This is a genomic window from Mesorhizobium sp. Cs1321R2N1, from assembly GCF_037179725.1.
GTDB lineage: Bacteria > Pseudomonadota > Alphaproteobacteria > Rhizobiales > Rhizobiaceae > Mesorhizobium > Mesorhizobium salmacidum.
Genome location: NZ_JAPYKP010000002.1, coordinates 1 through 57,671 on the forward strand (window position 1 = coordinate 1; position 57,671 = coordinate 57,671).

49 protein-coding genes and 2 pseudogenes are annotated in these 57,671 nt (G+C 59.9%); 24 read left to right on the plus strand and 27 right to left on the minus strand.

Annotated features, from left to right (window positions below; all coding sequences use genetic code 11):
- The 3 genes and pseudogenes from O7A61_RS00660 to O7A61_RS00670 all read left to right on the plus strand — a co-directional run.
- Positions 1-840: prenyltransferase/squalene oxidase repeat-containing protein (locus tag O7A61_RS00660; RefSeq protein WP_337127959.1), on the plus strand; the 840-nt coding region annotated here is incomplete at its 5' end.
- Positions 837-1,739 carry a terpene synthase family protein gene (locus tag O7A61_RS00665; protein WP_337127960.1) on the plus strand — a complete coding sequence of 301 codons (903 nt, stop codon included), beginning with the start codon at positions 837-839 and terminating at the stop codon, positions 1,737-1,739. The genes O7A61_RS00660 and O7A61_RS00665, both read left to right, overlap by 4 nt.
- Positions 1,740-1,809: 70 nt before the next feature.
- Positions 1,810-2,457, plus strand: a pseudogene (locus O7A61_RS00670) (type 2 isopentenyl-diphosphate Delta-isomerase); the annotation flags it as partial.
- 119 nt (positions 2,458-2,576) lie between these two features.
- On the opposite strand, the gene O7A61_RS00675 reads toward O7A61_RS00670, so the two are convergent.
- Positions 2,577-2,849: a hypothetical protein gene (locus O7A61_RS00675; RefSeq protein WP_337127961.1), complete on the minus strand. Its 273-nt coding sequence runs from the start codon at positions 2,847-2,849 to the stop codon at positions 2,577-2,579.
- Positions 2,850-3,006: 157 nt separating this feature from the next.
- Here O7A61_RS00675 and O7A61_RS00680 point away from each other — a divergent pair, with 157 nt between their 5' ends.
- Positions 3,007-3,657, plus strand: coding sequence for a TIM44-like domain-containing protein (locus tag O7A61_RS00680; protein WP_337127962.1), 651 nt, complete (start codon positions 3,007-3,009; stop codon positions 3,655-3,657).
- Positions 3,658-3,679: 22 nt separating this feature from the next.
- On the opposite strand, the gene O7A61_RS00685 is transcribed toward O7A61_RS00680, so the two are convergent.
- Positions 3,680-4,003 (minus strand): hypothetical protein, encoded by a 324-nt coding sequence (locus O7A61_RS00685; protein WP_337127963.1) that lies wholly within the window; start codon positions 4,001-4,003, stop codon positions 3,680-3,682.
- A 54-nt stretch (positions 4,004-4,057) separates the two neighbouring features.
- Here O7A61_RS00685 and O7A61_RS00690 point away from each other — a divergent pair, with 54 nt between their 5' ends.
- The 7 genes from O7A61_RS00690 to O7A61_RS00720 all read left to right on the plus strand — a co-directional run bounded on the left by O7A61_RS00690 (position 4,058) and on the right by O7A61_RS00720 (position 10,085).
- Entirely contained in the window at positions 4,058-4,279 is a 222-nt protein-coding gene (locus O7A61_RS00690) for a hypothetical protein (protein ID WP_337092170.1), read from the plus strand.
- Between the two features lie 811 nt (positions 4,280-5,090).
- A complete protein-coding gene (locus O7A61_RS00695) occupies positions 5,091-5,771 on the plus strand; it encodes a hypothetical protein (RefSeq protein WP_337127964.1) in 681 nt (226 codons plus the stop codon).
- Positions 5,764-6,450 (plus strand): RES family NAD+ phosphorylase, encoded by a 687-nt coding sequence (locus tag O7A61_RS00700; RefSeq protein ID WP_337127965.1) that lies wholly within the window; start codon positions 5,764-5,766, stop codon positions 6,448-6,450. The genes O7A61_RS00695 and O7A61_RS00700 overlap by 8 nt, the downstream gene beginning before the upstream one ends.
- Before the next feature lie 744 nt (positions 6,451-7,194).
- Entirely contained in the window at positions 7,195-7,737 is a 543-nt protein-coding gene (locus O7A61_RS00705) for a cytochrome b (RefSeq protein ID WP_337127966.1), read from the plus strand.
- Between the two features lie 13 nt (positions 7,738-7,750).
- Positions 7,751-8,077, plus strand: coding sequence for a PepSY domain-containing protein (locus O7A61_RS00710; RefSeq protein ID WP_337127967.1), 327 nt, complete (start codon positions 7,751-7,753; stop codon positions 8,075-8,077).
- Entirely contained in the window at positions 8,077-8,742 is a 666-nt protein-coding gene (locus tag O7A61_RS00715; protein ID WP_337127968.1) for a response regulator transcription factor, read from the plus strand. The genes O7A61_RS00710 and O7A61_RS00715 overlap by 1 nt, the downstream gene beginning before the upstream one ends.
- Positions 8,742-10,085 carry a sensor histidine kinase gene (locus tag O7A61_RS00720; protein WP_337127969.1) on the plus strand — a complete coding sequence of 448 codons (1,344 nt, stop codon included), beginning with the start codon at positions 8,742-8,744 and terminating at the stop codon, positions 10,083-10,085. Before O7A61_RS00715 ends, O7A61_RS00720 begins: the two co-directional genes overlap by 1 nt.
- A 25-nt stretch (positions 10,086-10,110) precedes the next feature.
- Here the strand turns inward: O7A61_RS00720 and O7A61_RS00725 are convergent, their stop codons facing one another.
- The 4 genes from O7A61_RS00725 to O7A61_RS00740 all read right to left on the minus strand — a co-directional run bounded on the left by O7A61_RS00725 (position 10,111) and on the right by O7A61_RS00740 (position 13,933).
- Entirely contained in the window at positions 10,111-11,622 is a 1,512-nt protein-coding gene (locus O7A61_RS00725; RefSeq protein ID WP_337127970.1) for an RnfABCDGE type electron transport complex subunit D, read from the minus strand.
- A complete protein-coding gene (locus O7A61_RS00730; protein WP_337127971.1) occupies positions 11,619-12,362 on the minus strand; it encodes an FAD:protein FMN transferase in 744 nt (247 codons plus the stop codon). The genes O7A61_RS00725 and O7A61_RS00730 overlap by 4 nt, the downstream gene beginning before the upstream one ends.
- Before the next feature lie 3 nt (positions 12,363-12,365).
- Positions 12,366-13,148 carry an FMN-binding protein gene (locus tag O7A61_RS00735; protein WP_337127972.1) on the minus strand — a complete coding sequence of 261 codons (783 nt, stop codon included), beginning with the start codon at positions 13,146-13,148 and terminating at the stop codon, positions 12,366-12,368.
- Between the two features lie 503 nt (positions 13,149-13,651).
- Positions 13,652-13,933, minus strand: coding sequence for a hypothetical protein (locus tag O7A61_RS00740; RefSeq protein WP_337127973.1), 282 nt, complete (start codon positions 13,931-13,933; stop codon positions 13,652-13,654).
- Between the two features lie 2,087 nt (positions 13,934-16,020).
- Here O7A61_RS00740 and O7A61_RS00745 point away from each other — a divergent pair.
- Entirely contained in the window at positions 16,021-18,681 is a 2,661-nt protein-coding gene (locus O7A61_RS00745; protein ID WP_337127974.1) for a PAS domain S-box protein, read from the plus strand.
- A gap of 207 nt (positions 18,682-18,888) precedes the next feature.
- Here the strand turns inward: O7A61_RS00745 and O7A61_RS00750 are convergent, their stop codons facing one another.
- The 3 genes from O7A61_RS00750 to O7A61_RS00760 form a co-directional block, all read right to left on the minus strand.
- Positions 18,889-20,361: a trypsin-like peptidase domain-containing protein gene (locus O7A61_RS00750; RefSeq protein ID WP_337127975.1), complete on the minus strand. Its 1,473-nt coding sequence runs from the start codon at positions 20,359-20,361 to the stop codon at positions 18,889-18,891.
- Between the two features lie 135 nt (positions 20,362-20,496).
- Positions 20,497-20,793 (minus strand): hypothetical protein, encoded by a 297-nt coding sequence (locus O7A61_RS00755; RefSeq protein ID WP_337127976.1) that lies wholly within the window; start codon positions 20,791-20,793, stop codon positions 20,497-20,499.
- A gap of 65 nt (positions 20,794-20,858) precedes the next feature.
- Positions 20,859-21,473 carry an AraC family transcriptional regulator gene (locus tag O7A61_RS00760; protein ID WP_337127977.1) on the minus strand — a complete coding sequence of 205 codons (615 nt, stop codon included), beginning with the start codon at positions 21,471-21,473 and terminating at the stop codon, positions 20,859-20,861.
- A gap of 626 nt (positions 21,474-22,099) precedes the next feature.
- Between O7A61_RS00760 and O7A61_RS00765 the strand changes: the two genes are divergently transcribed.
- The 11 genes and pseudogenes from O7A61_RS00765 to O7A61_RS00810 all read left to right on the plus strand — a co-directional run bounded on the left by O7A61_RS00765 (position 22,100) and on the right by O7A61_RS00810 (position 35,121).
- Positions 22,100-22,489 (plus strand): response regulator transcription factor, encoded by a 390-nt coding sequence (locus O7A61_RS00765; RefSeq protein ID WP_337127978.1) that lies wholly within the window; start codon positions 22,100-22,102, stop codon positions 22,487-22,489.
- A gap of 54 nt (positions 22,490-22,543) precedes the next feature.
- Positions 22,544-23,065 carry an ATP-binding protein gene (locus tag O7A61_RS00770; protein WP_337127979.1) on the plus strand — a complete coding sequence of 174 codons (522 nt, stop codon included), beginning with the start codon at positions 22,544-22,546 and terminating at the stop codon, positions 23,063-23,065.
- Positions 23,066-23,160: 95 nt separating this feature from the next.
- Positions 23,161-23,817, plus strand: a complete 657-nt coding sequence (locus O7A61_RS00775; RefSeq protein ID WP_337127980.1) for a response regulator transcription factor — start codon at positions 23,161-23,163, stop codon at positions 23,815-23,817.
- Between the two features lie 503 nt (positions 23,818-24,320).
- Positions 24,321-25,814: a multicopper oxidase family protein gene (locus O7A61_RS00780; protein ID WP_337127981.1), complete on the plus strand. Its 1,494-nt coding sequence runs from the start codon at positions 24,321-24,323 to the stop codon at positions 25,812-25,814.
- Between the two features lie 124 nt (positions 25,815-25,938).
- Positions 25,939-26,838: an NAD(P)-dependent oxidoreductase gene (locus O7A61_RS00785; RefSeq protein ID WP_337127982.1), complete on the plus strand. Its 900-nt coding sequence runs from the start codon at positions 25,939-25,941 to the stop codon at positions 26,836-26,838.
- Positions 26,839-26,890: 52 nt separating this feature from the next.
- Positions 26,891-27,155: pseudogene (locus O7A61_RS32525) on the plus strand (transposase); the annotation flags it as partial.
- 542 nt (positions 27,156-27,697) lie between these two features.
- Positions 27,698-28,159: a (2Fe-2S)-binding protein gene (locus O7A61_RS00790; protein WP_337127983.1), complete on the plus strand. Its 462-nt coding sequence runs from the start codon at positions 27,698-27,700 to the stop codon at positions 28,157-28,159.
- A gap of 10 nt (positions 28,160-28,169) precedes the next feature.
- A complete protein-coding gene (locus O7A61_RS00795) occupies positions 28,170-30,356 on the plus strand; it encodes a xanthine dehydrogenase family protein molybdopterin-binding subunit (RefSeq protein ID WP_337127984.1) in 2,187 nt (728 codons plus the stop codon).
- A 631-nt stretch (positions 30,357-30,987) separates the two neighbouring features.
- Complete coding sequence (locus O7A61_RS00800) at positions 30,988-32,556, plus strand: CHASE3 domain-containing protein (RefSeq protein ID WP_337127985.1); 1,569 nt, start codon at positions 30,988-30,990, stop codon at positions 32,554-32,556.
- Between the two features lie 575 nt (positions 32,557-33,131).
- On the plus strand, positions 33,132-33,926 hold the full coding sequence (locus tag O7A61_RS00805; RefSeq protein ID WP_337127986.1) for an AraC family transcriptional regulator: 795 nt from the start codon (positions 33,132-33,134) through the stop codon (positions 33,924-33,926).
- Positions 33,927-34,059: 133 nt separating this feature from the next.
- Entirely contained in the window at positions 34,060-35,121 is a 1,062-nt protein-coding gene (locus tag O7A61_RS00810; RefSeq protein ID WP_337127987.1) for an SDR family NAD(P)-dependent oxidoreductase, read from the plus strand.
- A gap of 438 nt (positions 35,122-35,559) precedes the next feature.
- On the opposite strand, the gene O7A61_RS00815 is transcribed toward O7A61_RS00810, so the two are convergent.
- The 3 genes from O7A61_RS00815 to O7A61_RS00825 form a co-directional block, all read right to left on the minus strand.
- Complete coding sequence (locus O7A61_RS00815) at positions 35,560-36,135, minus strand: carboxymuconolactone decarboxylase family protein (protein WP_337127988.1); 576 nt, start codon at positions 36,133-36,135, stop codon at positions 35,560-35,562.
- 325 nt (positions 36,136-36,460) lie between these two features.
- A complete protein-coding gene (locus tag O7A61_RS00820; protein ID WP_337127989.1) occupies positions 36,461-39,571 on the minus strand; it encodes an efflux RND transporter permease subunit in 3,111 nt (1,036 codons plus the stop codon).
- On the minus strand, positions 39,568-40,725 hold the full coding sequence (locus O7A61_RS00825) for an efflux RND transporter periplasmic adaptor subunit (RefSeq protein WP_337127990.1): 1,158 nt from the start codon (positions 40,723-40,725) through the stop codon (positions 39,568-39,570). The genes O7A61_RS00820 and O7A61_RS00825 overlap by 4 nt, the downstream gene beginning before the upstream one ends.
- A 55-nt stretch (positions 40,726-40,780) precedes the next feature.
- On the opposite strand from O7A61_RS00825, the gene O7A61_RS00830 reads away from it, so the two are divergent.
- Positions 40,781-40,912, plus strand: a complete 132-nt coding sequence (locus tag O7A61_RS00830) for a hypothetical protein (protein WP_337127991.1) — start codon at positions 40,781-40,783, stop codon at positions 40,910-40,912.
- A gap of 637 nt (positions 40,913-41,549) precedes the next feature.
- Here O7A61_RS00830 and O7A61_RS00835 read toward each other — a convergent pair.
- The 15 genes from O7A61_RS00835 to O7A61_RS00905 all read right to left on the minus strand — a co-directional run bounded on the left by O7A61_RS00835 (position 41,550) and on the right by O7A61_RS00905 (position 57,484).
- Positions 41,550-42,542: a YoaK family protein gene (locus O7A61_RS00835; RefSeq protein ID WP_337127992.1), complete on the minus strand. Its 993-nt coding sequence runs from the start codon at positions 42,540-42,542 to the stop codon at positions 41,550-41,552.
- Positions 42,543-42,577: 35 nt separating this feature from the next.
- The gene (locus tag O7A61_RS00840; RefSeq protein WP_337127993.1) at positions 42,578-44,245 is read right to left on the minus strand and encodes an NAD-dependent malic enzyme; all 1,668 of its coding nucleotides are present in this window, start codon (positions 44,243-44,245) and stop codon (positions 42,578-42,580) included.
- Positions 44,246-44,432: 187 nt separating this feature from the next.
- Entirely contained in the window at positions 44,433-44,828 is a 396-nt protein-coding gene (gene cyoD, locus O7A61_RS00845) for a cytochrome o ubiquinol oxidase subunit IV (RefSeq protein WP_337127994.1), read from the minus strand.
- Positions 44,825-45,457: a cytochrome (ubi)quinol oxidase subunit III gene (locus tag O7A61_RS00850; RefSeq protein ID WP_337127995.1), complete on the minus strand. Its 633-nt coding sequence runs from the start codon at positions 45,455-45,457 to the stop codon at positions 44,825-44,827. The genes cyoD and O7A61_RS00850 overlap by 4 nt, the downstream gene beginning before the upstream one ends.
- Positions 45,454-47,442, minus strand: coding sequence for a cytochrome o ubiquinol oxidase subunit I (cyoB, locus tag O7A61_RS00855; protein ID WP_337127996.1), 1,989 nt, complete (start codon positions 47,440-47,442; stop codon positions 45,454-45,456). The genes O7A61_RS00850 and cyoB overlap by 4 nt, the downstream gene beginning before the upstream one ends.
- Complete coding sequence (cyoA, locus tag O7A61_RS00860) at positions 47,439-48,290, minus strand: ubiquinol oxidase subunit II (protein ID WP_337127997.1); 852 nt, start codon at positions 48,288-48,290, stop codon at positions 47,439-47,441. The genes cyoB and cyoA overlap by 4 nt, the downstream gene beginning before the upstream one ends.
- A gap of 89 nt (positions 48,291-48,379) precedes the next feature.
- The gene (poxB, locus tag O7A61_RS00865) at positions 48,380-50,113 is read right to left on the minus strand and encodes a ubiquinone-dependent pyruvate dehydrogenase (RefSeq protein ID WP_337127998.1); all 1,734 of its coding nucleotides are present in this window, start codon (positions 50,111-50,113) and stop codon (positions 48,380-48,382) included.
- 295 nt (positions 50,114-50,408) lie between these two features.
- A complete protein-coding gene (citG, locus tag O7A61_RS00870) occupies positions 50,409-51,338 on the minus strand; it encodes a triphosphoribosyl-dephospho-CoA synthase CitG (RefSeq protein WP_337127999.1) in 930 nt (309 codons plus the stop codon).
- Entirely contained in the window at positions 51,310-51,861 is a 552-nt protein-coding gene (gene citX, locus O7A61_RS00875) for a citrate lyase holo-[acyl-carrier protein] synthase (RefSeq protein WP_337128000.1), read from the minus strand. The genes citG and citX overlap by 29 nt, the downstream gene beginning before the upstream one ends.
- Positions 51,862-51,863: 2 nt before the next feature.
- A complete protein-coding gene (gene citF / locus O7A61_RS00880) occupies positions 51,864-53,384 on the minus strand; it encodes a citrate lyase subunit alpha (protein WP_337128001.1) in 1,521 nt (506 codons plus the stop codon).
- Positions 53,385-53,413: 29 nt separating this feature from the next.
- Positions 53,414-54,280, minus strand: coding sequence for an aldolase/citrate lyase family protein (locus tag O7A61_RS00885; RefSeq protein WP_337128002.1), 867 nt, complete (start codon positions 54,278-54,280; stop codon positions 53,414-53,416).
- Positions 54,277-54,567 carry a citrate lyase acyl carrier protein gene (citD, locus tag O7A61_RS00890; RefSeq protein ID WP_337092129.1) on the minus strand — a complete coding sequence of 97 codons (291 nt, stop codon included), beginning with the start codon at positions 54,565-54,567 and terminating at the stop codon, positions 54,277-54,279. Before citD ends, O7A61_RS00885 begins: the two co-directional genes overlap by 4 nt.
- Before the next feature lie 17 nt (positions 54,568-54,584).
- The gene (citC, locus tag O7A61_RS00895; RefSeq protein ID WP_337128003.1) at positions 54,585-55,631 is read right to left on the minus strand and encodes a [citrate (pro-3S)-lyase] ligase; all 1,047 of its coding nucleotides are present in this window, start codon (positions 55,629-55,631) and stop codon (positions 54,585-54,587) included.
- A gap of 15 nt (positions 55,632-55,646) precedes the next feature.
- On the minus strand, positions 55,647-56,594 hold the full coding sequence (locus tag O7A61_RS00900; protein WP_337092126.1) for an AEC family transporter: 948 nt from the start codon (positions 56,592-56,594) through the stop codon (positions 55,647-55,649).
- Positions 56,588-57,484: an HpcH/HpaI aldolase/citrate lyase family protein gene (locus O7A61_RS00905; RefSeq protein WP_337128004.1), complete on the minus strand. Its 897-nt coding sequence runs from the start codon at positions 57,482-57,484 to the stop codon at positions 56,588-56,590. The genes O7A61_RS00900 and O7A61_RS00905 overlap by 7 nt, the downstream gene beginning before the upstream one ends.
- Between the last annotated feature and the right edge of the window lie 187 nt (positions 57,485-57,671).

Below are 57,671 nucleotides of genomic sequence, written 5' to 3' on the forward strand. Positions count from 1 at the left end.
CCCAGCGTCTGGCCGATCAATGTGTTCGAGCCATGCTGGTCGCTGTACACCCTGCATCTGGCCGGGCTGTTCGCGCATCCCACCCTCGCCGGGGCGGTGCGCGTGATCGTCGCGCAGCTCGACGCCCGCCTGGGCGTGCGCGGTCTGGGCCCGGCCTTGCACTTCGCGGCCGATGCGGACGACACCGCCGTTGCGTTGTGCGTTCTGCGCCTTGCAGGCCGCGCCCCGGTGGTCGATGCGTTGCGTCATTTCGAAATCGGCGAGCTGTTCGTCACCTTCCCCGGCGAGCGCAATGCCTCGGTGTCGACCAACATCCATGCCCTGCATGCGTTGCGATTGTCGGGAGAGCCCGCCGCCGGCACTAGCGCCTACGTCGAGGCAAATCGCAACCCGCACGGTCTATGGGACAACGAAAAATGGCACGTTTCGTGGCTGTATCCCACCGCGCATGCGGTCGCGGCGCTTGCGCAAGGCAAGCCCCACTGGCGCGACGAGCGCGCGCTGGCGGCACTGCTGCAGGCGCAGCGCGACGACGGCGGATGGGGCGCCGGTCACGCGTCCACATTCGAGGAAACCGCCTATGCGCTGTTCGCGTTGCACGTGATGGACGGGGGCGAAGAGCCGACAGGGCGCCGGCGCATTGCGCAGGCGGCGGCGCGTGCGCTGAAGTGGATGCTCGCCCGCCATGCGGCGCATGCCTTGCCGCAGACGCCGCTGTGGATCGGCAAGGAACTGTATTGCCCCACCCGGGTCGTGCGCGTGGCCGAACTCGCCGGGTTGTGGCTGGCGCTTCGTTGGGGGCGGCGCGTCCTGGCCGAGGGCGCGGGAGCGGCGCCATGATCCAGACCGAACGCGCGCTGCAGCAGGTGCTGGAGTGGGGGCATTCCCTGATCGGGTTCGCCGACGAGCATGCCGTGGAAGCGGTCAGGGGCGGCCAGTACATCCTGCAGCACATCCAGCCGAGCTTGCGCGACACCAGCACCCGCTCCGGCCGCGATCCGCAGGACGAAACGCTGATCGTGGCGTTCTATCGCGAACTGGCGCTGCTGTTCTGGCTAGACGATTGCAACGACCGTGGCCTGATCGCGTCGGAGCAGCTCGCCGCGGTGGAGCAGGCGCTGGGGCAGGGCCTGCCGTGCGCGCTCCCCGGATTCGAGGGCTGCGCTGTGCTGCGCGCTTCGCTGGCCGCGCTCGCCTACGATCGTCGCGACTATGCTCAGCTTCTCGACCATACCCGGCGCTACTGCGCGGCGCTGCGCGCCGGACACGCGCAGGCGCCAGGGGCGGGACGCTGGTCCTACGCCGAGTACCTGCACAACGGCATCGATTCGATCGCCTACGCGAACGTGTTCTGTTGCCTGTCGTTGCTGTGGGGGCTGGACATGGCGATCTTGCGCGCGCGTCCGGCGTTTCGCCAGGTCCTGCGGCTCATCTCCGCGATAGGGCGCCTGCAGAACGATCTGCATGGACGCGACAAGGACAGGTCGGTCGGCGAGGCCCACAACGCGGCGATCCTGCTGCTGCAGTGCTATCCGGCTATGCCTGTGGTGGAGTTCCTCAACGACGAGCTGGCCGGCCATACGCGCATGCTGCACCGAGTGCTGGCGGAAGAACGCTTTCCCGCGCCGTGGGGACCGCTGATCGAGGCAATGGCGGCCATCCGGGCGCAGTACTACCAGACTTCGACCAGCCGCTACCGTAGCGACGCTGCGGGGGGAGGCCAGCGTGCGCCGGCCTGAACGCGCGGGAGGCGGCGGCGTGCGTGCGCTGCCGTCGGTTCGATCCGACGCAACGCCGTAGACCGCGAGCATGAGCGGCACCGCCCTGAGCCGGCGCAAGGACGACATTTGGACATCGTGCTGGATGGGCGAACGGCGCCAGCCACGGTCGCTGCCGGCTGGGATTACATTCGCATCGAACACTGCGCATTGCCCGAGTTGGACCTGACGCAGATCGACATGCGCGCCTACTGCTGGGCAGGACCATGCGAGCGCCGCTGCTGATCAGCTCCACGACCGGCGGCAAGCCAAGCGCCGAGGCCCTCAACCGGCATCTGAGCGAGGCAGCGCAAGCCTTGGGGACTGCCAGATCGGTTCGCAGCGCGTGAGTCTGCAATCAGCAACTCCAGGGGCTGACGCGCGCGTTGCGCCGACTGGCCCCAGACATTCCCTTGCTGGCCAATATCGGCCTCGCGCAATTGCGCGAGGCCGACGGCCTGCACGTGACGCGCCGCGCGCTGGATGCGCTGGAGGCCGATGGACTCATCTCCATCTCAATCCGCTGCAGGAAGCGCTACAGCCGAAGGGCGACCGCGACTGGCGCGGCATCCTGGCGCAGGTCGCTCGCGGCGCGCGCAGCGTGGCGTGCCGATCGTGGCCAAGGAGTGGGGTCGGCCTGTCAGCCTCGGTGGCCTGTGCGCCCATCGAGGCGGGCGCGGCTGTGATCGATGTCTCCGGCGTTCTCAGGCTAGGATCGCCCCCAGCACAAAATTCGCCTTCCCCCCGATAGGCGAATACCTACGCCAAATCACGCGCATGTCTCACCTCTGGACAATGACACCCAGGCGTTTGTCCATTTCATTTCTTTGCGCCAGTCTTACGGTTTTGTAATTTGGACGGAGCGCGGCTTGAATTGCCTTCATTGTATTTCCATTTTCGACGGACTTTGAACCGCCCGAGGGCCTTGAAAATGATTAAGCCGTTCAGATTTCTGTCGATGCTGTTGATACTGACGACGGCCTTTGGAATTTTGTCGGTCAATTCGGCGGAGGCACGCAGAGGCGGCAGCTTCGGCAGCCGCGGCAGCCGGACATACCAGGCGCCGGCCCCTAGCGCCACCGCACCGTCCACGATGCCAGTTCAACGCTCGATGACGCCAAACAGGCCAAGCCCGGCGTCACCGGTTCAGCCATCGCCCGTTCAGACGCGACCACGCTTCTGGAGCGGGTTTGGCGGGGGGCTCGTTGGCGGCCTGGTCGGCGGGCTGGTCTTCAATGGCATCTTTGGAATGCTGTTTGGTCATGGATTCGGCGGCTTGGGAGGCGGGTTCAGCTTCATCCTCCAGCTGCTGCTGATTGGCGGGCTTATCATGCTGGCGATGCGTTTCTTCAACCGAAACAACGGCTCCGCAGCGGCAGTCGGAAGCGGCTTTCCATTCGGCCAACAAAACTTTGGAACAGGAGCGCCAGCCTACACGGCGCCCAGCGCCGGCGCCGCGCCGGCCTATGGCGCATCCAAGACGGATGAAATCGGTATCACCCAAAACGACCTTTCCACCTTCGAACGTCTTCTCGCGGACGTGCAGGCTGCGTTCACCCGCGAGGACCATCAGGGGCTGCGCCGGCTGACGACGCCAGAAATGGTTTCCTACCTCTCCGAAGAGTTGGCCGACAACGCGACCAAGGGATTGAAGAACGAGGTATCAAATCTTCAATTCCTCAACGGTGAAGTCGCCGAAGCGTGGCGGGAGGGTACGCGCGACTATGCGACTGTGGCACTGCATTGGTCGGCTGTTGATGTCATGCGCAACCGCCAGACGTCCGTGATCGAAGATGGCGATCCCGTCAATCCGGTCGAGACGACGGAACTCTGGACCTTTACCCGTGAAGCTGGAGGAGAGTGGCTGCTGTCCGCCATTCAGGACATCACAAAGCCATAGGCATCCTTTTGCCGGGCCGAATCTAGGCGGTTTGGGAGATCGACTTCTGGGGCGTTGCCGGTGTAAACAGCCTACGCTTCAGAAATTCTCCGGTCTTGTCCTTTTCGTGGTCGGTTCGGCGAACCGAGCCGCCGCCGGTCGACGTCTTCGTCCTGCCGACGCCCGCCTTTTTGCCCGCGCCGGCCTGGGTGAACCCGCCGCGTGACATCGTGCCGCCGCCGAACGACATCTCTTCGACAACATTCATTGCGCGCGTGGACTTTACACATTTGTAAATTGCCCACGCCGGGTAATCCGAGATACCGCTGGGCGGCGGTTCGGTTCGCGCATCCGACTTATCGGGCAACAGCACTCCGGGATGAACGAGCCGGGCCGTCCGTAAGCTATGTGGGAGAACACTATGATTCGCAAGGTTCTGGTTGCAGCCTCGGTTGTGACGCTCGTTAGCATGCCGGCATTTGCCGCCACCCAGTATTGGGTCGCGAAGGACGCCACAACGAAGAAGTGCTCCGTGGTTTCCACGAAGCCGGACGGCAAGAAGATGACCGACGCCGGAACAAAGGCATACGATTCCCAAGCCAATGCCGAGAAGGCGATGAAGTTGCTGAAAGACTGCAAATAAGGGAATTTGCGCCCCTTTTGAGCTGTCGCCCGCTCTGGAACACTGGAGCGGGCTTTTTGCTGCACAGAGCTCGCGCTCGATGGCGGGACGTCATCTGCCCAGTTCGACTGCCTCGAACTAAATCTATAATTTTTTGTAGGCCAGGAAGGTCGATCCAATTTCCTGCCTGTCAGGAAGGCAGTGTCTCGAACCTGCCGATCGGCGGCGAATGCAAACCGTCTTGGTTTTGAGGATCAATCTCGCAGGGGGAGAGGGTCGATCGCGATGCCGGTCAACAGAGACCGGCGGATAAAAATGGCCGGGCTCGAATACGGCCCGGCCAAAAGAAGGTCAAAACCTTCAGAGGGAGCACCGTTCAGCGGGATGGGAGGAAATCGCCGAACGATTTTGTCTTTATGAGCTCATTTTTGGGCTGCTGCGACGAACGTCATTCCAAAGAATAGCCCAACTGACAAAATTCGTACTCTGGATACGCGCTTTCTGCGGGATCGAGAAAATGGGCGTCGTGGCGATGTGCCACTGCCGTTTCAGGACATGGTCCCGACATTCCGGATCGCTCACGCGCGCCTGCTCCGCCAATTCTCCGAAAGGCCGAGCAGCGATATGGTCGCACCCAAGCGAGCCTCAAGAAGAACGGCACCGGAATGCCTTCTACGCCCGCGGGTAGCGTCCAACGGGATGGACGCTCGCGCGCCTAAATAGCCGGTTTCGAGGCTAACTCAACCGGGTTGTCGACGTTGACGGCATGTCGCTCTTGATGATCGAGATTATCATGCTATATAGATAACCACGATAACCGGGAGGCGAACCTGTGGTTGCTGCCAACAAAACAATTGAATTCTCCCGTGTTGGGACGCTCACGGGAACGCCGGAGCAGGTCCGAACCGGGCTCAGCCGGCTGAAGGCGGAACAGGTCGTCGCGCTGACAATTGAGCACGGCAGTGAATCCGCCGCCAAGGCTTTCGCCCAGACGGTTGCAGGCCTCGCCCCTTTGGTCGGTGCCATTCTCAAACGCCGACAAGATGAAGCATTCAACTCAATCATCGAGGCACTGGTGCCGGAGGTTCCTCCTCCACACCATAAGCTCGTCGAGGCGCGTATGGTGGCAGATGCGCGTAAGGCGGTGCTGGAAAGTGGCGACTGGCTGACAGCCGCGGAGGTCGCGAAGGTCGCCGGCTTCAGTGCCAGCAATCCCAGCGCCCAGCCGAACAAATGGAAGAAGGAGGGACAGGTCTTCGCCGTGCGCCATCGCGGCGTCGACTACTTCCCCGGATACGCACTGGACCCATCGACCGACTTCCGGCCGGTCAAGGCGCTGGCACGGGTTCTACACATCTTCCGGGGGAAGAAGGACGATTGGGGTCTCGCCTACTGGTTCGCCTCGGTCAACAGCTTCCTTGGCGGAAAGAGGCCGCAGGATTTGCTCATCAGCGAGCCCGAGCGCCTCGTCGGCGCCGCCGAAGACGAGGTGGCCGGCGTACTCCATGGTTGAAAGGAAGTTGCGGACGCGACGCCTGCTTGTCGTGGGCACAAAGGTCCCCAAACCCCAGAACGACCTCGGCTCACTGGTGAAGACAATGATCTGGCCTGGTGGCCGGGTCATTCACCGAATCCACCTCAGTCTCTACGGTGGGAGTGCATTCAATCCGGGCGTCAAGGGCAACGCACGATTCAGCCCAATTCAGAACGCGGCCGGCGCAAGCATCCCGACGCTTTATGGCGGCACGACCTTCGACTGCGCCGCGATGGAGACGGTATTCCACGACGTGTCATTCGCACCGGGGCTGAAGACCTTCGATAAAGCGAAGCTCACTGAGCAAGTCTATTCGACGGTGACATGCCAGCGCGACTTGGTGCTGGTCGACCTCAGCTCGACTGCGCTGAGGTCGCTTGGTATCCGCCGCGGCGAGCTCATCGATACGGAAAAGGACCAGTATCCGGGCACGCGCAAGTGGGCCGAGGCCATCCACGCGCAGTGCCCCGCGATTGAAGGGTTGTGCTGGGTTTCTCGTCAGGATGATCGTGCCCGCGCCGTTGTCCTCTTCGGCGATCGCATCCCCGCGACCGATCTCGTGCTTGCGAGCGCTTCGCGGAGCATTCTCGACGATGCAGACCTTTACTCCGACCTGTTGGCCCTGGCGGAGCGCATCGGCGTCAACGTCGCGGGCTAGCGGCCGGCGAGACGCGCGGCATTGAAGCCAGCCAGGAAGCTGCCGCAAGCTCGATGCTTTTGAGCGGGCAGTTTGGCAACTGAGTGTCACTCAGCAGCGACAGTCGCGCCTGAACGGTGGCCAGGATAAGCCCGACCTCACCGACGGGTTGAGCCGTGCGGTTCGGATCTCCGCTCGAGAACGCCGGCTACCAAATCGCGGTCCGTAGCATATGCGGCCGTCAGAAGGGGCGAAAGCTTCGAAGAAAACGAACAGGGTCGCAACTGGTACTCGAATATCAAAGCGTGGCGCCCGCCGGTCGTAGCCAACAGGATCGGATTTCCCCGCAACGCAGCCGGACCGATCAGGTCGAAGACGTGCTTGAAGAGGCAAGGTAACCCTCTGCTCGGCATTGGAACGCCCAGGCGTCAGACGAGCGCTCGGAATCCGGCGGCTTTGGGCTATTTCCGTGACCGACTTCTAACTGTCAGCGTCCTGACAGGTTGACTGACCCATTATCGCAAATCGACCCAGAAAGACGCTGTCCCGCGGCGATGTCCTCACCGCGATTGCGGTGCAGCTGATTGTGGCCAACGGTTGTTTTGCGAGCAGGTAATTTATCGTGGGTACGCACGATCGGCAGTATTTCGTCAGCCTCGGCTTGATCTAGGCGAGCCATGATCGAAGCGCAGAATCTCCGTTCAAAGAACAAAGCTTCGACGAAATCAGACTGCTTCAGAGATCCTCAAACCTGGAAAGCTCAAGATGAACTCTACCTATGCAAGCTCTCAGAAGGCCATTCACTGGGCTGTGTTTCTCCTGGTTGTCAGCCTCTATGGCCTGACCTATGTCGCCGACTTTCTTCCGCGCGGCGATCCCGGTCGCGACCTCGTATGGTGGTTTCATATTTCGTTTGGCCTGCTGCTTTTCGTCCTGGTCGTTACGCGCATCGGCCTGCGCCTGGTGCGTGGAGCGCCCGATCTGCCCGCGCAAATGACTCGGTTTGAAAAATGGATGGCCAAAGTCACGCATTTTTTGCTCTACGCCCTTCTCGTAGCCATTCCGGTTCTCGGAATCCTCCTGACTTGGTATAGGGGGCAACCCTTGAGCTTCTTCGGCCTGATTACCATATCGGCCCCATTCGCACCGGATCGCGCGTCGGCCGGAACCATCAAGGAGCTCCACAGCCTCTGCGCCAATCTGATACTTATCCTTGCCGGACTTCATGCGGCTGCCGCCCTTTGGCATCATTTTGTCCGTAAGGACGACGTGCTCAAGCGAATGTTGCTGGGAGCACGCGGCTCCTGATTACGGCTTATAGATGAAGAAGGTACTGATGCGTGTCGCGATGGTTGGCTTGCTCGGCCTTGTCCTGGCCCCGCCGCATGCTACGCATGCGGAAGTGGACGACGACGGCGATCATGATCGGGCGCGAGACCTATATGAGCACGGCGAAATAGAGAGCCTGTCCAAGATAATGAGCGTGGTCCACGCCCAAGTTCCTGGCGACATAGTAGCCGTCGACTTCATCCGAATTGACGACACGTGGGTGTATAGGTTCCAGGTTGTTGCCTCCGACGGCCGCCGCAGGATCGTCGATGTGGACGCCGGGGCCGGAGCTGTCATGCACGGCAAGCACGGCGACTAATGAAAATTCTCCTCGCCGAAGATGAACCCCGTATCGCGACCGACATCTCGGCGGTTCTCAAAGCTGCTGGAATGGCCGTCGATATCGTGCGCGACGGCGAAGCTGCCTGGTTCGCAGGCGACGTCGAGAATTACGATGCGGCCATTCTGGATCTTGGATTACCAAAACTGGATGGCCTCACCGTCCTGAAACGCTGGCGTGCCAACACCCGGCGTTTTCCAGTTCTAATTCTGACCGCCAGGGGGATGTGGAGAGAGCGCGTCGAGGGCATCAACACTGGTGCTGACGATTACCTTCCCAAGCCTTTTGAAATGGAAGAACTTCTCGCTCGGTTGAGAGCAATATTGCGTCGTTCAACAGGACAGGCTGCGCCGGTGCTGAAATCAGGACCATTGCTCCTCGATACGCGCCAGATGCGCATCTCGCTCCGCGGCGTACCTGTCGCGTTGTCGCCGCTGGAATATCGGCTTCTGGCGTTTCTGATGCATCATTCCGGACGCGTGGTCGCGCCAACCGAACTTGCGGAGCATTTGTATGATTCCGGCAACGATCGTGATCCCAATGCAATCGAAGTCATAGTCGCCCGTCTTCGCAGAAAGCTCGGCAACAATGTCATCGAGACACGTCGCGGGTTCGGATACTTTGTCGCTGACGAGCCTTCCTAATGGGCAACTCGATCCGCTTCAGACTCTGGTCGGCAGCGACGATCTCGATTCTTGTCGCTCTTGCCATTGCCGGCGTCGGGCTTCGCTATCTGTTTGAATCGAACGTCGAGCGGCGGGTCGTCAGTGAACTGACTCTCGATCTCAACGAATTGATCGCTGCAACCAGCTTTACAGCCGAGGGTCACCTTTCGGTCGCGCCCGCCTTGACCGATCCGCGCTTCGCAAACCCGCTGTCCGGTCAATATTGGCAGGTGGAGGACCTGAGCACACACAGTCTTGTGCGTTCACGCTCGTTGTGGGACGCGAGGCTAGTGCTGCCCGATCATCAAACTGGCGGCGAGCTGAGGCAGACCGAGGAACTCAAGGGGCCCGCCGGCGAACTTACAATTGCCGTCGCGCGTTCGATCATCGATGCCGACGGCCGTTCCTTTCGCGCCATCGTGGCGGAAGACCATCGCAGTGTGGAAGTGTCGGTGAGCAAATATGTCCGTGACCTTGCGCCTGCTCTCATCTTGCTCGCCGCTGCCCTGATGGCGGCATTCTTCATCCAGATCACTGTTGGCCTTGCTCCGCTGAGAAACCTGCGGGCGGCCGTCAGGGACGTTATCGCGCAGCGAACGGCGCGGCTAGAGGTGGCTGCGCCGACGGAGGTGCAGCCGCTCGCCGACGAAATCAACCGCCTCCTCTATGCCCAGGAGAAAGCCCTTGCACGCGCCCGATCGCGTGCCACCGACCTGGCGCATGGCCTCAAGACGCCCCTCCAGGTTCTATCGGCGGACATCCGCGCATTGCGCGAAAAGGGCGAGACGAAGCTCGCCGACGAAATCGAAAAGAGCGCGAGCGCGATCCGCCGCCATGTCGAGCGGGAATTGGCGCGCGCGCGTCTGGCACCCGGCGTTTCTGGGAAGGCATCCTGCCGGGTGCGAGAAACGGCGGCTGGCGTCATTGCTGTAGTGAGACGCACGCCGAGCGGAAAGCAGCTCGCCTTCGTCATCGACGTCGCGGAGGATCTCATGGCGCCGGTCGATGAAGGCGACCTGTCGGAGATTCTTGGCAACCTTGTGGAGAACGCGGCGCGTTTCGCGAATTCCTTGGTTCGCGTCACCGCTTCCGCCGCCGCTGGCGAGGTGGTCATCGCCGTTGCCGATGATGGTCCGGGCATTCCGGATGCGGACCGCGTATCGGTCCTGTCACGCGGCGTCCAACTGGACAGCAAGGGCGGCAGCAGCGGACTGGGTCTGGCCATAGTTTCCGACATTGTCGAAGCCTATGACGCACACCTGACCATGACCAATTCCGATCCTGGCCTGGTGGTAACCATAGTCCTGCCACGGCACTGCTAGAGCAAGACGAGCACAGGGCTGCCGTTCACGCAAACCCAGGGAAATAATCAGTCTTTAGCCTCGAACGGCGCACGCCCATGGCCAGCAGCATCTGTCGCAGTGCCTTGACCATGGCTTGCGGGCCGGAAATATAGAAGGTTCGCTCCAGGTAGTCGGGTATGGCCAGGCGCACCAGGCGGGCGTCGATATGGCCGGGATATTGGCCCGGCCCGGTGCCCTTTGCCACGGCGTGAAACGTCCTGATGCCCAGTTCGCGCCGCGCGGCGCCAAGCACGTCGCGATAGGCGATATCCTCCTGGGTTTCGGTGCCGTAGAGAACGACGATCGGCCGTGCCTCCTTGCGATCGATCAGGTACTGCAGCATCGAACGGAACGGCGTGATGCCGATGCCGCCGGCCAGGAAAGCCATCTTGGCCTTGGGATTGGACGGCAGCGTGAAATCGCCGGCCAACTGGGAGGCGTGGATCGTGCTGCCGGGTCTCATGGTGGCCAGCGCCCGCTTGAAGGCGCTTGATTGTGGATAGAACTTGACGCCCAGCCTAACTGATCGCTCGGTCGGCGCGGACGCGACCGTGAAATAGCGCCGGTTGCCGCGATTGTCGGAACGGTCGAGGCCAAGTGTCCATTCAAGGTACTGGCCCGCCTTGAAGGCGAGTGTTTGCTGTGACCTGAAGATGAAATCGTAGCTGTCGACGGCGGATTGCTCGACGCGTTCCAATCTCAGCACGAAACGCCCTTTCGGGCTCACAGCGTACGCGAAGAGGTTGCCCACGAGAAGCGCAAGTTCGGGCGTAAGGTAAAACGAGCCAATATGAATGTTGGGCGCGAACAGAAAGCCGACGATTGCGGCAAAGCCGATGCGCGGCCAACGTGTCGTCGGAGCCGTCAGCGGCTCGGTCAGCATCACGAAGGCGAAGAACAGCAGGGGTGACGAGCCGAAGGTCTCCGTCAGGGCGGTGCCGTAGTGAGACGGATCGGTGGTGGCCAGTATTGTCGCGAGAGCCACCACGAGGAAGGTCGCGACGAGGTCCAGCCGGCGCAGCTTGCGCACCAGAAGAACGCCTCCGATGAGCACGAAGGGAAGCAGCCAGATATTGCCCCCCGCCCACCAGGTGGCGGGCCGGTCGAGCAAAAGCGCGGTGAGAGCGACACCCAGCGCGGCCGGATTAAAAAGATGCTTCCTTCCGATGGCGAGCATGTATTTCGAGGAAATCGCCCAGACCGCGGCGAGTACAATCGCCCCGATCGCTTGGAGGTCCGTGGCGGCGACCGGATCGAGGATCAGCGTCAGGATGAGGGCGGTGATGTAGAGGGATTCGCTGTTGGCTGGGACATCGAAAATGCGCGCAAAAACCTTATTGGTAATCCAGCAGGCGGCTAGCACCAAACCGGTCGTGAAGGCGAGCGCGACGGGATCCTGTGGCACAAGCTTAACGAAGCCGAACACGAAAGCCGTGCCCACCAGCGCGATCAAATAATAGAGCACCAGCCGGTACATGGTCAGATGGTCGAGAAATCGGTCGATGGTCTTTATCATTGTTGGCAAAAAGCTCCGAAGCCGCTGGTCAGCGTGGCGCGGCCATTGACGTCGACGATGTAGCCTTCCAAGTCCGGCATACGCTCGAGGAAGTGGATGCCGTCCTTGCCCATGGCGAAGGCTGCGGTGGCAAAACGGTCGGCTTCGAGCACGTCAAGGCCGATCACTGTCAAACTGACGATGTCTGCGATGGAACCTCCAGGCCCATGGGGATCATAAATGTGTTGCCCCCGCACATATGTGCCGGATGTGGCCACGCCGCGTCCGCGCGGCCAGATGATCTTGATGACTTCGGCAGCGTTGAAGGGATTGCGGATGCCGACGCTCCAGTCCCGGCCCGCGGCGTTCCTGCCACTGGACTGGATGTCGCCCCCGGCCTCGATGAAGAAGTCGCGGATCCCCGCCCGCCGGACGATTTCGGCAGCGTTGCAGATGGCCCAGCCCTTGACGATCCCGGACGGGTCGAGCGAACCATCGGCCTTGCGAATATCAAAATATCCGTTCGTCTCCTTCCTAGTCCGTTCGGCGAGCGCCATCACTTCAAGCATTTCGCGGCTCCAGTTGCGTACCGGGACATCGCCACGATTGATGGCCGAGATCTCACTTCCCGCCCGGTAGGTGCTGAAACGGCTGTCGACAGCAGCGAAGTAATCGAAGACCGTGTCGATCAGGGCGCCATCGGGCGCACTTGCGACATCGACCGTGACTGGCATGCCCATCAGAATCCGGGTTTCGCGCATGACTCACGAAGACGCCTTCTCCAGCGCGCCGGCAAGGGACTGGATAAAGGCCCTGCTGGTCAGCGTCGCGCCCGAAATGATGTCGACATCAGCGCTTTGCGCACGGATCGCCTCGTCGCGCAGCATGGGCAGAGCCCGCCGGTTGATGCTGACAGACGTGCGGCGATCACTCGGGTATTTGAGCACCTTGAGCGCCGTGAGTCGGCCGTTCTGAACGAGAGCCTGGAGCTGGATGATGCCGTAATAGGCGTCGGCTGCGGGCCCGGTGTAGACCCCGTCGGCATAGCCGTGGGCCACGAGCTTCATGCCGGTAGGCACGACGTGAGCCGGCGCTTGCGGATATGCCGGTCTCGGCTGCGGGATCGGTACATAGGCAGCCGGCGTCACAGCGAAAGACGGGGTTTCCGGCACGGCGGGGCTGGCGGGCGCTGGGGCTAACTTTTGCTCCGGTGTCGGAGGCGGCATCTGAGAAGCCTGCGGCTGACCGGCGGCGAGTGCCGATTTCGGCGCAGGCGCTGCAATACCCGCCGTGGTTTTCTTTCCAATCTCACGCGGCATTCTCAGCGTCGGCGCCCGCCGCACATCTTCTTGATGAACATTGGGCAGGGCTGCTGCAGGTGCTGCAACTGGATAGGCCGCAGCCAGTGGAACGACTGGCGGCAATGCGTCCCCGTTTGCATTGGCGGATAGGGCGCTATCAATCATGGCTGAGCCGTGACTCGACTGATCCCAGATACAAGCGCCCGACGACGCGATGACGATAAGTGACAAAGCGATCTGTTTCATAGGGCTGCGTTCCACACTGAATTGTGCGCCGACAAATCGACTGAGCATGCATTGTCGCATCACCAAGCTGACAATTGGCTGTCAGGTATTCCCCGGGGGCATTCTGACTTCGTTGTCGGTTTTAACGAACCTTCCTGGCGGCACCCTGCAAGCAGGTCCTGAACTGACCGGGCGCAGATATGGGGTAGAGAAATCGTCGGGAAGCGGGATGGGCCGAAAGCTGTTTTCATAGAGGCGCGGATCATCCCGCCTCCGAAGGAGGAAACAGGGAATCTGGGCTGGAGGCTCGTTGGGCCATAGCACCACCCGACAGTTCCGATAATGCGCTCGCCTCCCCGATCCCAGGTCGGTAAGATGCAAATTTTCTCGGATTAATATCTGTAATAATCGCTGACGTTTCGTGTTTATACTCACCAGTATGACGGCCATAACCACAAGGTATCATTTATACGAGAACTTCTGCATCTATATCTAGGACAGCTTTCGGAATTCTCCGAGAGCCTTTAGATCAGGAGCTTATCATGAGAAAAGTAACAGCAATCTTGGCGACGTTGGCCCTGGGCGCGGCGCTTGCAACTGGAACGGCAACTGTCTCGATGGCCCGCGGCGGCGGGGGCGGCGGCCATGGCGGCGGCCATGGCGGCGGCTTCGGTGGCGGTCACAGCATCGGTGGCGGCTTCAGCGGCGGCCATGGCTTCGGCGGCCACGGTCTTGGGGGCGGCGCTCGTGCCTTTGGTGGCATTGCTGGCAGTCGTGCCGTTGCTCGCAATTTCGGCGTCAACCATGCAGTCGCAATTGGCCATGACCGCGTTGCGGCGCGGGACTTCCGGCGGGATCGCCGAGACGATCAGTACTGGGGGCCGTACCCCTACTGCGAGTACCCGTACCGCTACGATGTTCCCCCCTACGCTCCTTGCCTGTGAGGGGGCTTGAGTGATCGTTTTGCACGGCATCGCAAGCGTGTCCGACGCTTGCGATGCCGTGCAAATAAGCAAATCCGGGCGCCTCCCTAAAGGAGGTTTTCGCCGATTCCGAAAATCAGTTCGATCCGGCAGGATCGGAATTCCGGCCTTTCGGTGCACCCATAGAAGCTGAATGGCGACGGGATGGGCGAACAAAGACTTAGATGGCGGGCTTCTTGATTGCGACTATCATCTCGGCCGAGCGGTCAAAGTGCCGAGCGCTGATCGACCCGGCACCTAGCGAAGAGCCCGGGCTACCGACGACCTCAGCTGCACCACCTCAGGCGACACCATTCCCCGCTCGAGTAGAGTTTATGACCAAGGTACAAATACGAAAGTATATGGCAACCGACCTGAGCAGATAGGCCGCGCAAACCGGCATACAATGGAGCGGCATGCCAGACGCGGTAAATTCCAGCTAGCGACGAGTTGAGGTTCTTGCTCCCCAATAAGGAGCGTGCGCCGCGTCGACGCGGATCGCTGAAGGGCAGCGTTGTCGTCGAGGCGGGGCATCAATTCGGCTGCACAAGGAACCATCGGCTTTGTTTAATATGCGGAGATAGAAAAATGCTTTGTATCAACTGTAATTCTGCGTTTCACCGGCGACCTTCCCAGTACTATTTCTGCTCGAGTGCATGCTGGGAATACGCCAAGATAAACACTCCTTGGAGGATTCTATCGGATGGCCTAGGTCTCTTCGCGACTCCTGCCAAGCACCACAGCAGGTGCAGTCGTCGGCGGTCCAGAAGAAGCGTGAGGGCTATCATCCAATCCACGGGTGAAGTGGGGCCTATCGGGACAAGCGTGGAAGCAGTCACCTGAACCTGCGCTCCGCGTCCGAATTGGCCGGCCAGCCGAAATGATAACTTTGCGACATTGGTGTCCGATCGGCTCCGTGAACTCCAGTAACGATTATTGATCCCGACAGAACTCTAGGTGCCCACCTTGTCTGTCGTCATGCCCGCGGTCCGCGCGGCGTTTCTTGGCTCCATCGTCGAGAGGGTCCAGGCATTCACAATTGTCTTGGCAATAGGGACGCTTCGCGGATGGCGCCCCCGTCGCCCTGGGTTGCGTTTGCTGTCTTGGCCGGCGCAATCCTGCTGAGCGCTCCGTTGCTGTCTAGGTACCGATACATTCCTCCATTCGGCGTCGGTACCCCATGCTGCATCTGTTCGGCATAAGGTGGCTGCGAAAGGCCTCACTCAAGATGGCGGGTTCACTCTGTTGCGCGATGAGAATGCCGTCTTTGCGCCCGGTACGGCTCGAAAGCGCGGCACAGCAACGTCGCCCACGCCTGGATTCGATGCGGGGATGACTGAGTTCAGGGCTGTCCTGCTGGAAGGATTGGAGGTCGCTTTCATTGTACTCGCAGGCCTGCCGCGGCCTCCTGCTTCCGGCTTCTCTGGGTGCGCTTGCCGCTTTGCGCGTCGTCCTGGTCTTTGGAAACCTGATCCGCCGACCGCGTTGGCGGTTTCCGAGAACCAGCCCAGGTTCGGTGTCGGCTTTCTTGATCTATCCGGAAAATAGCGGAAAGTGCCGAGGCTTGGCCCTCCGGAACTGGCAAGCGAGGAACAAATACGGCAAAATTTACATAGCGCTGTTGGGGACACGGAGCTAAACCACCGAACGGAGCGCAAGCCATGATGCGGCCAGGCAGACGGTTCAGCTAACGGGTTGAACTGGCCAGTTGACCATGGCCCGCTCCGGGCACTCAATTGCGCGGAGGCAATCCTCCCCAAATTTTTCTTATGACACCTACCGAGCAGAACTTGAGGTTGTATTCACTGAGACCCGCGGCTTGGACGCACCAGCCCTAAGATGTCGCTATTCGTTTTATCCATTGCAAACGCTCGGCATCTAGCGCTCTGTAGAATTTTCCGGTGATCGCAGAGCGCCAGGCGAGAGCCAAGATGATAAACCAGTTGCACCCGATTCGGAGCGCCAGCAAGACGCTACCTCCCATTGCAACCGGCGCCGTTGCGGCAGCAATCTTCATTGCCGACACCGTCACGGAGGCCGACATCCCGGTTGGCGTTTTCTATGTTGCCGTTGTACTGATGACTGCCCGATTCTGCCGCGCGCGGGGCCTCGTACTCGTAGCCGCCGGGTGTGTTGTTCTCAGCTTGTTGAGCTATTTTTTGTCGGCACCCGCGGCCCCGGACGCTCCTGGTGTTGTCAACCTTTTAATCAGCATCGGTGCCATCGGCGTGACGGCCCTGCTCGTGGTGCAAGGCCAATCAGCGGCAGAAACACTGCGCGAACAGGCCAGTCTGCTTGGCCTTTCGCACGACGCCATTTTCGTGCGTGATCTGCACGATCGGATCACCTACTGGAATCGCGGCGCCGAGAGCCTGTATGGATGGACGAGCGACGAAGCTGTGGGAAACCTGTGCCATCAGCTCATGCAAACGACCTTTCCCGCGCCGCTTGAAAAGATCAATGTCGAGCTGCTGCGCAGCAGCGGCTGGGAAGGAGAGCTGATCCATACGAAGCGCGATGGAACGCAAGTCGCGGTCGCAAGCCGATGGGCATTGCAGCGGGATGGGCGAGGCGACCCTGTCGCGATTTTGGAGACCAACAACGACATCACCGAGCGCCAGCGGGCAGAGGAGGCGCTGCGCGAGAGCGAGAGACGATACAAAAGCATCTTTCGGACGGCAGGCGTGTCGATATGGGAAGAGGATTTTTCTCTGATCAAAGCCGCGATCGACAAGCTCAAGGCCCAAGGCGTGGAAGACTTCCATGCTTATTTCGCTGGACATCCGGAGTTCGTAGTAGAATGCATTTCACTGGCGAAGGTGGTCGACGTGAACGACGCCACGATTGAGCTGTTCAAGGCCCACAGCAAGAACCAGCTCCTGGATTCGCTAAATGCCGTATTTACCCCGGACACGATGGACGCGTTTGCCGGGGAACTGATTGCCGTCGCAGAAGAACTCTCCCTTTTTTCAGCCGAAACGACGCTTCAAACACTGACGGGAGACAAACTGACGGTCCTTTTTGCGATCACCTTCCCACCGGGACCTTCCAAGCTCGACCGGGTATTGGTGACAGTTACGGACATCACAAAGCGCAAGCGGGCCGAGGAGGCGCTTCGTGAAAATGAAGAAAAGTGGAGGGGAGTATTCGAGCACAATCCGACCATGTATTTCATGATCGATACCACCTTGACCGTGCTGTCTGTGAATCCCTACGGAGCTGAGCAACTTGGCTATGCGGTCGACGAGTTGGCGGGCGAATCCGTCCTCAAGATTTTTCATGAAGATGATCGAGCTGAAGCCCAACGCAATATGACGAGGTGCCTCGATCAACTCGGCAAAGTCGCCAGTTGGGAGCTGCGTAAGCTCCGCAAGAGCGGCGAGGTGCTCTGGGTTCGCGAAACCGCCAGAGCCATGCTGATGAAGGGTGTACCGGTCATCTTGATCGTCTGTGAGGACATCACAGAACGCAAACGCGCCGAGTATCTGGCGGGCCAGGTATTTGAAAGCTCACCCGACGCCATCTCCATGGTTGGAAGAGATCATCGCTATCGACGCGTAAATCCGGTTTATGAGCGACTTTGGGGAGTGCCGGTCAACATGTGCATTGGGAAGCATGTGGCTGATCTTTTGGGGGCCGCGGCCTTTGAACAGACCATCAAACCGCATTTGGATCGGTGCTTCGAGGGCGAAGAAGTACGCTACACCGAGTGGTTTACCACCGCGCTCGGGCGCCGCTACCTCGCCATGTCGTACACACCGTTGCGGATGAATTCCAACCACATCGAAGCCGCACTTGTGGTCGTACGCGATCTTACGGACCACATTTTAATCTCGGAGGCCTTGCGAACTGCTCAGGCGGAGCTCGCACGTGTCAACCGCGTCACCACCATGGGGCAACTCACGGCCTCAATCGCACATGAGGTAAGCCAGCCCATCACCGCCACCCTCGCCAACGCTCAGGCGGCGTTGCGGTGGCTGGGGGGCCGACCGCCCAACGTTGAGGAGGTACGGCACGCACTCGATGAAATCGTGAAAAGCAGCAACCGGGCGGGCGACGTCATCGGCAGAATCCGCGCTCTCGTCAAAAAGGCACCCCCTCGGAAAGATCGGTTCGATCTCAACGAAGCCGTTCGGGATGTGATTGTGTTGACACGCAGTGAAGTGCTGCGGCATCGCGTTTCGCTACAGGCTGAGCTCGCGAGAGATCTGGCGCCGGTTAGTGGCGACCGTATCCTGCTGCAGCAGGTGCTCCTCAACCTGATCATGAATGCCGTCGAGGCGATGAGCAACACAACCGAAGGGAAACTGAACCTGCGGATCAGCACCGAGACAGAGACGGATGGGGGGGTACGCGTGGCAGTGTGCGATTGCGGCCCGGGATTGGACCCTCAGAGCCTGGACCGCGTTTTCGATGCCTTCTACACAACCAAACCGGACGGCATGGGCATGGGCCTGGCAATCTGCCGATCGCTCGTAGAAGCCCATGGCGGACGGCTTTGGGCCACCGCGAACCAACCGCGGGGTGCTGTTTTTCAGTTCACACTGCCTCCGGAAGGTGATGAGACCGCCTCCGCCCCACGCGCCAGCTAGCCGCCCGAATTTCTACGAAATGCCTGAAGATGTTGCGGGAACCACCAGGTGGCTGCTTTCCGAAGACGCTGAGCTTGTCACGGCACAGGACATGGTGGTTGATGCCGGGTCTACCATGGGAGGGCCGCGCTTATGAGCGAGGCACTGTCGTTCATGACCTCGATATGCGATGCCATCATCGCAGATTGTGTGGTTTGGATGACTACGCTAAGCGTTTGTGAGAGGTAGCGCCACGAACCGTATGGCATCGCCCGATTTGATTCGTATCAGCGCGGCGGCCTTGCCGCTGTTGCGGAGCGATGCAAGACTCGTGTGGACATCGTTGGGGTTCGAGACCGTCTTGCCGCCGACCTCGAGAATGATGTCGCCAGCCTGCAAGCCATGCTCCGCTGCCTGACCGTTGGGATCGACGGACACGACCATCACTCCCGGCTTGCTGGTGCCCGCAGTCTGGTTTGCAGGCGCTAGCACAAACCCAAGATCTTGCTTGTTGGGAGTGCCAACCCTGCTCTCGGTTGGTGCGGTGACCTGTGGCTGGCGGTCGACCGGCATGGTTCCGAGCTTCATGTTCAGGTCCTTGGCCTCGCCATTGCGATAGATGCTTAATGACACCGTAGTCCCCGGCGCCATTTCGCCGATCTTCTGCGCCAGGTCTAGGGGGGCATCAATCGGAGCACCATTGACGGCCGTGATGGCATCCCCCGGCTTCACCCCTGCTTTGATAGCCGGGCCAGTAGGCTCCACATCGTCGACAAGAACGCCTCTCGCCTTGCTCAAGCCAAGCGCAGCGGCAATATCCGCGACGATCGGTTCATCATGAAGGCCGAGCCAGCCGCGCGTCACATATCCCTTGTCCTTGAGTTGAGCGACAACCGCTTTCACGGTAGCCGCCGGAATGTCGAAGCCAATTCCGACCGAGCCTTCGGAGGGCGTGAAGATGGCCGTGTTGACGCCGATCACATTCCCCTCGATATCGAAGGCCGGGCCGCCGGAATTGCCTCGGTTGATCGGGGCGTCGATCTGAATGAAGTTGTCATAGGGGTTGGCATTGATGTCGCGTCCTTCTGCGGAAACGATGCCAGAAGTGACAGTACCGCCGAGACCGTACGGATTGCCGATCGCGATCACCCAATCACCAACGCGCGGTTGCCGGTCGGCAAATCTGACGTACGGAAAATCGTGACCGTCAACCTTGATCAGGGCGAGGTCAGTCTTGGCATCCGTGCCGACGACCTTGGCCTTGTAGCTCTTGCCGTCGCCGGTGGCCACTACGACGGCCTCGGCATGATCGACCACGTGGTTGTTGGTTACCGCGTAGCCATCTGCCGAGATGAAGAAACCCGATCCCTCGCCGAGGATCACTCCGTGTTCACCTGACGAGGCTGAATCAGGCGACACAGCCGGGCTTTGGCCTGCATCTGTGCTTGCAGTCTCTCGGGTTTCATCGATTATCACGCGCACCGACAGGACAGCCGGTCTGACCTTAGCCACGATATTGGCAAAGCCGTCGGGTGGAGCAGCAGGTTCGGCGGCTTGCGCCGTATCGGCCTGTCTTGAAAAGCCGAGTTCATGGAGCGCCAGCGTCCCACCAAGCAGTGCAACAGATCCGAGAACGGCCGCCGTGACCCCCAAACGGTAAGCTTGTGGCCTGGATTGACGGGAGTTGATGTACTTAACCATGGCTTATCTTCCTTCTGATGGACGAACAACCAGCCGAGACTGAGTATGGCTGGAGCTCTGGTGCCGCGGCTGGTTGCGGTCCGAGGTCCGGAGAACCCAATTGATTAGTCGGGCAGCTGCGTGAGTTCAGGTGCCTCAACCCACGCTCGTCACAATGGCAGCCTGGTCAGGTATGAGAAGCACCCGATAAGCCCTGGCGTCGCACCGCAGCAGATAAGCGGTTTCGTTGGGTACAGATTCGGCATCGAGACGCTCCGCCGAGATCGGCCCCTTGCAGGGGAAACCCTGGCTTCGAGCCTGGTCGGCAACGATCGCCGCAGCGGTTTCGCCGCCTTGAGCCGATGCAGTCAGCGAGGAGCCTGCCACACAGGCCGGGGTGATGATTGCCGTGACGATCGATAAAACCTGCCAATATTTGAGCTTGCTCTTCATTTCGGTCTCCTTGGCTATTCTTCGCCATTCTCCTGCGATCGATCCGCAGGAGATGCCAGTTGCGATCAGGTGCGGGAAGTGGCGAGCGTCCGGTGACCGGCGGTTCGCCCACGGGTCTCTCCCGAATTGATTGAACGCCAACGGTTCGGCGTCTCGCCGACGAAACGTTTGAAGACGACGCTAAAATGGGATTGCGTTTGGAAGCCTATGTTGAGGGCAATCTCAACCAGCGGCGTTTGGGTCTGTGCGAGCATTTCCTTGGCACGTTCGATACGTCGCCGTAGAAGAAATTCGTGCGGACGTATCCCTGTTGCAGCACGAAATTGGGCAGCAAAGTGCATCCGGCTGAGCCCCGTTGCCGCGGCCATGTCGCCCAATGTGATCGTTTCTCCGAGATTTGCCTCGATGTACTCGGCGGTGCGCTTGAGGCGCCACATGGGGAGTGTGTTCCGGGGCTGGGGCGAACACTGGTTCCCCCGATATGCGGGATCGTGCAAGGCAAGCAACCGAGCGACAAGGGCGAGGCGGAGCGAATCTGCATAGAGGCAGGCGAAATCCTCCTGGCTGCACTCGGCAGCCTCGAGCGCCTGCGACAGCTGTTCGACGATGGGATCGGCCGGTTGCTGGATTCCGCTGGCCGGTTTTAGCAGGCCCGCCGCCGTGCCATTGCCGGTGAACAAGTCGTCGCCAGTCGGACGAGCTGTCGGCAATCCAGCTACCGAAAGGAGAAGGTCGAGATGCTCGAGAATGATCGAGATCTCCGGCGAGTTTGCCAGGTCTGGACTGTCAGGGAATGAACTTGATGGGTCGGATGCATGTGCTCCCCTAACGCGGACAATTGGCGCCGGAAGACGCGGAGGAGCCAGGTACTCTTGCCCTGATCGACCAACATGAGACTCAGACGCACGCGCTTGCTGCATTGGAGTAGCTCCTGAAATTCCTGCCCATCATCAATCACGATGCCGTAGTTCCCGAACAAATCCGAATGGGCTACCGAACTGGCTTCAGTTGACCTCAACTGACATGGACCGAAACTACAACTCGCTGAGATTTTCTCCATTCTATATGAGTTTAACAGGGATCATCTCCTGATATGGGTGGCCGCACACTTTGGTATTCCTGTCCACGGAGTTCGTGTTGCCGATATCGCGCCCATGTCGTTGCTACTATGGCCATCTCCAGCTGATGCAAACCTTTGTATGGTTCCTAAGCAGTCCAGATTTTTGTATTGTCGGGATATAGAGGGGAAGAGACAGAGGGATCCCTTCGGACCGATCAGAAAGACAATGAAGTGCCTCAAATCCCTTTGATTGCCATCGTCGATGACGATGGTGCGGTCCGGACATCAACCGCCAATCTGATGCGCTCGGCCGGGTACGAAGCTATCTCCTTCGCGTCAGGCGAGGAGCTTCTGGATTCGGCTCGCCTGAATCAGGTGAATTGCGTTATCACAGACGTGCAGATGCCTGGGATGTCAGGTCTCAAGCTCCAGGATGCGCTTCTGGCACGACGCTATAAAAGGCCGATCATTTTCATCACCGCTTACCCAGAAGAGCGGGACCGCCGCCAGGCCTTTTGCGCGGGAGCTCTGGCCTTCTTCAGCAAACCCTTCGATGGCACTGAAATGCTGGAATGTGTAAGTAAGGCGGTAAATGCGCAGAGCGACAGCAGGCCAGATGAAACACGTCATCCGTAGCGCAAAGGGCCATTGTGGCCGGTACCGCAACTGAAAGGCGGAAGAATGCCTGGAATGGATCGAGAATTGCGAGGCGACCGGAAAATTTGGAATTGGCAGCGGGCCGGATCTGCTACGGCCGAAAGACTTCGACCAAGGTCGATATGCGAAATACCTATCAGAGATAGCTCGGGCCGTCGACGATGGCCGGCAGTTGAGCCCGGCGATCGACATACGAGCGGCGGCGACAGTGGTTGCAGCATCACCGAGGAGGTCGAGGCACAAGCGGTTGAGCCGTTCTTTTCCGCAAACCCGGCAGCCAAAGGCGCTGGGCTCGGATTGCCGATGGCCAAAGCTTTCGTTGATCAGTGGGGCGGGCACATCGATGTGCAGAGTGCTGTCGGCCGAGGAACGACGATTTCGATATACCTCCCGAGCCAAGTTGCTGCCCTGATCGGCAGCAAAGATCGCTTGCGAAAGCGATTAGCCAGCCCTTCTTGTCGAGGTGAAATCAACCGGGGTAATATCGGTATCGTCTCTGCCGCTCCATTTGCCATTTTCACGTCGCCAGGGGAACGGCATGAGGTCTGCGATTGATTTCTCGAGACCCGCGGGTCCGTATCCGTTTGGAACAAATTTGGGAAATAGTGCATGCTTCGTCGTCCGGTTACCAGCCTTGCAGGAGGCAATTCATGACCGCCGGGGCCAACGGAAATTCGATCTCCACTCCGAACATTGTCTATGTCGTAGACGATGATACCGCCTTGCGGGAAGCCATAAGCAGCCTGTTCAGGTCGGTCGGACTGCAGGTCGAAACGTTCGCTTCTGCCTCCGAGTTCCTGCAGAGCAAACCTCTTGAGGCGCCGAGCTGCATTGTTCTTGATATCCGCCTTCCCGGCGTGAGCGGCCTGGATTTCCAGGGCCAGTTGGCGAGATCAGGCATCCCTATCCCTATCGTCTTCATGACAGGGCACGGCGACATACCCATGTCGGTACGGGCCATGAAGGCAGGGGCGGTCGACTTTCTTACCAAGCCGTTCCGGGATCAAGACATGCTCGATGCGGTCTTCGCGGCTCTGGAACGTGACCGCAAGAGATGTGACGAGGAGCAATCGACCGCAGCCACTAAGGCCCTCTACCAAACGCTGACATCGCGGGAGAGGGAGGTCATGTCGTTCGTCACAAAGGGCCTGATGAACAAGCAAATCGCAGGCGAGCTCGGTCTTAGCGAAATCACAGTCAAAATTCATCGCGGGCATGTCATGCGAAAAATGGAGGTTCGTACTCTAGCGGACCTCGTGCGGATCTCGGAGCGGCTGGGACTCTCGAGCTCCAATCCAGTTTCCTGAGGACCGTCGAGAAGACTTGCGCAAGCGCGCGCTCGATCGATGCGATGGTGTTCGCGCCAGTCTTACCAGGTGAGCCACACCTGATGGCCGAGTAGATGGGCAGCTTCCTGCCTCGCCATCGCCGATTAAGTCCCGTTCACTCGAGAACCTCCTCAAACCCGGCGCCGCTTCGTCGGCCAGTTGAAGAGAGGGAGGGTGATGCGTCCAATGATGTAGCTGGCGCCGCCGAGTATTCGGGCGAAATCGAAATAACAGCGGCGTTCTGAGAATACGACGCCGTTCCAGTCGGCGAAGATCGCGGTGCCCAGGACAATGGCCGCACTCCATGGAAGTGTCCCGCAAACCACTGAGGCATCGCATGCTCCCTCCCCATGCGTAGCCCTTTCGGCACTCCTGCGGAGACGACCGGTCAGTGTTCTGGGCGCTTTTACTTCGAACTCCGCCGCGCCGCCCCGAATCCGGGCGGCCTTATTGGAACCGAATTCACGAGGGCAAAACAGGCCATGACAAACAGAAGCGGAGTTGGTGAAGCGGATGCGCTGCGAAGTTCTTCGAGACGTCACAATCGGCGCTTTGTTCTTAAGGCAATGGCCGGTCTGCCGCTGGCGGCTCCTCCGCTCTCCATCGCGCCTGCGGCAAGCACAGTATTGCTTGGGACTGAGTGGGCAAGAGCCCAAACCGCCGAAGAACTGATCCAACCGGCGGAGATCCGCAGTGACAATGGAGTCCTCAAAGCAACACTTACAGCGACAGCTGATCGTGTGAAGCTCGGTGATTTCGCTTTTCCCGGGTTCGTTTATAACCGCGCCTATCTGCCGCCGCTGCTACGGGTGCGAGTAGGCGACACAATGGCGATCACTTTCAGGAACGGCCTTCCTGATGATCCCTCGAATTTGCACTATCATGGGATGGCGGTTTCGCCTTTGGGCAATAGTGACAATGTATTTATCCATGTCCATCCGGGCCAGGAGTTCGACTACAAGATTCATATTCCCGTCAGGGATCGCCAGGGGCCAGGCCTGTTCTGGTATCATCCGCATGCGCACGGATTTGTGGCCAAACAAATCCTGGGTGGAATGTCGGGAGGCATCGTGGTCGAGGGGTCCGAGCAGCTCTTTCCCATCCTTGGCGGATTGGCAGAGCGTTTCTTTTTCTTCAAGCATGTCGAGCTTGGCGAAGAAAGCGAGATCATCTCCGTCAACGGTCAGCTTAATCCTCATGTGCGGATCCAGCCTGGCGAGCTGCAGTTCTGGCGCATTGCTAACATCGGCGCCACTCTCTTCATCAAGTTCCACATCGAAGGCATGCCGCTCTACGTGTTGGCGACCGACGGTCATCCGCTGTCCCGACCACGTAAGCTGACCGAATTCTTTCTTGGACCTGGCGAGCGGATCGATGTGATAGCGATTGGTCCGCAATCGGGCGAATACGCGATGACGACCATCCCGTTCCAGAACTCGGCCGGGCGGAAGCCCAGTCCTCCACAACGGATCGCGGGCGTAATTTCTGCCGGGGCGCCGACCGCAACTGCGGACATCGAGGCCGCGGTTTTGCGCCATGATGTGCAGGGTAGGCGATGGTTTGATGAGGTGCGATCCACACCAGTCGCGCGCAGTCGCACCCTTGTATATTCGAGGACCCCCGACCGGCAGCATTTCATGATCAATGGACGCATGATGGACGAGAACCGCGTCGATCAAACCGTGAAGCTCGGAGACACTGAGGAGTGGACCATCATCAACAACGACCAACAATACCACAGTTTCCATATTCACCAGACAGCGTTCATGGTGACCGAGCTAAACGGAATCCCACAGAACGAGGACAGCCTTCGCGACACGTTTTCTGTGCCGCCGGCCACCCATGCCGGACCGGGTATGCTGAAAGTAGTGATCCCTTTCACGGACCCCGTAATCGTAGGCCGGTTCGTGTATCACTGTCACGCGGTCGATCACGAGGACAAGGGAATGATGGGAATTATCGAGGTCGTCGCGTGACAGGCCGGCATTTTCGGTAGCTCTAGGGCTACGTCCCGAAGCGTTCACGCTGATGGCCGTTGTTCAAGGCCGCTGGGTCGATGCCATGGCCAGTTCAATCATTTTGCCCTGAAAGGATACGCAAATGAAAGTTGGATTCATCGGGTTGGGGCACATGGGCGCCGCCATGGCCGGGAACCTCCTCCAGGCGAGCCACGACGTGACTGTGTACAATCGGACACCGGGTAAGGACGAAGACCTCCGCCATAAGGGCGCCCATGCCGCAAGCCAGGTCTCAGACGCGTGCAAGGGTAAAGTCGTGTTTACGATGCTGGCGGACGATCACGCCGTCGAGAGCGTGGTCTATGGGGACCGTGGTATACTGGCGAACCTTCCGAAGGGTGCCGTCCATATTTCGGCGAGCACGATCAGTGTCGCACTTTCAGAGCGGCTGACGGCCGATCACGCTGAAGCCGGTCAGCAATTCATCGCAGCGCCTGTGTTCGGACGGCCAAATGTAGCAACCGCCGGCCAACTGTTTGTGATCGCCGCGGGCGCACCGGACGCCATCGAAATTGCTTTACCTCTCTTCGACGCCATAGGCCAGAAAACGTTCGTGGTCTCTGAAACGCCGAAAGCGGCCAATCTCGTCAAGCTGAGCGGTAATTTTCTGATCGCGTCCGTGTTCGAGTCGCTCGGCGAGGCCTTGGCGCTTGTCGGCAAAGGCGGGATCGATAAGCATCAATATCTCGACATCCTAACATCAACACTCTTCGGCGCGCCCGTCTACAAAACCTATGGCGCGCTCGTTGCCGACGAGACGTTTGAGCCGGCCGGCTTCGCCGCGCCGCTCGGGTACAAGGACATTCGGCTCGTGCTGGCCGTCGCCGAGGATCTGCGCGTGCCACTGCCGCTCGCGAGCCTCTTGCGTGACCGCTTTCTTACCTTGTTCGCCCATGGCGGCGACAAACTCGACTGGTCGGCGATCGGCGGTCTGGCAGCCAAGGACGCAGGTACGCGAATCAGTGAAGCCGGTGCGAGTTAACAGGTTGGCGATGCACACGCATATCGAGAGTTCGCCGCGATCGGCCGACCACGGCGGGCGCATCGTCTCGCTCGCCGTCCATCGCCGTCAATACCGATGCTCGGCGAGAGGTGCTCGGCATTGAGGTCGGGACTTTGAGGCCCATCCGATCTGGAGAGTTCCTCCGCAATCTGACCGCCCGCCGGGCTGCGCGGCGTTAAGCACTCGTCTCCGACGCCCACGGAGGCCTCAAGGCACAGTCCCGAAGGTGCTGTGCGCCGCCTGGCACGGCCGGGTTCAACGTGCTGGCGCATGCCGGCAAGAGCGGCCGCCGCGTCGGAAACCCGAAGCCGCGGGCGCCCAACGGCGCCGCGTGACTCAGAGATCCTGCGTTACTGCCGTAATAACAACACCGACGTTCGGCTGTGGACGCTGTGCCGCGGTTTGCTGTCGGCAGGATGGGCCCGAGACCAACGGCGACGATCTGCGCCGCATCGATCCCAAGTTCCATCCACCTCGCAGCGCTGGATGCTCCACTAGGTACAACAGCGTGCTGTGGGTGCTCGTCATCCAGACCAGCTGCGGCTTATTGATCAGGTGGGCGGCTGGCAGCTGGATGCGAGCGACATTAGAAATTGATCGCATCCTTTGCGCGATATCAAGAATCCGATTGGACCAGAATTCATGGTGCCGCCGCTACGACCCTGAGCCGATGTTGCAAGCTCGGGCCTTACGCGAGAGCAGGACGAGTGCTGCCGCCAGAGCATTCAGGGCAAGACCGAACCAATCGCGGCAATACGGACAAAGATATCTGCCGGGCGATATCTACACTCTCAGTCGGACCACCCTGTTTTGCCCAGAGACTGGTAGAGGAACTTACGTGGCTACGACAGACCTAAACGTGAACGGCAGGATGGAGTCGGTCACCGTCACCGATCCCGATACTCCACTGCTTTATGTGCTCAGAAACGAGCTTGGACTGCGTGGACCGCGCTTCGGCTGCGGCCTGGGTCAGTGTGGGGCTTGCACCGTGCTGATCGACGGCGAGGCAGCGCGGTCGTGCGTAACGCCACTTTCTTCGGTTGGAGCCAGCAAGGTCGTCACTCTCGAGGGGCTCGGCTCCGATGCAAACCGCCATCCCCTGCAACAGGCCTTCATAGATGAGCAGGCCGTCCAATGTGGATACTGCATCAACGGGATGATCATGCAGTCCGCTGCGCTGCTACGGCGCAAAGCAAAGCCTAGCGACCAGGAAATCAAGCAGGAATTGGCAAACAACCTTTGCCGTTGCGGCACGCATCTGCGCATCGTCCGCGCAGTGAGGCGGGCGGCTGGCCGATGAGGAGGATGTCATGACCGTCATCATAGACCGGCGCTCTGTGTTGCTTGCGGCCGGGGCTCTTGTTGTAACCTTTGGTGTTGTCCCCGAGCGTGCAAGGGCTCAAACGGCCGCGCCGCAGAAGAGCGTATCGCCCGACCGCGTCGAGGGCTTCCTTGCGGTCGACCGTGAGGGCAAGGTTACAGTCTACTCCGGCAAAGTCGACCTTGGGACAGGGGTGCGCACAGCCCTCACGCAGATTGTGGCAGAAGAGCTCGATGTCCCGATGAGCCAAGTTGCAATCATCGAGGGCGACACGGCGCTGACGCCGGACCAGGGAACCACGAGCGGCAGCTATTCCATCGAGAAAGGTGGAATGCAATTGCGGCGAGCGGCGGCTACCGCGCGTCAGGCGCTTCTCCGAAAGGCAGCTACGGCGCTTAAGGTTGAGGTTTCGTCGCTCTCGGTCCAAGGCGGGATCGTGAGAGCCTCCAACGGCCACGAGATCCCGATCGGTCAGCTCGTCAGCGGTGACTCGCTCGCCATCGACGTCGATCCGAACGCTCCCGAAAAACCGGTCTCCGAATATACGATTGTTGGAAAGCCGGTCGCGCGCCTCGATATTCCGCAGAAGGTAGATGGACGCTTCACCTACATGCAGGATTTCAAGCTCCCGGGCATGCTGCACGGCCGCGTCATCCGGCCGTCAGGGATCGGCGCGAAACTCGTCTCCTACGAGGAGTCGTCGATAAGCGACATCCCTGGCATTGTCCGAGTGGTCCGCATCGGCAACTTCCTCGGCGTTGTCGCCGAAACCGAATGGAGCGCGGTTAAGGCGGCCCAGCAATTGACCGTAACATGGTCGAAATGGGAAGGGCTGCCTGACCAGACGCAGCTCTGGGATCACGTCCGCAAGACGAGGATAGTCCATGACGATATCCTCAGCAATGTGGGCTCGTCGACATCGGCGATTGCAGCGACGCCACGCAAACTCTCGGCGACCTATGATTTTGCTATACACACGCACGGCTCCATCGGCCCATCCTGTGCGGTCGCCTCCTTTAGCGAAGGCGCTGTCACCTGCTGGACCGCCTCCCAGGCCACACATAATCTTCGCAAGCAACTAGCGGCGATGCTCGAGCTTTCGGACGCAAAGGTTCGCTGTATCTACGTCGAAGGCGCCGGTTGCTATGGCCGCAACGGCCATGAGGACGCGGCGGCGGACGCGGCTCTATTGGCGCGGGCGGTAGGCAGTCCGGTCCGCGTCCAATGGATGCGCGCCGACGAGCATGGCTGGGATCCGAAGGGGCCGCCCACTCTTCTCGACATGCATGCCGGCATCGATCAGGGTCATGAGCTCGTCGCATGGGAATCCGAGCTGTTTATTCCTCAAGGCGGCCCCACGTTAGTGGAGCTTGTCGGCGCCGGTCTTGCCGGTCTGAAAGATCTGAGCCAGCTTAGCCCGGGCGGCGTCCTCAACGATCTCGCCATCCCGTACACCTTTCCGAACGTGAAGACGACCGCGCATCGGCTCGAATCGACGCCGCTCAAGCCGTCCTGGATCCGTTCTCCTGGACGGCTGCAAAACACGTTTGCGAACGAGTCTTTCATGGATGAGATCGCCGCGGAACTGCACGCCGATCCACTGGAATACCGCCTCCATCATCTCGACGACCGGCGCGGCAAGGAGCTTCTGGAGCGACTCGCGACGCTTAGCAACTGGCGTGCGCGGCCGCAGCCCAATCGGAGCGCGGACGTCGTTGCCGGGCGCGGCCTCGCCTATGTCAAATACGAGCTGGTCCGTACCTATGTTGGCGCCGTCGCAGAGGTGCGCATCAACCGAAAAACAGGGGAGATTGCGGTCCAGCGCTTCTATATCGCGCATGATTGCGGCCAGATCGTCAATCCGGACGGACTGCGCAATCAGATCGAAGGCTGCATCGTGCAGACGGTGAGCCGGGTGCTGAAAGAGGAAGTGACCTTCGACCACTCCATGGTGACCAGCCTCGACTGGGCCACCTATCCGATCCTGACCTTTCCCGAAGTTCCCGACGTGGTGATTGATCTGATAGATCGACCGAACGAGCCACCATGGGGCGGCGGCGAACCGTCCTGTGCGGTCGTACCGGCGGCAATTAGCAATGCCATCTTCGAGGCGACCGGCGCGCGGCTCCGTTCGGTGCCGTTTACCCCATCGAAGGTAAAGCCCGCGCTCAACTAGCTGTGAGCCTCCAGGAGGTTGTCCATTCGGCCCCGACCGAGAAAGCTGAGGCTGTCGAAGCCTCAGTGATTCTCGGAGGACCGAATGAACATCCACAAGAATGCCCGTCTGACGCCGCTGCGTCGAGAGGAGATGGCCCGCGGCCGCCAGGTTCTAGGATCCGAGTGTAATCGAAGGCAGCGCTAATTCGCAGTGTGCCGGGAATGGCTATGGCACAGCTGGGCGGCGCGAAGGGATCTGAGTGATGTTGAACACGACGCCACGTTCGCCCCACGCGTCGCGAACACGGTTTGGGCGCTCACGCTCGGTGGTCAGCATGCAGCCTTATGCATGGTCTGCGAACGGGGGAGTACTGGCCGCAGCAACGGGCAGCGCGTTCATATCAATCTTGTCAACCAATCGATGATTGCGCCTCCTTCAAAGTCGCAGGTAGTGCTCCGTCCGAAACAGAAGGGCCCCGGCAGCAATATGCTCCGGCAAATCAGCCATGCGGCGTGTCCAGAGTCCCAGCTTGGAGTGCCGCCGTGTTCGCTGGGGCTTGACGGGAGAATCGACGTGCATATGCCCCGGCCGGACTGTAGAATCTGAAGTGAGGCCCCCGAAGGGTTCGCCGCGGCCTGGAGGAGTTTGTGTGTCCGCTTTGGCAAACCTGCCGATTTTAAGCAAGCTGCTAGCGGCGTTTGTCGTGGTGCTTGCCACCATTTTTGTGAGCAGCGCAGTAGTTTACGACCGGCTGCTAGTAGTGGAGGAAGCCAAGAATTGGCGCATCCATTCCACCGACGTAGTGGTCGCCCTAAGCACAGCAAGGCATGCCGTACTGGAGCAGGAATCGAACCTCCGCGGCTACGTACTTACCGGTGATGACAGTTTTCTGGAGTCTTCCCGCCAGAGCAACGCTAGGTACGAGCAGTTAATTAGCAAGCTAAGAGATTTAACTAAAGACAACCCGTCCCAGCAGAGTCGGCTCAATGCGCTCGATGATTTGGAGAAGAAATGGCGATCTAGCATTGCGGATCGTGAAATTGCTCTCATGCCAAAGCCCGAGGGGCAGGAGGGTGCGCGTGCCATTGAAAGCTCAATGGTTGGTAGAAGCTTAATCGATCTTATTCACGCGAAAGCCGAGGAGATCGAGAAAGCTGAGCTGGAGCTCCTTGCAGGGCGAGACGCTACTCAGCGAAAGGCCTTTACGGCAGCGTATACGATGACGGTGCTTGGCTGCGCGGTCTCATTGGTCATAGCGGCGTTGATGGCCGCTCTTGTCACCCGATCCATTGCTGCGCCTATCGGACGCCTCACGGCAGCAATAACGACACTCGCCAAGGGGTTCACCGCCGTCGAGGTGCCCAGGATCGAGCGCAGCGACGAGGTCGGCAAGATGGCTGCCGCAGTCCAGGTTCTGAAGGACAGCATGATCGAGCGTGAGAGGCTTCAGTCTGAGCTAGCGCATGCAAACCGAGTGGTGACCATGGGTCAACTCACGGCTTCAATTGCGCATGAGGTAAACCAGCCGGTTGCCGCTGTGGTCACGAATGCACAAGCCGCCTTGCGCTGGTTGAGTGGTCAACAGCCGAACCTCAAGGAAGCGCAACATGCTCTCCGCAGCATCGTCAATGAAGGGACGCGGGTTTCGGAAGTCGTTCAGCGCATTCGTGCCCTGTTCATGAAATCACCTCGGCGGTCTGAGCTCCTCCATGTCAACAGCTTGATGCTCGAAGTCGTGGCCCTCACTCGACGGCAAGTCCTCGCAAATGACGCTCACCTTCGGCTGGAGCTTACGGAGGGATTGCCGCCCATCCGTGGGGATCGGGTCCAGTTGCAACAGGTCATGCTCAATCTGATCATCAATGCTATCGAGGCTATGGCTAGCGTTCGCGACGGGTCACGAGAATTGCTGATCAGAACCTGTCAGGCGGAGCCGGCCGCGATTGTCGTTGAGGTGTGCGACACTGGTCCGGAGATGGACCCGCAAAGTCTAATGCGGCTTTTCGATGCATTCTACACCACCAAGCCTGGAGGGCTTGGCATGGGGCTCTCCATCTCGCGCACCATTGTCGAAAGGCATGGCGGCGAGTTGTCGGCCGCGGCGAATGAACCTCGAGGGGCCATTTTTCGGTTCTCCGTGCCCGCCGAAGACAGCGCCGGCTCGCAGGCGGTGTCCATCTCCGCAGGCGATACCCGAAACGGGACCGCCCAACTCTGAGAACAAACCCGCAGCAGCCGGCTTGCCGCCAAGGTTGAGATGGCGTGCGTTCGGTGGTCAGGCGAGAGTGCCGAATTCGCACTTAACTCAACTCAAGGTTCTTTGGGTTTCCGATGCGTGCCGGTTCGGCTTGACCGAGTCAGCGCGAACGCTTCCGTTGCGATGAGCTCGCAGGGTCCAGATCTGCCGCCATGACTTGGGAAAAAACATACACAAGTATAGGCCTGCCACACCGAGATTCTACTACGGCTTACCTATGTACGATGGAGCGGTCCGCAGGTCGCACGTAACTAAGGCGCACGGCACGAACAAAGGTCTCCAACCTGCAAGGTGCGCTAATGCTGTTAGACTCGTCACTCCCGAAGCTCGAGCCATTTGCCACCGCTGGTGGCGCGGTTTTGCCTGCAGCTCTGCCGTCATGGCCAATGCCGACAAGCCCTTCCGAGCTCCGCAGACGCGAGGCGGCGCACGTCGCTGGCCAAGTCAATACAGTCGCATGTAGCGGGCTTGTTGGTCCGCTTGTCGAGATATCCCCGGCCTATGCGGCCACACGGCGAGCCGTGACCTGCGGCGGCATGATTGCCGAGATCGTCGAGACCAGGGATGACATCAGAGCCGAGTACCATTTCAACGCCCCCGTGCATCTGCTCGCCGTTTGGGAGCAAGGCGTTCGGCGCGCAGGGGAGACGTTTGTGGACGGTCTGCCACGATCTGGTTTGAAGGACCGGACGGGGAGAACAAGCTTCGTGCCCGCAAATCACGCGTATCACGACTGGCACGAGGCGCAGGGCGTGACCCGGATCATTTTCGTGTATTTCGATCCGGCCCAGGTGTCGAACCCCGATGTGCCGATGCCGCGGCTCTTCTTCGAGGATGCGGTGCTCCTGGCGCTCGCGCTCAATCTCGGGAAAATCGTCGAGAGGTCCGCTGCAGGCGATGCATCGTATCTTCAGGCGCTGGCCCTCGTGCTTGCCCGTGAGCTATGTCGCCTCGATCAAGCGGCTTCGCAAGCCGACACTCCTGTCCGCGGCGGGCTTGCCGCATGGCAGCAGCGAGTGGTTGCTGCCCACATTGAAGAGCATCTCGCAGAGCCGATATCACTTTCGGATCTCGCCGAACTCGCGCGTCTAAGCACGTATCACTTCGCCAGAGCCTTCAAGCGATCATTCGGCGTGCCACCTCATCGGTTCCACGTCACGCGGCGCATCGAACGGGCAATGGTGCTGCTTGTTGAGTCTGCGATGTCCGTGACAGAAATAGGTCTTACCGTGGGCTTCAGCGAGACCAGCGCGTTCACGGCCACCTTCCGCAAGCTGACCGGCTTCACGCCCACTGCCTACTCGCGCAGCCGGGCGGCTGCCCCTTGCTGAATGGGGTTTTGATCCCAGCCGCCACGGCAGGACGGATCCGATCAAAACCGACGCTCGGCTCCATCGTGATCGGTTCGGAGTTACGATCGTCGCGAAGAAACTTGCAGCTTGTGAGGCTTTGAAAGGAAACGAGATGGGACACGACAAGGCGAAAACCGGCGACACCACCCGCCGCACCTTGCTTTTGGGAAGCGGCGTTGCGATTGCCACCTTGGCAAGCAGCAGGCAGGCCAGCGCGGCTTCGTCAGCAGCAATGGCGCATGCACCCGTCGCCGAGCCCGTAGCTGGTCCTTATCCGACACCACCCAAGGACAGGTCTGCTGGCCCGATCCTACCCGGCCGGGGTTCGACCCTGTCGGGCAAGATCGCGGTCGTTACCGGAGCCGCTCGCGGCATCGGCCGCGCAATCGCGGTCGAATTTGCTGCAAACGGTGCGGACGTTGTCGCGCTCGACATTGCAGGTCCGGTGAGCCCCACGGCAGATGCGATTCCTGCAACGGACAGCGAGCTTTCGGAGACTGTTGCGCAGATCCAGAAATATGGTCGACGCGGAGCGGCTGTGAAGGCTGATATCCGGGACATCGCGGCGCTACGCCGGGTCGCCGACCAGGTCGAACGTGAGTACGGGAAGATCGACATTGTGGTCGCCAATGCAGCGATCCAAGGTTGGAAGCCTTTGATGCAGATGGATGACATGGATTGGCGGGATCAGATTGAAAACAATCTCAACGGCACGGCCAATACCATACGCGCTTTCGGTCCCAGAATGGTTGCTCGCAAATATGGTCGCCTTATCCTGCTTTCATCTATGCAGGGCAGGATGGGGACCAAAGATGGCGCGAGTTATTCCGCCTCGAAATGGGGCATTCTCGGACTGATGAAATCCGCGGCGCTCGAGCTTGGTCAGCACAACATCACGGTCAATGCGATATTGCCCGGCTTGGTCGGCACCCCACTAACTTACAATGAGCAGCGCTTTCGGGCTGCGATCGAGCAATCGAACAGAACGCCCACAGCTAATCCGACCGCGCAGGAGGCTTGGGAAGCGCGTGCACCAACCGTGCCGCTCCAGGTGGGTTGGCTGCAGCCGGAGGATATTTCACCAGTCGCAGTCTTCCTGGCGTCCGATGCCGCTGCGTTGGTGACCGGGGCTGAGTTTGCGGTGACAGGCGGGGATGCGGCAAAGGCAAGTTGAGGCAATCCGCAGCTCGACGACTCGTCTATTCCAGGGGAAAATAATCTTCCCCTGATCATGCCGGCACACCAGCCCGTGACATCCGACGGCATCACTGCCGCTGCCATGGAGACATGATCTCATGGCATTCTGCCAGTTACGAGGGAGTCCCGCGCTCGGGTCTAAGCTGCCTGACAAAGGTGCGGCGTCGTGCGGCCGGAGACCCTATTCAGGACTGCGCGAGGCAGCTCAAACGTCCCGTTCCAGAATTGACCCAGCTATCGGCCATCGTCGCTTCCTCGCGTTTGCAGTCGCAATGTCATAGACGCTGTTCGAGCTCAGGGCGGTTAAGTCTTACGTCGGGCCGAGGGATCTCAACCGTGCCGGCGATGGGATCGTCAGCACGCCGGCACCGATCGCCAGCACAGCTGCTTCAGCGCAAGAGCAGAACTGGCGCGTTCAGAGGGCATTCCTGCTCTCCGGTACCGGCACGTCGAAGCCGTTCAATATCACCGATACGAGGCTGTAAAGGCCGGTCAGGTAAATGAGTTCGGCGGCGCCATCCGCGCCGAAGGCTTTCACCGCCTGGCGATAGACCAGATCGGGAAGAAGCCTCCCCGATACCAGCGCGGAAGCGACATCGTATGCTGCCACTTGCTGGGACGTCAGGTCCACCGGACGTTGCCCGGCTATGATGGTTGCGATTGTCTCCTCAGCCAGCCCACTCGCCTCTGCAACAAGAACATGGGCATAGAGTTCGTAGGCCGAGTGAAAATGTGCGCCCGTCACAAGGATCGCGACCTCGCGGACCGGCTTTGGCAGCGTGGGCGAGGCGGAAAGCGCCTTGACGAGCTCCCATGTCGGGGCGCCGAATCTTGAGAAGTGTAGCCATGGATTCCATGGACCGATCAACGCGCCGTCATCGTTGATCGCCTCAAAGCCTTTGAATCCGCTCTGGATGCCGTTTCGCATGTCATCATAGAGATCACGTTGGTCCGGGCTGAGGTCGGACGGTAAGAGAAGGGGTAGGCGCATGGCTATCCTGTGGGTTGGAGTGCGCGTTTCGTCAGGCACCTCAATGGGTAGTTGATCGGGTCAGACGAATGAAATGCATCATCTCCATAGCTAAGCGGGAGGACAATGCTTGTCCGATATTGCCGCCGATATGGAGAGTTAGGCATTTCCGACCTTCTGACGATGTTCAACTGTGGACTGCAGTCGTCTTGGCCAAGAAGGAGACGGTTTTCCGAGTTCTTTGGCTGAGATATATGGCCCGCCGGCTGTAATCGACGTCTTGAGTTTGGTCGGTCGGAGCCTCCTGATTGGATCCGATGTTGAGCAAGAAACGCTCACGCGAATTCTACGCCTCGACCACATCGGGATACTTCTCTTTCGCCGGCTGGCGCCGGCGCCGCACCAACCCGCTGAGTTGGTCGAGGTAGAGGTAGACGATCGGCGTGGTAAAGAGCGTCAACAGCTGAGAAAGCAGCAGGCCGCCGACGATAGTGTAGCCGAGCGGCTGGCGGAGTTCAGATCCAACGCCGGTGCCGAGCATCAGCGGGAGGCCGCCGAGGAGCGCCGCAACAGTAGTCATGAGGATAGGACGGAACCGTAGCCGGCACGCTTGATAGATTGATTCCTCCGGGCTCAGTCCCTCGATGCGTTCGCGCTCGAGTGCGAAGTCGACGAGCATGATGCCGTTCTTCTTGACGATGCCGATGAGCAGGATGATGCCGATCATGCCTATTACGTCGAGCGGTCTCTGCGCGACCATCAGCAACAGAAGCGCACCGATGCCGGCCGACGGCAGCGTCGACAAAATGGTGATGGGATGAATCAGACTCTCGTAGAGAACGCCGAGGATAATATAAATGACCACAAGCGCTACCACGACCAGCATCACTTCTCCCGACAGGGCTGACGTGAAGGCGTTCGCATTACCTTGGAAAGTGGTCGTGAGCGACGCCGGCTTCCCGCTTGTCTGCTCGATTTGGTGAATGGCGTTGACCGCGTCGCCGAGTGCCACGCCCGGTTTCAGGTTGAACGAGATCGTAGTCGAGGGGAACAGGCCCTGATGGTTGACCACGCTCGGCGCCGTCGTGACTGCATTCTTGACCAGGGTGTCGAGCGGTACCTGCTGCCCGGCAGATGAGGGTGTATAGATGTCGCTGAGCGCCTCGGGGCCGGTTTGGAAGCGCGGGTCGACCTCGAGCACGACGTGGTATTGGTTCAGCGGCGTGTAGATGGTCGAGACAATTCGCTGGCCGAAGGCATCGTCCAGAATGTTGTCGACCGTCCCAGGCAGGATGCCGAAGCTCGATGCGACTTCGCGGTTGACGGTCACATTGAGCCGCGGCCCGCCACTTTCCTGGTCTGTTGCCACGTCCGAGATCAAGGGCAGCTTTTGCAGCTTTTCGAGGAAGAAGGCCGACCAGTGATCCAGCTCGTTGGAATCTGCATCCGTCAGCGAGTACTGATATTGCGTTTTGGCGACACGCGCCCCGACGGTGATATCTTGCGCTGCTTGCATGTACAGCCTGATGCCCTCGATTTTAGCCAATGACGCTTGCAGGCGATTGATCACCTGGTCGGCGGAAGCATCGCGCTGCTCGCGCGGTTTCAGGGCGATGAAGAGGCGGCCTTGATTAAGGGTGGAAGTCGCACCGGAAGGCCCGATGCTGGACCCGACCGAAGCGACTGCCGGATCCGCGATCACCACATGGATGGCTGCCTGTATGCGCGCGCTCATCGCCTGAGATGAGACATCCGGCGCTGCTTCCGCGATGCCGGTTATCATTCCGGTATCCTGTTGCGGGAAGAAGCCCTTAGGAACGACAGAGTAAAGGTAGCCGGTGAGCCCGATCGTGCCGAGCATTACCAGCAGTGTGATGAACCGGTGCTTCAGGGCTACACGAAGAGCCCGCTCATACGCGCCAAGTAAGCCATCGAAGCCGCGCTCGAAGAACATATAAAGGCGCCCGTGCGTCTCGGCCGGACGCTTCAGGAGGCGGGCACACATCATGGGGGTCAGCGTCAACGAGACCAGAAGTGACAGCACGAGCGAGACGCTGACCGTGATGGCAAACTCCTGAAACAGCTTGCCGATATAGCCACCCATGAGGAACAGTGGAATGAAGACCGCAATTAGCGAAAGCGTTATTGATACGATCGTGAAGCCAATTTCGGCGGAGCCTTTGAGGGCGGCCTCCATCGGAGAAAGACCCTCCTCCAGGTGACGTGTGATGTTCTCGATCACGACAACGGCGTCATCAACCACGAAGCCGACAGCAATTGAGAGCGCCATGAGCGACAGATTGTCGAGATTGTAACCCAGTGCGTACAGTGCGGCGAATGTTCCTACGAGCGAGAGCGGCACTGTCACGGCCGGAATGACAGTCGCCCAGACATTACGCAGGAAGATGAAGATGACCATGATCACGAGCGCAATCGTGAGAATCAATGTGAACTGAACGTCCTTAACGGAAGCGCGGATGGTTTGAGTTCGATCCGAAAGAACATCGAGCTTGATCGCCGGTGGGATTGAGGCTTGAAGCTGCGGCAACAACGCCTTGACGCGATCGACCGTGTCGATCACGTTGGCGCCAGGCTGGCGCAGGATCGTGAGGAAAACCGCGCGCTGGTCATTGTACCAGCCCGCGTTGAAGACGTTTTCCGGCCCCGCTGTCACATTGCCGACGTCGCTAATGCGAACCGGTGAGCCGTTTCGGTAAGCTATGATCAGGTTTTGGTACTGGTCTGGTTTTACGATTTGATCGTTGGTGTTGAGCGTATAACTCTGTTTCGGACCGTTGAGAGTGCCCTTCGGCTGATCGACATTCGCCTGGCCGAGTATGGTGCGTACATCTTCCATGCTTATGCCGCGATTGGCGAGCGCTTGCGGGTCGACCTGAACACGGACAGTAGGTTTTTGCTGGCCGCCGATCCCGACCTGTCCGACGCCGGCGATTTGCGAGAGCTTGGGGACAAGGATACCTTCGACATACGCATCTACTGTAGTGAGCGGGACCGATTTGGAGGTGAGGGCGAGGACCAGGATAGGCGTATCGGCCGGGTTCACCTTGCGGATCGTGGGAGGGTAGGTCATGCCTTGGGGCAAATACGGGCTTGCGGCGTTGATGGCTGCGAGCACGTCGGCGGCAGCACTATCGACGTCACGGCTCAGATCGAACTGAACCGTGAGCTGTGTGGTACCGAGCCCACTCACAGAACTTAGCTGCGTGACGCCCGGAATAAGCGAGAGCTGCTGTTCGAGTGGGGTCGCGACCGAGGATGCCATCGTCTGCGGATCGGCGCCTGCAAGCTGCGCCTGGATCTGAATGGTCGGGAAGTTCACGTTCGGCAGGGCTGCCACGGGCAGAAGCGGGTAGGCCGCGAGCCCCAGCAGCAGCACTGCCAGCATCAGCAGCGCCGTCGCGATCGGGCGGCGGATGAAAAATGCCGAAACATTCATGGGATTTCCTGCTCGATAGAGCTCTGCAACTGAGCGCCGCGAGCGGCCTGTCCAGTCAGTGCCTGGATGGAGGCACCCGGCTGCAGTCGATACTGGCCGTCCACGACGACCTTCTCGCCAGCCTGAAGCCCGGAATTTATCAGGGCTATGCCCTCGTCAATCTCCGCGACCTCGACTGGACGCGTCTGGACTGTTCCGTCGGAGCCGATGACCCATACAAACGATCCTTGCGGCCCTTGCTGCACGGCCGAACCGGCGATCGTCAGGCCGCCTTGGCGGGTCTCGAGAAGCAGTCGAACATTGAGGAGTTCGCCGGGCCACAGTGTGCGCTTGGCATTGGGGAAGCTGGCACGCAGTCGAATCGTTCCGGTGGTCTGGACGATTTGATTGTCAATGAGATCGAGCTTGCCTGTATCAAGCTTGACCTTGTCGTCTTGACTGTATGCGAGGACTGTCAGCGGTCCCGTGGCCATTTGCTGCTGGATCTGAACGAAGTCGGTCTGCGGCAGGAAGAAAAACAGGGAGGCCGGCTGGATCTGTGCGATATCGACAAGACCGTTCGCGCTGGACGGAGTGATGATATTCCCTTCGTCGACCTGACGAACGCCCGTCACCCCGTCAATCGGAGCCGTCAGCCTCGTATAGCTCAGGTTCGTTCGCGCCTGGGCGATAACGCCTTCGTCGTATTTCACCTGCGCCTGCAGTTGGCTTAATTGGGCATTCTGGGTTGCCACCAGCTGCGTGGTGGCGAACCCCTTCTGCTGCAGGGCAGTATAGCGGTTTAGATCGGCGCGGGCATTGAGGAGCTGCGCCTGATCGCGGTCGCGGGTCGCGATCGCCTGGTCAAGCTGTGCCTGATAAGGCCGCGGGTCGATCTCGGCCAGAAGATCGCCCTTCTTCACTGTCTGTCCCTGGATAAAGGCGATCTTGATGATCTGTCCGGTGATTTGGCTTTGGACAATCACATTGTTGTAGGCGACGACTGTGCCCATCCCGTGCAGATAGACGGGCACGTTGCTACTCTCAACTGTTCCGGCAACCACTGGAACGGCCGGAGGTGGGAGGGCGGCTTGGGCCGGTGGGGTCGTATCGCTGACGTACCACACTGCCAGCCCGGCGCCGCCAATGACAGCTATCGCCGTGATGAGCACCATGAATCTTTTTCGCATAAAAGCCCCGCTTTAGTAGCACCCGGGAAGAGATCCGGCTGTGCTCGTCGACCCGGAGGCCGAGTTGAAACTGCTCCCGCTGCTCGGGCCACTGCACGGCGCCCCACTGCTGGACGAGGGGACTCCCATCGCAGTGCTGCCGATTGTATTGCTCTCGGTGCTCGGCGCCTGAATCGTGATTATTGGGCTCACGCCGGCATTGCTCAATTCAGTCGAGCTCAGCGGGATTGTGCTGCCATTCAGTGCAGAACTTGTGCTCGAACCCGGAGTTGACAGAGGCGACGCAGTGCCACGCGAAGATAAGTTGGGCGAGGACGTGCAATCCGAGGCTGCGGCCATAGGGGCGGGCGTTGTGAGTCCGCCTCCGTCGAAGGTCGAACAGGTTGTGCCGATTGCTGTGCTCATTCCCCCTGGATCAATCTCGGTTGCACCCAGAGGAATGCCGGTGCTGGACGTACCCGAGCCGCTGGACCCCGGGATGCCGAGCGCGGAGGTCGCTCCTAATGCCTGTGTGTTCATCGTTTGCGAATAACTTGCGCTGCAGCTGAACAAGAGGGCAACGATGATCAAGGACGTCCGTTGCATGGAATCTCCTGTTGTTCAACGAGGGCATCGCCCGGCGTCGCGCCAAGGCGAGGGGAACTTCTTCGTGATCGACTGTCGCTGTTCGGTATGCCGGAGTGGAAACCGATACTCCACCCGTGGGCCGGAACAGCACCTGTTCAGTAGCTAAGGCTCCAAGCGGAAACTGGCTTGATCGCTACTGCTGCGATTGGCTTGCTCTTGCGCAAAGAGATTGCCGACAACGGTCAGGCCAGTCGGAACTGTTCGTCGGCCGCTGCCAACCTATGGTCATCGCAGGGCGCATCCTGCCGACCATCCTTGTTCTTGTAGAACTGAAGGTTGAATGCGAAATTCAGTTTACTTGGTGGACATATTGAGCCGCTATCGTCGCCCCTTGACGTTCTTTTATCGACAATCGTCTTGGGCCGGCCGCGTGGGCCTGTCCCCAGCACGACAGCGATAAGCGCGCCGCTTGCCGGCAGCAGGATGGACCACAGGCCGAATGCTTGTTCGCAGGCCGCACCGATTGCGCATCCGATGAAGAAGCCGGCAATCACCAGTCCCGCGCGCTGCGCCCGCTTTCTTGCGTTGATCCGATCGCCGGTACTGCTTCCAAGCAGCGCCTCGCTGAGATCCGCCACGAAACGCGTTATGTTGGTTGTCATGACCGCAGTGGAAGGCGCTCCCTTCAAGAGCTGCACAAGAGCGTTTTGAACAGCCATGGCCGAGACGCCCAGCATGCCCGCGACAACCATGTTCGCTGAATCAGGATCCACATGCGGTCCGTTCTCGATACAGGTGGCAAGGAAAGCAGAAAGAAGGGCGAACTGCAGCAGGAGCAGAGGCAGCAGAGAGGGGATCCGCATACGCTCCAATCCAGTCACAAGAAGTTTCACCAGGGTAACTACGAGCACGAACACCGGAACCGAGATCAAATGAGCCACCGGCGCTTGACCGTCGCCGACAAGCCTGGCGGCAAGAACAACGAGATTTCCGGTAATGTGGGCTATGAATAGGCCGCCAAGTCCGAGAAAGCCGATGACGTCCACGCTGCCTGCGATCAGGCTGAGCGCAAACAGCAACGGTTTACTACCGGCCGACTCGTCGACCCAGTCCACGATCGCGGCCCCCTTTATCACACCCGTATCAACACTGCCTGAATGCGACGCGGCTACGCCCGGTTCAGCGCAGACTGCCGACGACCCCTCTCCAGAATGTACAGTTGCGCGCTCGCTCATGCCTGATCCGCATGCATCGGTTTGGGAAAGCGATCTTAGCCGGCTTCATCCGAATAGATTGGTCGGTAAGCGCAAGCACTGATCAGCGCACCGATATCGTTCGGGCGCGGCACCTTTGCCAAGCCCTGGTCGAAAATGTAGGCGGCGATCCGCTCGGCGACATGGAGCGATGCCTCGAGAATGCGGCTCTGCGGCGGATAGATCAGTCCGGTCGCGAGGTGCTCCTCACTAACCTGCTCCGCCACAGCCTTGGCGGCGATGATGAACATGTCCTCGGTCACCCGGGTGGCGTCGGTGGCAAAGACCGCTAAGCCGATGGCCGGGAAGATGTAGACATTGTTGCCCTGTCCCGGCACAAAGCGCCGCCCGTCGATCTCGACTGGTGGGAACGGGCTGCCGCTCGCGAAGACTGCCCGACCTTGCGACCAGCCATAGGCCTCCGCGGCGGTGCACTCGGAGCGCGAAGTCGGGTTGGAGTAGGGAAAGACGATCGGCCGTTCGTTGATCTCGGCCATGGCCTCGATGACCTGCTGATCAAACAGGTTCGGCGTGGTGCTGACGCCGATGATGCCCGTTGGCCTGAGCGCCTTTACCGCCTCGACGAAAGTCGCTACCGGCGCATGATCCAGGGCGAACCGCTGCTGAAAGTGGGTCAGATCAGTGCGCGATTTCACCAGCAGGCCATTGACATCGAACAGGGCGTTGCGGCCCCGCGCCGCCGTGAGCTCCGTGCCCTCGCTCGCCATCGCGAGGCTGATCAGTTCGGCAATGCCGGTCGCCGCCGAGCCTGCGCCGAGGAACAGGAATCTTTGCTCGGAGAGCCGCTGCCCTGAGATGCGCAGCGCTGCGTAGATGCCGGCCAGCGCGACACCTGCGGTACCCTGGATGTCGTCGTTGAAAGTGCAGATCCGGTCGCGGTACCGCTCGAGAATGGGAACAGCGTTGAAGTTTGCGAAGTCTTCCCATTGGATACAGCATCTGGGATAACACGCCTGCACAGCATCGACGAATTCGTCGATGAAGGCCGCATACTCCGCGCCCCGGATTCGCTCACGACGCAAGCCGAGATACAGCGGGTCCTCCAGGAGTTCGTGATTGTTGGTGCCGACATCGAGGACGACCGGCAGACAGTGTTGCGGCGGCACTCCCGCGCACGCGGTGTAGAGCGTCAGTTTGCCGATCGGAATGCCCATACCGCCGGCGCCAAGATCGCCAAGTCCGAGGATGCGCTCGCCATCGGTGACAACTATGAAGCGCACATCCTTTTCCGGCCAATTGGCAAGCAGCTCTTTCAGCCGACCGCGCGCACTGATTGGCAGATATATACCGCGCGGCGCGCGGAATATGTGACCGAACTTCTGGCAAGCCTCGCCGACTGTCGGCGTATAGACAAGCGGCATGTAGGTGGCCGGGTCCGACATCAGGAGCGCGTAATAGAGCGTCTCGTTGCGCGTCTGCAGATCCGACAACACCAAATACTTCTGCAAATCGTCGTCGAGAGCGGCGATCTCTTCATGCAGGCGAGCGACCTGCAAAGCGATCGTGCTCACCGCGGGCGGCAGCAGACCCTCCAGTCCCAAAGCTCCCCGCTCTGCCTCGGAGAATGCGGTCCCTTTGTTGAGGCGGGGATTGCGCAGCAAGCTGCGGCCGGTGGGATGTTCCGTGGTAGGCACCTCAATCTGGATCGATGCGCGCGCGGTCATTTGATTGCTCCGATGTGATGTGTACCGGGTTACTCTCGAAATAGGGGACGTGAGCGGTCGCCGCCGCCGGGCATCGCTGATGTGAGACGCTCCGCTTCGGTGAGTGTTGGCGACAACGTGTGCCGGGGTGAGGCCTTTCAGATAGGCGGCGTGCAGCTCTCAGCTGGTCGGCGCAGCATGCGATAGTTCAGCGTTGCATGTGCAAGTCCATCAGTTCGCGCGGAGGGATCATGTTGTTGTTCAAGTTGGCCATGATCCACAGCGAGCCGGCGACGACTAGGATTACGATGAGTACGCCGAACGCAAGCGCCAGCACGTTATTCGTGTTGTCCGGCCCCGTCGTAATGTGCAGGAAGAAGACCAGGTGAACTCCCATTTGAGCGATGCCAAGGACGGCGAGACCGAGAGGGATCCCGGGTGCCCAGAGCAGCGAGGTGTTGGCGACCCAGAAGGAAATGGACGTGAGGACCGCCGCGACAATCAATCCAATGGTGTAGACGAGCACGCCGGCCGATGCCTTCTCTTCCTTTTCAGGGAAGACTGACCTGTCTCCGGGCGCGCGATCGAAGCGTATTTCCGTCATGAGTGGATTCCCATCAAATAGACGACAATGAACAGCCCAACCCAGATAATGTCGAGTGCATGCCAGAACAGGGAGAAGCACTGCAGCCGGCGCTCCACCGTGGGGCGAAAGCCTTTGACCGCGAGCTGCGCCATCATCACAGACAGCCAGATCAGACCGGCGCTGACGTGCAGCCCGTGACAGCCGACAAGGGTGAAGAATGCTGAGAGAAACGCGCTGCGTTGCGGGGTCGCTCCACGCGCGATCATACCGGTGAACTCGCTCAGCTCGAAAACGAGAAAAGCGGCGCCCAGGGCGAATGTGAGCGCTGCAGTCAGATAAGTGGCCCCGCGGCGTCGCGAGCCGACTGCCATCGACATCAATCCACACGTGTAGCTCGAGGCAAGAAGGCAAGCGGTTTCGATCGCGACGTCGACTTGATTGAACAGCTCGGCGCCCGTCGGGCCGCCCGCAGTGGCGGTCGCGAGCACAGCGTAAGCGGCAAAGAGCGCTGCGAACATCACGACGTCGCTAAGGAGGAAGATCCAGAAACCGTAGGCAACGACGATCCGCTTCGGAGCCGGTCCGGCTTGGCTTGTGCTCGGCAGTGACGGGCGATCGACTTCGCCAACAGCGACGGTGAGGTTCATACCACAACCTCCAGCTGGTGAGTCCGATCAAACCGCGCAATCTGCTCGGCCGGTACTTCCGTTTCCTCGTCATTGCGAAAGGCGAAAAGGAGCACCGTCAAGAATGCGCCGAACAGCCCCAGGCTGACCATCCACCAGATGTGCCAGATCAACGCGAAGCCGGTGACGACAGCAAAGAATGCGGTGACGAAGCCTGTCGGGCTGTTCTTCGGCATCTCGATCGGTTCGTACTTGCGCGGCCGCGCCGGTTGATCCTGATTTGCGGGCTTCCCTTCCTTGAGGGCCCAGTATGCGTCGGCCCCGTCGACATGCGGCAGAATTGCAAAGTTCCAGGCCGGTGGCGGCGAGGCAGTGGACCATTCGAGCGTGCGGCCGTTCCACGGGTCGCCCGTTGCGTCGCGCAGCTGCTCGCGGTTGTGGATCGAGACGATGAGCTGGATGATCTGGCAGACAATGCCCGCCAGAATGACGACAGCACCGGCTGCCGCCAGCAACAGCCAGGGTTGCCAGTTCAGATCGTCGTAATGTTGCATGCGCCGGGTCATGCCCATCAGCCCCAACGCATAAAGCGGCATGAATGCGATATAAAACCCCACCAGCCAGCACCAGAACGAGGCCTTGCCCCAGCGTTCGTCGAGCTTGAAGCCGAACGCCTTCGGGAACCAATAATTGTAGCCTGCCATCGCCCCGAATACGGTGCCGCCAATGATCACGTTGTGGAAATGCGCGACGAGGAAGAGGCTGTTGTGCAGCTGAAAATCGGCGGGGGGCACGGCCATCAAAACGCCGGTCATCCCGCCGATGACGAACGTCACCATGAAACCGATAGTCCACAGCACAGGCACCGTGAACCGGATGCGCCCGCCCCACATAGTGAACAGCCAGTTGAAGATTTTGACGCCCGTCGGCACCGCGATGATCATGGTCATGACCCCGAAGAAGCCGTTGACGTCTGCGCTGGCGCCCATTGTGAAGAAGTGATGCAGCCATACCAGGAAGGAGAGGACGCAGATCGCCATGGTAGCTGCCACCATCGAACGGTAGCCGAACAGCGGCTTGCCTGAAAAAGTAGCGATAACTTCCGAAAAGACGCCGAACACCGGCAGGATGAGGATGTAGACCTCCGGGTGACCCCACACCCAGAACAGATTGACATACATCATCGAGTTGCCCTGCCCATCGACCGTGAAGAAATGAAAGCCGAGATAGCGGTCGAGCAGGAGCATCGCGAAGGTCGCGGTCAGAACCGGAAATGCTGCGACAATGAGCAGGTTCGCCGCAAGCGAGGTCCAGCAGAAAACCGGCATGCGCATGTAACCCATTCCCGGAGCGCGCATCTTGAGAATTGTGGTGACGAAATTTATTCCCGTCAGCAACGTGCCGATGCCGGAGATCTGCAGCGCCCAAAGATAGTAGTCGACACCGACGCCGGGCGAGAACTGCAGCTCGCTGAGCGGCGGATAAGCGACCCACCCTGTCTTGGCAAACTCGCCGACCACCAGGGAGATGTTGATCAACAGGACGCCTGAAGCCGTCAACCAGAAGCTAACAGAATTCAACGTCGGGAAGGCCACATCGCGGACACCGAGCTGCAGTGGCAAGACAAAGTTCATGAGGCCGATTACGAGCGGCATGGCCACGAAGAAGATCATTATGGTGCCGTGCGCCGAGAAGATCTGGTCGAAATGCTCCGGCGGCAAATATCCTTGCGCGCCGCCAGCCGCGACGGCTTGCTGCCCCCGCATCATGATTGCATCGGAGAATCCGCGGAGCAGCATGACCAGCGCCAACAGGAAGTACATGACTCCGATACGCTTGTGGTCAACGGATGTGATCCACTCACGCCACAGGTAAGGCCAATGCCCCTTCAACGTGACCCAGGAGAGGACGACCAGCACGGCTAAGCCCATGACCGCCGACGCGCCCATGACGATCGGCTGGTCGAACGGGATCGCATCCCAGCTGAGCTTGCCAAGAAGATTCATTTTTGCGCCCTTTGTTCAACCGCCTGGGAGAGATCCGATGGATCATCCGGCTGTAGTCTGGTGCTCAAGATGCTTTTGAACAGATTGGGAGCGACCTCGCGATAGCTGAAAGGCGCAACCGCTATGCTGGGCTTGGCGAGACCGGCATAAGCCTCTGTGTCGAGCACCGGACCAGTATTGCGAGTTGCGGTCACCCATTGCTCAAAGTTTTCGGCAGGCACCGCCTCAACGTTGAAGCGCATATCGGCAAAACCATCGCCGCTGAACTGGGCCGACAGTCCTCGGTACATTCCAGGACGGTCAGCCTGGAGGTGAAGACGCGTCGTCATCCCTGCCATCGTGTAGATCTGGCCGCCCAGCTGCGGTACGAAGAAGCTGTTCATGACGCCTGACGAGGTCAGCTCAAAGCTGAGCGGCGTGCCGACCGGAATTGTCAGCTGATTGACGCTAGCAATGCCTTGGTCAGGGTAGATGAACAGCCATTTCCAGTCGAGCGAGACGACCTGAATAGTGACGGGTTTTATCGTGTCGGCAATTGGCTTGCGCGGGTCGAGATCGTGTGAGCCGATCCAGGCGACTCCGCCAACCAGCAGCACCGTCATGGCTGGAATCGACCAAACCAGCATCTCGAGACGACCGGAATATGTGAAATCCGGCAGGTAGCGGGCTCGCGTATTCGAGTGGCGAAACCAGAACGCAACGCCGAGCGTGGCCAAGATCGTCGGGATCACGATGGCAAGCATGATGCCGAGCGAGTTAAACAGAATTTGCCGCTCACCGGAGGCGATCGGTCCTTTTGGATCGAGCACGCCCTCAGCACAGCCACTGAGTGTCGAGGCACCGATCAAAACAATAACCGATACGCGGTCTCGCTGACAAACCCATGAGGTCAGCCGAAGCCGGGAGCAGAGGCTGGTCCTAATCTCCATCACTGATCTCAGCGCAATACGTTGGTCTTTGCGAGGTCGATGACCTCGTCGCCTCGGCCGCTAATCACAGCCTTAACCATGTAGAGGGTGAACCCTTTCGCCATCTCCATGGTGATGGAAGGCGGTATTGCGAGCTCGGTCCGGTTGACCACAGCATCGATCAGAACCGGCCCGTCATGGGCGAGGGCATCCGCGATTCCGTCGTCCACCTCCGCCGGATCCTCGAGCCTGATGCCCCGGATGCCGACAGCTTCGGCCATTGCGGCGAAGTTCGGATTCTTCAGCTCTGTGCCGAAATCGAGGAAGCCGGTAGATTTTTGCTCGAGTTCGATAAAGCCCAACGCGCCGTTGTTGAACACCACCACCTTCACGGGAAGGCGATGCTGCGCCAGCGTCAGAAAATCGCCCATCAACATAGCGAAGCCACCGTCGCCGGACAGCGAGATCACCTGCCGATCGGGAAATGCGGCCTGGGCACCGATCCCCTGCGCCATCGCATTCGCCATCGAGCCATGCCAGAAAGAGCCGAGCAGCCGCCGCTTTCCGTTCATGGTGAGGTAACGCGCGGCCCACACCGTCGGCAGACCGACGTCACAGGTAAAGACAGCGTCCTTACTGGCCTGGTCGCTGATCGCCTGAGCGATCTGCTGCGGATGAATGAGCCGCTTTCCGGGCGTGCCGATCGCGAGACCGTCGAGTGCCTTGCGCGTCCTGACGTAGTGCTGCCGTGCCTGGGTAAGGTGCGTATCGTCGCGTTTCTCCGTCAGCAGCGGCAGCAAAGCGGTGATGGTGGTACGGACGTCTCCCACAACGCCGAGGTCGACTGCAGCGCGACGGCCGATGTTCTCTGCCCGCAGATCGACCTGAGCAATGCGGGCGCCACCACCTTCCGGGTAGAATTGGCGGTAGGGGAAATCGGTCCCCAGCATGAGCAGCACGTCACAGGCGCGCATTGCATGGTAGCCGGAGGAGAAGCCGATCAACCCGGTCATGCCGACATCGTAGGGATTGTCCCACTCGACATGCTCCTTGCCGCGGAGCGCATGAACCATTGGCGCCTTGAGGCGCTCGCCAAGCGCCAGCAACTCGTCGTGGGCGCCCTGACATCCCGAGCCACATAAGATCGTCACACGGCCATCACCGTTGAGGAGCGCTGCCAAACGATCGAGGTCGTTCGGCGACGGCATTACCATCGGCGCGGATGGGAGCAACCCGCCTAGTTTGACCGGCGCGTCGGCAGCGGGCTGCAGCGCGATGTCGCCGGGTAAAACGAGCACCGAAACGCCTCGCTTGCCGACGGCCTGGCGGATGGCGATCTCGAGAGCCCGTGGCATTTGGTTGGGCCCGGAGACCAACTCGCAATAGTGGCTGCATTCCTGGAAGAGCACCTGTGGACGGGTCTCCTGAAAATAGCCGCTGCCGATTTCGCCCGAGGGGATCTGGGCGGCAATCCCCAAAACGGGGACGCGCGAGCGGTGACAATCGAACAGACCATTGATGAGGTGCAGGTTGCCGGGTCCGCAGCTTCCCGCACACACTGCGAGCTCGCCGGTCAGATGCGCCTCGGCGCCGGCGGCAAAGGCAGCAACTTCTTCGTGCCGGACGTGGATCCACTCGATCTTGCCTTGTTGTCGGATGGCGTCGGTCAGACCGTTCAGGCTGTCCCCGACGATGCCGTAGATGCGCCTGACACCCGCGGCGGCGAGGATTTCCGCGAACTGATCCGCCACCGTTTTTGCCATTTGGATTTCCTTACCTGACGCGTTCCGGCCGTAGCAGCGGCTCCAGCCTGCTGCCGTCTCAGTGCCGGATCTCCTATTGTCGATCGGCGAGGGCCCAACATTAGTGGATGCGATGACCCGCTGGCTTCGTCGTTCTTGCCGCGCCTGTGACGATGTTGCGCTAACTGAAACAAGCTAGCCAGGACGCGCCTTGCCCCCTGCAGCATCTTCAATTCAATGCTAAATGGGTCGAGACCAAGCCCCGCCGCGCATGCAGTTATCTCGATGGTGTCAGACGCAGGATCTCGAGAGCGAGTCAGATCCGCGCGTCTTCGTTAACAGCGGGAAACTGCGCGATGAACCATGTGAGGCCTAGCAGATCTGCGGTCCCTCCTGGGCTGAGATGGCGCCTGATCAGCGCGTCATCGAAGGCTACCATTTTCGCAGCACCATCCGGTGCCAAGGCGCCGCCCGCCTGCAGAAGCTTTGTGGCGTATGTGCGGACGTAGCCAAGGCCAGCAAGACCGCCTCGGGAAACGAGGTTGGTATCGTCGTTGACGGCCAACAGATGTAATAGCGCCTGTAGGAGCGCCACTTCTTCGCTTACGCCGTCGAACCGTAAGCCGTCGTACACTGGCAACGCCGTCGTGCGCACTGTCGCGAAACCAGACGCTGCCTCTCCTCTGGCACCGGGGAAGCCGAAGCGACGGAACGCCCTTTCACCCGCCGTACCCGCCTCCAGTGTGCCCTTAAGCTCCCGATCAACGAGTCCGGAGCAAATGCCTGCCACCTCGGCGCACATGCTCTCTCGAGTCAAATCGAACCCATTCGTCAAAAGCCGACCGGCGGCGAAACAGAGCAAGCCGAAGGAAAATATGGCGCCCTTATGCGTGTTAATGCCGTGTGTCGCCTGCAGCATCGCTTGTTCGCACTGGAGTCCGATGGGCCGCACCAGCGGCAGCGAGAGACAAGCAGCGATTCCAGCGGATTCATGGCCCATCTCCAGGAAGCGCGGCCACCAGGGAGCAATAGCCCGCGCACTCGCCAGGAACGTATTTATGTCCATGTCGTAGTGAGCGCCGCAATTGCGCGCGTCAACCAGCCCGGGCTTGGGGGTGAGCATCACCTCTGTGAGCAATGCCTTGTTGACATAGTCCGCAATCGCGGCAGCGCCAATTGTCTGTTGCGCTTTGTCCTGCGAAGCGCGCCACGGCCTGCTATATGGCTGTCCGTAGATCATATTCATGGACGATCTTTCTCAACGTGCTCAACAGCTCTTCCAGCGGGTGCCTGCGCGAGCGGCTGCAGACGTGCGCCGGCTGTGGGCAGACGAGGCAGGGGCGCGGAGGAAAGCCGAGGCTTCGGCGGGATAGTGAGCCCGTCCCGGGAGCGATGACATCCAAATCCCACAGGCGCCCGATGGGGTGACGGTCTTCAAGCTCGATGGCAGCCGATTTGAGGGTCCATGCGTCCGTGTCAATGACGTAGAGCGCCTCCGGGCCGGTCTCCTGCCACAAGGCTTCGTGCGACAGGACGCTCCAGCCCCGCCTGAACGCGACGTCATCCAATTCTCGAAGCCCTTGGGCCATCAAACGTCGCGGTAGTTGGCCATCCTTGATCGGACCGGGGATCACGAGCGTCACTGAAATTAACGGTCTGCCGAATCGCGCGAGAGCAACGGCTTGGCGCGCAACCCGCTGCTCCCTTGCGACCAGCATCTGCTCGAGGCCGATACTGGTCTCACCGATCATTTCGGCATGGGAATCCATGATCAGCCCTTCACCTGCCGCACGACATCGATGACGCTGCCGTCGCGATAACGGACTACGCCGACGATGCGGTCGGTGAATTCGAGCGGTTCGGGCTCTCCGGTCAGTGTCACTGCCCGCTGGTGCAACTCTTCGATTGTCATGACCGGCAACCGGGCTTCGCGGAGGCGCTGTTCGACTTCGGGGCGGTTCCGGTTTACCGCGATGCCCTGATCCGTCACGACAACATCGACCGATTCGCCAGGGGTCAGCCTTGTCGTGACGCGTCGAACAACTGTGGGAATCCGGCTGCGCACCAAAGGGGCCACAATGATGGTCAAGTCGGCCGCCGCTGCCACGTCGCAATGCCCGCCAGATGCGCCTCGCATGACGCCGTCGGAACCGGTGATCACGTTGACGTTGAAATCAAGATCGATCTCCAAAGCACTTAAAATCACTATGTTCACGCGATCGACGTATGCCGCCTTGGAGGTGGGATTCGCATATTCGTTTGCCGAGATCTCCAGATGTCCGCTTGAGGTACGCAGCGACTCCGCGGCATCCTGGTCGAATGACTGCACATCGACGACCGTCTTGATCAGACCCTTCTTGTGCAGATCCGCAATGCCACCAGTAACGCCGCCCAACGCGAAGCTTGCTTTGATTCCCCTGCGCGTCATGCGCTCCTCCAGGAACCGGGTAGCAGCGGTGGCCGCCGCTCCCGAACCGGTTTGCATTGAGAAGCCATCAACGAAATAACCCGAGTGCTCGATCACGTCCGTTGCATGCCGGGCAATCAGCAATTCGCGTGCATTGTTCGTGACCCGCGCGGCGCCTGCGCTGATCTTCGACGGGTCACCGACTTCGTCGAGCTTGACGATCCAGTCGACGCGATCCTGCGAAATGCTGGCCGGGTGGTTCGGGAAGTCGACCACTTCTTCTGTCAACACTACGACCTGGCGAGCGAATTGCGCATCGACCTTCGCGTAGCCAAGCGAACCGCAATTCAGCCTGCCATGAGTTCCATTGGCGTTTCCGAACTCGTCGCAACAGGCTACTGCCAGGAAAGCCACGTCGATTTGCAACTCTCCCGTCTGCAGCAAGTGGACACGGCCGCCATGCGAGTGGACCTGTACGGGCCGCGCCATCAGGCCGTTCGAAATGGCTTCTGCGAGCTTGCCGCGCATGCCCGAAGTATAGATTTCAGTGATGACACCGCTCTTGACGTGGTCGACGAGAGGATCGTGGCAGCCGAGCAGGGAGCTCGACGCGAGCGTAAGGTTCTTGAAGCCGAGCCGCGCCAGAGTGTCGACGACCCTGTTGACGACTTTGTCGCCCTCTCGAAAGGCGTGATGGAATGAGATGGTCATCCCATCCTTGAGCCCCGATCGCTCGATGGCTTCCTCAAGCGATCGGCAAAGTTTGCGGTGCAATTTCGTATCGACGGCATCGAGATAAGGGGTCTGGGCCGTCGCTCCCGTGAAAGGCTGCGACTGGCCAAGTACGGAATCCGGCGATTGCAGTGGCGTGAGCGAACTGGTCATAAGTGTCGTCCTCAATCGAAGTGTTTGTTTCAGGCCGCTTCGGCAAGCTGCAATGTCATTTCAGCCTCTTTGAGCACTGGTGGGTCAATCATCTTGCCATCGAGTGAGACGACCCCCATTCCTTTGCGGAGCGCTTCCTCTGCCGCTGCAATCACGCGTCTGGCGTGATCGACTTCGTCCTGCGTCGGCGCGTATGCTCTATGAAGAAGGTAAACTTGCTTCGGGTGAATCAGCGATTTTCCGTTGAAGCCGAGCTGCTTGGCGATTTTGACCTCGCGCTTGAACCCCTCGTCATCGTTCACATTGCCATAGACGACATCGAAGGCGTCGATATGCGCCGCTCGCGCGGCGTGCAGGACCGCAGCTCGCGCATAGAACAGCTCGGGCTGCCAGTCGTCGCTGCGGTGCGTATGCATGTCGACGAGGTAGTCGAACCCGGCCATGGCGATCGCAATCATCCGCGGCGACGCACTTGCGATCGCCATGGCGTTGACAACGCCCGAGGCGGATTCGATCGCTGCCATCAGCTTTGTGTCTCCGACAGGGCGTCCGCACGCGATTTCGATCCGTGTCACGTGTGTCTCGAGCTCATGGATCGCCTCTGGGCTTTCTGTCTTGGGTAGCCGCACCACGTTGGCGCCCCCTCTGATGGCGGCCTCTAGATCCTTCCTGCCGAACTCCGTGCTGAGGCTGTTGATGCGCACGACGGTCTCGATATCCCGATACACGGGGTGCTGGAGCGCCTGAAAGACGAGCAACCGCGCCGAATCCTTCTCACGTGGTGAAACCGCGTCTTCGAGATCGAACATGATCGAATCGGGTTTGTAGATGAATGAGGTGCTCAGCATCGCGGCATTGTCGCCGGGGACGAAGAGCATGCTGCGACGCAATTTCATGACAGCCTCCGCCAATCCAGGTCCTCGGACCCGGAGCCACGCAACGTCGCGGCCTGAACCCGTGCCCGGATGACACAATCCAGCGCGCCCTTGTCTTCGATCACCACGGATCCGGCCTTGACAGAAAGCTGATCCAGGGTCTCGGCAACGACACGCGCGATCTGCTTGCCGAACTGCTTGAATACTTCGCTCTTGATCACGATTTCACGTGTATCGCTGGGCGCAACCTTGACCAGCAGATCACTAGATTCCAACGTGCCGGCTATAGCTTCCTTGACAATCTTCATTGAATTTCGACCTTTCATCATGCCCCTTGAACAACTTGCGGATAGTCTTGCTCCAAAAACTTCATGGTTGTGGCTGGCACCAGTTCCTCGATAGCCTTGAAATTCCGGTGCGCGAGCAATCTTCGGACCTCGGTCGCTGAGACCGGGGTCCCATGGATCGATACTCTGGGCACCTCGATCACCTTGATCGGCGGAGCCGGCGAGGCTGGTTGCTGCAGCCACTGTCTCATCTCAGTGTTGTAGCTGTTCGTGACCAGGTCGAACGGCTCAGTGCCCACGTAGCGGTGGGTGATGCCAAGGGCCGGTGCGATGTATTCCCGGAACAGAAGCAGATCGATAGCGGCCCAGCTATGATCGACGAGCGCTTTATCCTTCAGAAAGTAGCCCGGGAAGGTGGCGCGCGAGATTATGTAGTCGGAGCCCTGATGCAGCGTCAGGTTGTCGATATCCTTTACGCCCGCCGCAACGAGGGCGAAGCGATCGGCATAGGAGATTGACGATGCATCTTCCCTGACGAGGAAGAGATGGATCCAGTCGCAAGCGGCCGCCGCCTGCTCAACCAGATAGCGATGGCCAAGCGTGAACGGGTTCGCGTTCAGGACGATGCCGCCGATCGTGACGCCCGGCCGGCGTTGCTCACGCAGCCTGTCGCAATATCTTTGAATTGCGACCGTACTATTCTCCATCAGCACGATCTGCCGGGGAACCTCGACCAGGGGGTAGAAGCCCCAGCCGCGGAATAAGGTTTGGTTATGCGGTGGGGAGTAGAGGAAGAGGTGGAATTGCCCTCTCTCTGCCGCCAGGCTGACGACTTCGCTGCCCAGCCGCAGGCTGAGCGCCTCACCGCGTAGATGCTCGGCGACAGCGACACACTTTATTGTGCAGTGGTCAAGACCCGCGCAGGCGACGACGGTCCCTTGGTGTCGGCAGACAACGAAAATCTCGATTTGGCTGTCCAGCTCCAGATTATTGGCAGCCAGGAGCCGCTTTACATCCTCCATCTCGTGCGGCGCCTCGTCCGGCCGCACACTATGAAAATGATAGAGATCACCTGGGGCGTTCATAGCTGACCCCCCCTCTCACGATATCATCAGATGTTGTGTCGCTACGATCATGAGCGGGATCGTTGCGAAGGCGAGCACCCTCGTTGCAAGAATGGTGGTGGAGGATTCTGACTCGAGAACATGGTGCTCTTCGGCGAACATGGTTGTGATGACCGCCGAGGGGAGTGCCGCGAGCAGGATTGCCTCCCGCGCGACGACGCCGGTAATCCCCAATGCCAGGACGGCCGCGAACATCGCGACAGGATGAACGAGGTTCTTGACCAGGCAGTCGATGGCCACTGCCTTTGTTAGCTCCACCTTTTCCTCGGCGATGATGAGCCCGGCAAGAAAAAGAGAAATCCCCGTTGTGGAATTGCCTATGAGTTTAAGCGAGTCGATGGCGAATGCGGGGATGTGCAAGTCAAGGAGCATCAGCACGATGCCGATGAATGGGACCCAGACTCTCGGCTCACGTATCGCTTTCACCAGCGTGATGAAGAATCTACGAGCCCCCGCGCTCTTGCCGCTGTTGGAGCCAATTTCGAGGAGCACGGTGGTAAGCGGAACGATGATCAGCGATGGGACCAGGTTCGCGATGAGAATTGGGTAGAGGCTTGAAGGGCCGAATAACTGCCCGAGGACCGGAACGCCCATGAATACCATATCGGGGAAGGCGAGAAGGCTCGCCCTCAGTGTCGACGTGCGCAAGTCGTAGCGAAGGACAAACAGGCTGCCGAGCAGGATGGCGAGGTAGGGAACCGTAAGCCCCACCACGAACAGCAAGGGTATCCTGTAGTCCATGAGGTCTGAGCGGGGCGTCTGTAAGATTCCGGCCAGAAGCAGAGGCGGCAGGAGCCAGGTCAGCACGAGCCGGGTCAGCATTGCCCGGTCGGTGCCTCCGAAGAACTTCAGGCGCGCCGCGCGATATCCGAGAAAGATTACAAAGGCTACGGGCACAAGCGTCACGGCGATGGTGTTTAACATGCCGGCGCACCTGAGCTGCTGCGCAGTCGGTCTGTGATAGTCAGGACCCGCATCGCCTCTCGGATCATTGCCGGTTCCACGACGTGACCGTTCAAGACGGGCAAGTCAGTACCGGCCGCCGTGCTAGCGGCGATGACCGAACGAGCATTGGCTACGGCGTCCGGTGGTGGTGTGAAGACGGCGTCAATCGCGGCCAGCTGCTCTGAATGCAGAGCTGCCTTGCCAGTCATGCCGAGCCTGCGACTCGCTACCGCGTCGCGGTGAAGGCCCTCATTGTCGCGCTTGAAGTACGGCGCGTCGATCGCGGCGATCCCGGTTGTGGCTGCGGCCGCCACCGCCTGAGATCGTGCAAACAGCAGGTTTTCCCAAGAACCTTCGGCTCCCAGGTCGGCCGCCAGGTCGCCGCCGCCGAGGAAGAGCCCGCAGACTCGTCTATGGGCTTCTGCCATCAGATTGGCAACGAAGACTGCTCGTGCAAGTTCGACCATCGGGATGATGCCGATAGTGGATTGCGAGCGGTCCAGTATGTCCGCCACCATCCGGACTTCATCCGCGGACCGGCATTTTGGGATGATGATTGCGTCCGGACAGCTTCCTCCTTCGTGGAGGGCGAGCAGGTCACGAAGTCCTTCCGCCGAGCGTGGACTGTTGATGCGTAGAATGCGCACAAAGTCCGTGTCGATTGGCTGGCGCAAGAACGCCAGCGCAGCCTCACGCGCCCGCTGCTTGTCCACGGGGGCGACGGTGGACTCGAGATCGAGGATGAGAGCATCGCCGCTAGCACGACCAGCCACCGAGAAGAGATCGGGGCGCGAGGCAGGTGTGAGCAGAAAGCTGCGGCATGCACGGAGCCTGGTGTTAAACGAATTAAGCTCGGGGGTTTGGAGCATGTTAGGATCGTGCGGCGCACTTTGCTCTGTACCAGTGCTCGCTGGCCCGTTGCTCCGGGATGTACTATCGCTCCAGCTTACCCTGGTCCTCTCGACCCCTTTTTCAGTTGCAGAATTCGACTCGTTAACCGCTGTCATATCGTCACCATTCCGCAAATGGAGGCTCCCATGCTACGGTCGCTTCCAA

What these genes read in the sequence shown, in the direction of transcription:
- O7A61_RS00665 (WP_337127960.1), top strand. Translation starts at nt 837, where the DNA reads ATGATCCAGACCGAACGCGCGCTGCAGCAGGTGCTGGAGTGGGGGCAT.
- O7A61_RS00680 (WP_337127962.1), top strand. Translation starts at nt 3,007, where the DNA reads ATGCTGTTTGGTCATGGATTCGGCGGCTTGGGAGGCGGGTTCAGCTTC.
- O7A61_RS00690 (WP_337092170.1), top strand. Translation starts at nt 4,058, where the DNA reads ATGATTCGCAAGGTTCTGGTTGCAGCCTCGGTTGTGACGCTCGTTAGC.
- O7A61_RS00700 (WP_337127965.1), top strand. Translation starts at nt 5,764, where the DNA reads ATGGTTGAAAGGAAGTTGCGGACGCGACGCCTGCTTGTCGTGGGCACA.
- O7A61_RS00705 (WP_337127966.1), top strand. Translation starts at nt 7,195, where the DNA reads ATGAACTCTACCTATGCAAGCTCTCAGAAGGCCATTCACTGGGCTGTG.
- O7A61_RS00710 (WP_337127967.1), top strand. Translation starts at nt 7,751, where the DNA reads ATGAAGAAGGTACTGATGCGTGTCGCGATGGTTGGCTTGCTCGGCCTT.
- O7A61_RS00715 (WP_337127968.1), top strand. Translation starts at nt 8,077, where the DNA reads ATGAAAATTCTCCTCGCCGAAGATGAACCCCGTATCGCGACCGACATC.
- O7A61_RS00720 (WP_337127969.1), top strand. Translation starts at nt 8,742, where the DNA reads ATGGGCAACTCGATCCGCTTCAGACTCTGGTCGGCAGCGACGATCTCG.
- O7A61_RS00725 (WP_337127970.1), bottom strand. Translation starts at nt 11,622, where the DNA reads ATGATAAAGACCATCGACCGATTTCTCGACCATCTGACCATGTACCGG.
- O7A61_RS00730 (WP_337127971.1), bottom strand. Translation starts at nt 12,362, where the DNA reads ATGCGCGAAACCCGGATTCTGATGGGCATGCCAGTCACGGTCGATGTC.
- O7A61_RS00735 (WP_337127972.1), bottom strand. Translation starts at nt 13,148, where the DNA reads ATGAAACAGATCGCTTTGTCACTTATCGTCATCGCGTCGTCGGGCGCT.
- O7A61_RS00740 (WP_337127973.1), bottom strand. Translation starts at nt 13,933, where the DNA reads ATGGTTGACGCCGAAATTGCGAGCAACGGCACGACTGCCAGCAATGCC.
- O7A61_RS00745 (WP_337127974.1), top strand. Translation starts at nt 16,021, where the DNA reads ATGATAAACCAGTTGCACCCGATTCGGAGCGCCAGCAAGACGCTACCT.
- O7A61_RS00750 (WP_337127975.1), bottom strand. Translation starts at nt 20,361, where the DNA reads ATGGTTAAGTACATCAACTCCCGTCAATCCAGGCCACAAGCTTACCGT.
- O7A61_RS00755 (WP_337127976.1), bottom strand. Translation starts at nt 20,793, where the DNA reads ATGAAGAGCAAGCTCAAATATTGGCAGGTTTTATCGATCGTCACGGCA.
- O7A61_RS00770 (WP_337127979.1), top strand. Translation starts at nt 22,544, where the DNA reads ATGGATCGAGAATTGCGAGGCGACCGGAAAATTTGGAATTGGCAGCGG.
- O7A61_RS00775 (WP_337127980.1), top strand. Translation starts at nt 23,161, where the DNA reads ATGACCGCCGGGGCCAACGGAAATTCGATCTCCACTCCGAACATTGTC.
- O7A61_RS00780 (WP_337127981.1), top strand. Translation starts at nt 24,321, where the DNA reads ATGACAAACAGAAGCGGAGTTGGTGAAGCGGATGCGCTGCGAAGTTCT.
- O7A61_RS00785 (WP_337127982.1), top strand. Translation starts at nt 25,939, where the DNA reads ATGAAAGTTGGATTCATCGGGTTGGGGCACATGGGCGCCGCCATGGCC.
- O7A61_RS00795 (WP_337127984.1), top strand. Translation starts at nt 28,170, where the DNA reads ATGACCGTCATCATAGACCGGCGCTCTGTGTTGCTTGCGGCCGGGGCT.
- O7A61_RS00805 (WP_337127986.1), top strand. Translation starts at nt 33,132, where the DNA reads ATGATTGCCGAGATCGTCGAGACCAGGGATGACATCAGAGCCGAGTAC.
- O7A61_RS00810 (WP_337127987.1), top strand. Translation starts at nt 34,060, where the DNA reads ATGGGACACGACAAGGCGAAAACCGGCGACACCACCCGCCGCACCTTG.
- O7A61_RS00815 (WP_337127988.1), bottom strand. Translation starts at nt 36,135, where the DNA reads ATGCGCCTACCCCTTCTCTTACCGTCCGACCTCAGCCCGGACCAACGT.
- O7A61_RS00820 (WP_337127989.1), bottom strand. Translation starts at nt 39,571, where the DNA reads ATGAATGTTTCGGCATTTTTCATCCGCCGCCCGATCGCGACGGCGCTG.
- O7A61_RS00825 (WP_337127990.1), bottom strand. Translation starts at nt 40,725, where the DNA reads ATGGTGCTCATCACGGCGATAGCTGTCATTGGCGGCGCCGGGCTGGCA.
- O7A61_RS00835 (WP_337127992.1), bottom strand. Translation starts at nt 42,542, where the DNA reads ATGAGCGAGCGCGCAACTGTACATTCTGGAGAGGGGTCGTCGGCAGTC.
- O7A61_RS00840 (WP_337127993.1), bottom strand. Translation starts at nt 44,245, where the DNA reads ATGACCGCGCGCGCATCGATCCAGATTGAGGTGCCTACCACGGAACAT.
- cyoD (WP_337127994.1), bottom strand. Translation starts at nt 44,828, where the DNA reads ATGACGGAAATACGCTTCGATCGCGCGCCCGGAGACAGGTCAGTCTTC.
- O7A61_RS00850 (WP_337127995.1), bottom strand. Translation starts at nt 45,457, where the DNA reads ATGAACCTCACCGTCGCTGTTGGCGAAGTCGATCGCCCGTCACTGCCG.
- cyoB (WP_337127996.1), bottom strand. Translation starts at nt 47,442, where the DNA reads ATGAATCTTCTTGGCAAGCTCAGCTGGGATGCGATCCCGTTCGACCAG.
- poxB (WP_337127998.1), bottom strand. Translation starts at nt 50,113, where the DNA reads ATGGCAAAAACGGTGGCGGATCAGTTCGCGGAAATCCTCGCCGCCGCG.
- citG (WP_337127999.1), bottom strand. Translation starts at nt 51,338, where the DNA reads ATGAATATGATCTACGGACAGCCATATAGCAGGCCGTGGCGCGCTTCG.
- citX (WP_337128000.1), bottom strand. Translation starts at nt 51,861, where the DNA reads ATGGATTCCCATGCCGAAATGATCGGTGAGACCAGTATCGGCCTCGAG.
- citF (WP_337128001.1), bottom strand. Translation starts at nt 53,384, where the DNA reads ATGACCAGTTCGCTCACGCCACTGCAATCGCCGGATTCCGTACTTGGC.
- O7A61_RS00885 (WP_337128002.1), bottom strand. Translation starts at nt 54,280, where the DNA reads ATGAAATTGCGTCGCAGCATGCTCTTCGTCCCCGGCGACAATGCCGCG.
- citD (WP_337092129.1), bottom strand. Translation starts at nt 54,567, where the DNA reads ATGAAGATTGTCAAGGAAGCTATAGCCGGCACGTTGGAATCTAGTGAT.
- citC (WP_337128003.1), bottom strand. Translation starts at nt 55,631, where the DNA reads ATGAACGCCCCAGGTGATCTCTATCATTTTCATAGTGTGCGGCCGGAC.
- O7A61_RS00900 (WP_337092126.1), bottom strand. Translation starts at nt 56,594, where the DNA reads ATGTTAAACACCATCGCCGTGACGCTTGTGCCCGTAGCCTTTGTAATC.
- O7A61_RS00905 (WP_337128004.1), bottom strand. Translation starts at nt 57,484, where the DNA reads ATGCTCCAAACCCCCGAGCTTAATTCGTTTAACACCAGGCTCCGTGCA.